Below are 54,162 nucleotides of genomic sequence, written 5' to 3'. Positions count from 1 at the left end.
CGCTTCCCGTCCGGCGGTTGGCCCGCTCCCGCTGCCGCTCCTCCTCCTCGGCGACCTCCAGCCGCGCGACCGTGGCCGCCCAGCGGGCCGCGGACTCCTCGCGGTGGCGCTCCACGCGGGCCTCCCACGCGGCGTGGCGGCGCGTCGCCTCCTCGCCCTGGTACAGCGGGCGCAGCGGCTCCTTCGGGTCCTCGACGGCCGGGACCGGCTTGACGGTCTCCCACGCGGCCAGGCCCTCACGCCCGTCCGCCGTGGCGGCGACGGCCGCGCCGTCCAGCTCCAGGAAACCCGCCGAGATGAGCGCCCGGACGCGGTCGCGGGACACCGCGCGCCCGCGCCCGCCGTTCCGGCCGGTGCGGTAGAAGCCCTTCGCGTCGTGGTGCAAGCCGCCGGCGACCGCCCACGCCACGGCGTCGGCGTGCGCGGCAGTCCAGCCGAGCCGGGCGGCCTGGTCCTCGCGCCGGAGCTGGGCGCGGATCTCCTCCAGGGTGGGGACCTGAGTGGTCATGGTGCTGTTCTCCAAGGGTGCCGAGAGGGGGCGGGCCCGGACGGGCCCGCCGGGGAAGGGTCAGGCTTCGCTGGGGTGCGAGATGGTGATGAACTGCTGGCCGTTCTCGATGGTCACAGCGACGTGCAGCGTGGCCGGGTGCGCCTTGCGGATGCGGCGCTCCCGGGGCGTGCGGTGCAGGAAGACGGGCGTGCGGCGGTGGCCGGACGGCATGCCCTTGAGTGCGGAACGGGTCATCCAGAGCACGTCCCACAGGCGGCCGGTCTCGTCCTGCACGGTGCCCTTGCGCCGGTTGTCGGCGTCCGTCCAGGCCACGCAGTCCTCCCACGCGGCCCGGGTGATCGCGACCGGGAACCGGAGGTTCGCCTCCCGGGACAGGTCGGCGGGCACCTCGACCAGGTCACCGGAGGCGATGCGGTCGGCGCGGGTCGGCGCGTCCACGGGCAGCTCCGAGGCGAGCGCGAACACGATCCGGCTACGCGGGTCGTCGGCGTCGGCGAGCTGGACCGTCAGGCCGGTCTCGAACCGCTCGCCGTCGTGGCGGTGGCGGGCCACGCTCAGCGCGACGCGCTTGACGTCGTCGCCGGTCACGTTGGCCGCCTCGTACGCGTCCCGCATGAGCAGGTTGAGCCGGTCGTCGAAGTCGTCGCCCTCACGGACGTTGCGGCTCTCGACCAGGCCGGACCACACGGCGTGGGTGATCTCGATGGTGCGGTCGAATGTGCCCGCGTAGCGGGCGACGTAGTCGGGGACGACCCAGACGGCACCGAGGTCGGTCATGGCGGTGGAGATCACGGGATTGCCTCCAGAGGCGAGAAGGGGAAGTCAGGGGAGGGGCGGCGCGGTGCGCGCCGCCCGGGGCGGGGGCTACGGCTGGCAGGCGGCGCACACGAGGACGAATCCCCTGCTCGGGTCGTGCCGCCGAGTCACGCGCATGTCGCTCTGGCAGGTGGCGCAGCCGTACTCGGGGCAGTGCGGGCAGAAGTCCGGTTCGTCGCCCTCGGGGGAGAGGTAGACGTACACGCCGGCCTCAGCGCAGGTGAACGCGACCGGGTCGCCGGGGCAGCAGTCGGTGTAGGCGTCGCCGCGCAGGTCCTCCAGGACGGTCACGTCCGTGTTGCCGCACGTGGTGCACGCGGGATCAAGGAACGGCCTGAACGGGGCCGTAGCGGGCGCGGTGGGCGCGGGCAGGGTGATCGACACGGGGATGGTCCTTCCGGGGCTTCCTGGGGCGTTTGAGGGCTTTCGATGGGGTTCCGGGCGGGATGACCGCTCATCCCGCCCGGAACCGGGGGCGGCTAGCAGCCGCAGTCGCGGCAGACCGCGACGCCGCCGCGCGCCATCTCGTCGGTGATCCGGTCGAAGCACGCCTCGCAGAGGTACACGTCGCGCATGCCGAGCGCGGCGTCGATCAGGTCGAGCAGTTCAGCGCCGGTCGCGTCGCCCTCGTGGAACCAACCCCGGTCGTCGAGCAGGTCCTTCGCGTCGGCGATGGCCTCGGGGGACAGGGTGGCGGCGATGCTGGCGGGGCGGGTGGCGACGATGGTCATGCTTACCTCCTGGGGCTTTGTCGGTGACCGCTCACCGACTCACAAGTAAAAGCATATGGGCTATTTACGTTTCTGTCTACTCGGCTGATCATGTTGACGAGAACATAAACGACCCCTATGCTTTTACATGTCAGCCGGTGAGCGGTCACCGGAGACGCCCCAGGAAAGGACCTCAATGGTCAAGCTCAGGGCCTACGCCCTCGCAGGCATCGCCGCCCTCGCGGCAGCGCTCGCCCCCGCCACCGCCGCCCTGGCGGACGACGCGGGAAGCATCACCAGTCCGGCCAACGGCAACACCGTCAAGGCCGGAACCCTCCTCACGGTGGACGCCAAGGTCACCAACGTGTGCGACGCGAAGGTCACCGTCACCACCCCCGGCGGCGACACCCACCCCGTCGCCACCGCGCCGTACGACCCCCTGTGCGCCCCCGTCACCTTCAGCGGCAAGTACCTCCCGGCCACCGCCGGGGACTACACGCTGACGCTCGCGGCGGGCAAGGGCGCGGTGATCGACACCATCACCGTCACCGCCATCCCGCAGACCACCCCCACCGCCACGGCGACGGCCACGGAGACCCCGCAGGCCACCGCCACGCCGCAGCCCACCGTCACCGTCACGGTCACCCCGACCCCCACCCCCACGGTCACCGTGACGGCCACCCCCAAGGCCAGCAAGAAGGCCACCGCCACCCCCACGGCCAAGAGCACGGCCAAGCCGAAGACGGCCAGCACGCCGGTCACCCCGGCCACCGTCTACATCGACCGGCCCGCCGCCGCCCCGCAGGCGCAGGCACCCGCCCCGCAGGTCGAGGCACCGGCCACCCGGCCCACCATGCCGGAGGTGGCCACCCCGCAGGTAGCCGCCCCCGCCGTCGCGAGCACGCCCCCGGCGGCCAACGCGGTCGGCATGACCACCGTGGGCGACACGTCCACCATCGCCGCCGTGGGCGGCTTCTTCACCGGCACGCTGCTCCCCATCGTGGCGACCGGCGTCCTTGTCTGGGCCCTGATGGTCATCCGCCAGCGGAAGACCGCCCCCGCCGCCACCCCGGCACCGGCACCCGAGCGTGAGGGCATCCCCGCCGACGCGGACGCCCCCACCACCGTGCACGCCCCCTACAAGGGCTGAGCACCCCCGCCCCCCGGCCACAAGCCGGGGGGCACCCCTCCCCACAGCCACAGCCCAGAAGGGGGCACCCATGATCACCGCCGTCTACGTCCGCTCCACGCTCCAGGCCCACCCCGTCGAACCCGAGTCCGGGTTCGCCGCCCTGTGGGGCGTCCACGTCCCTGGAGACGAAACCGCGTGGCACCCGGGCACCGACCGGCGCGGGGAGCCGCTGCCCCCATTCGCCGGCCCCCGGTACGTCATTTACGCCCAGTACCGGAACGGCGTCATCGCGGCCCGCGCCCTGCCAGCCGGCGACTTCCGGCACCGGGACGACGCCCACATGATCGCCGCCCGCCTGAGGGACGCGGGCCTGACCGTCCGCGTCAAGAAGCGGCGCGGTACCGTGCTGCGCGACCAGCACGGCCACTTCTTCCCGTACCGCGTGTCGGTCGCGGCCGATCACGCCCTGCTCGACGTACTCGACGCCGCCGAGGAGGCGGAAGCCGATCAGCAGGGGCGCGGCTGGATCGACGCCTGCCCGACGTGCGGGGAGAAGGACCCGCGCGTGACCACGCTCGGGAAGACGGGCGCGACCGTCACGGACTGCTGCGAAGTGGACGTCACGCACCTCATCTGAGCAGGCAAGCGGGCGGGCGGCCGGATGACGGCATGTCCCGAGAATCGCCCCGGCCAAGCCAGGCCCACGGGGGCGCGGTGAGCGCCCATCTTCGCAGGCCCGCCCTCTTGCCCAGATTGTAAATGACCCCTATACTTTTATTTGTGAGCGAGAGAGCGGCTCTCGCGAAGCCCACCGGCCTCATCAACCGGAGGGCCAACCACGCAGGAAGGGGTTACATGTCGCCCAACAAGAAGTTCCCGGACAGTCAGTGCCGGGTGTGCACGGAGTTCTTCGCCGGTGTGGCTGTCGGCTCGAAGGCTCCGTACCACGAGGTGAAGGGCCGCCGCTGCGTTGGCACCGGCAACCCGACCGTAGTCGCCAAGTAGTCACCGTGCCCCCCGTCCACGGGCGGGGGGCACCCCTGCTTCCCGACCTTCGCAAGGTTTCTAGCCAACTAGAAGAAAATCCGCTAGCTGACTAGACAGATCCGAAATGAGCCCCTAAGTTGAGAGCCATGCCAACCAACGAAGCGATCTTCGCCCAGCCCGACATCACCCCCGCCAGCGACGACGCCACCGCCACGCGCGCCACCACCTACACCGGCACCGCCATCCGCACCGGACGGATGTGGACCGCTACCGTCAAGATCGGCGACAGCGCCGTCAGCGCCCAGGGCGCGACGTGGATCGACGTCAAGCGCAACCTCGGCTGGCTCGTCCTGGAAACGCTCAACGCCGAGCCCGGCACCATCGGCGTCCGCCTGGAGCCCGCCGACCCGGACGCCGCGGCTGCCCTGGAAGCCGTCACCGAGGCGCGGCAGGCGCGCGTCCTCGCCGAGCAGGCCGAGCGTGACGCGGTCCGCCGCGCCGCCACCCTCCTCACCTCCCAGGGGTGGACCCAGAGCGACGTGGGCAGCGCGGTAGACCTGTCCCACCAACGCGTCTCGCAGATCCTCAAAGAACTCAACGAGTAGCCTTGTAGACGTCCCTGATCGTGCGTGGTTGGGACCTCGCCGCCCCCTCGGAGTGATGACCCGATAGTGCGGGGCGGCGGCACAAAGCCCTCGCCGGCCTTTGCCTGCGAGGGCTTTCGCGCGTCTGCCGGCTGTTTGCCCCCGGGGCGCGGCTGATGACCTCGGCTGCCATGGCTGGATCCTGCCGCCCACCCCACTTGCCAACAATGTAAACGACCCATATGCTTTTACTTGTGAGTCGGTGAGCGGTCACCGGCCCCAAGCCCCAGGAGAACCACATGCTTACGCCCGACCTGCTTCGCCTGCTCGCCGAAGACCTCCGCGTCGCCATCGCCACCGGCGAGTTCGACCCGAACGCCGCGATCCCCGCGCTCCAGGAGATCGGCGGCGGCGTGGACTACAGGACCGCCCAGCGCGTCTGGCGCAACACCGACCCGATGGGCCAGGGCAACGTGTGGGACATCCTCGGCGGCGGCCAGTACCGCCCCCGCTACGGGCTCGCCCGCCGCGTCTGGGACCACACCGACGGCCCCCTCAAGAGCAAGCGCGTCATGCCCGCCCTGATCCTCCAGTGGGGCCCCGACATCGCCCGCTTCGCCCCCGTCACCACCAAGTAGTCCACCCCGGCCCGCCCCACACCGGGGCGGGCCCCCGCCCAGACCACAGGGAGAACCGCACCCGTGACCGCCCACGCTCTCGCCACGCCCTGCCCCGGCTGCCGCATCGCCGTCGAGCCCGACCACGTCAAGGACGGCCGCCGCTACTTCACCCACGACTGCGAGACCACGCCCGCGTGGGACCACCCCTACGCCCCGCCCGCGCCGCGCCTGAACGCGGCGGGCCGCCTGGCCGCCCTCAAGGTCATCGACGACGGCCCGATCGCGGCCAAGGACTGGGAGACCGCCTACGTCCACCTCGCCGCCCTGGAGAGCGCAGGCAGCTCCGACCGGTGGCGCGACGCGATCGCCTGGCTGAACGACCAGTGGGCGAACCCCAGCTACGACCGCTCATGGGTCGTGCTCCAGGCCCGGATCTTCCTCGGCATCGCCAACGCCCCCGCCCCCCGCAAGTACCGCTGACCACCCCGGCCCGCCCCCGCCCGGGGCGGGCCGCCCTCCCAGAGAGGACCACCGATGCACAACAACCCGCAGCGCGCCCGCTACGTCGTAGAGATCCAGCTTGACCCCGCCACCCCCGACCTCACCAACCACGGGGGCGAGACGTTCAAGCCCACCGTGGCCGACATCAGGTGGGAATGGTCGCCCGCCGATGGCTGGCAGCGGTGGATCAACGTCGTCGGCTACCGCCGCCGCAAGGACGGCAGCATCGGCGTCCGCACCGCCTACCACATGGAAACCCCGTTCAGCCCGGACTACTGGCGGCTGCCCGCCGAGTACCAGGCGCTCGCCGACGCCACCACCCCCACCCACTTCCCGCTCCCCGCCTGACCACCCCGCCCGGCGCGGGCCCGTGCGGTACGGGCCCGCCCTCTACCGAAGCCCCAGGAAGGCCACCACATGACCACCGAAGCCCCGACCGCCGCGACCCTGCTCGTCGTCGTCCTCGGCCCCGACACGACCGGCCCCGAGGCGCACAGCATCGAATGCCCCGCCTCCGACCGGTTCATCCCCGCCCAGCCCGGCGAGCCCGGCGACTGGTCCGGCAACGTCGCCGACCTCAGCACCCTGACCATGCGCTGGCCGAACCTGGTCCTCCACCCGTGCCTGTCCAAGGCCGCCCGCGCCTACGGCATCCCCGCCGGGTTCGAGCATCACGACATCCGCGCCCGCTGGCTCCGCGCCGACGTGCTCATGGGGTACGTGCTCGACACCGACGAGCCGCCCACCGCCGCCGTGGCGGACGTCCGCCGCCTGGTCCACATCCACGCCGCCGCCCCATTCGTGCGCGGCTCCTACACCCGCCTGGAGCGCGCCGTGCACACGCTCGCCGCCCAGCTCGGGCACGGCGAAGTGGACGCCTCCCACGTGATCCACACGCTCCGCGACCGGCCCGAAGCCGCCACCTGGTAGCCCCTGCGGGCCCGCGCGGCGCGGGCCCGCCCCCCATCGACGTCCCATCCCCGCCCGGCAAGGAGCACCCGAATGCCCGCCATCGCCCCCGTCCACGCCCCCAGCGGCGACTTCATCACTCGGCCCGTCTGGACGCCCAGACCCAACGGGCCCGTCCCGCACACGCAATGGGGCCACGTGATCCGCATCCCCGCCGAGGCGCTGCCCGCCGCCATCAACCCTGAGCCGGTGGACGCCGTCTTCATCGAGCCGTGGATTGACGGTTACGCCAGCACGTTCATCGCGGTCGCGCCCATCCACAACGCGCCGTTCCTGTCCCTCCGCTGGGACGTCGAGACCGCCCAGGCCGTCGATGTCGCCTGCTGGGCCACTCGCAGCGAAGCCAACACGGCAACCCGCGCGCTGGCCGACACCTACAACAGCCACCACGCGGGCGAGAACCGCACGAGCGCCACCATCGCGTTCATCACCCACATCGGGATACGGCGCGTGATCGGGCCTACCTGGGGTGGCAGCCTCATCCGCGACGGCGACCGCGTCCGCGTTTACGCCGACCACGAAGCCGAGCCCATCGGCACCGCCAGCCGGTGGGCGTCCGGGGCGCGCATGCTCGCCAAGCACCACGGCGTGCCCGCCCGCCGCCTGCTCTTGGAAGACGAGAACTGATCTCGGAGCCCCCGGCCGCATCCGAGCCGGGGGCGCTGCGCGCATCCGCCGGCCCCCGAACCCTCGCCGGCGAGGCGTGGGGTTCGGGGGCCGGCGGATGCCGTCGCGCCCGTGTGGAGAACGGGCGGATCTTGTGGCCGGAGCAGCTTGCCAAAGTTATAAACGACCCCTATTCTTTTACTTGTGAGCAGGTGAGCGGTCACCGGCTCGCAGGAACCAAACAGCCCCAGGAGGCCCAACATCATGACCCCGCTCGCCGAGATCGCCGCCCGCTACATGCACGCCCGCGAGTACAGCGCCCTCGCCGAGGCGATCCCGGCCGTCCCCGCCCGCTACGGCCAGATGGCCGAGCTGATCGGCCGCGCCGCCGACGCCTACCGCGACGCCGCCCGCCGCGCCGGACTCGCCACCGAAGGCATGGAGGAGCACAAGATCCTGCGCCGCTTCGTGCAGAGCTGGCTTGACCAGATCGAAGACCCGTACATCATGGCCATCGCCATCGGCGAAGGCTTCCCCGCCCACCTCGCGACCGTCGTCTCGGTCAAGGCGCTGCGCGGCTGGCTCACCAAGTGCGCGTACGGCAGCGGCCCCCGCCTCGACTTCGGCGGCATCAAGGCCAGGGCCGAGGACCGGTACGGCAAGGCGTTCCCCGACCTGATGCCGTGCGAGGAGTGCCAGGAGACCGACGACCACACCGCGTGGTGCACCTCCGAGACCAGCGTCGACGACGACGTCAACGCCGCCATGGCCGAAGTCGTCCACGAGGAGGACCTGCCCGGCTCGTGGCAGTTCGCCCCCGTGGCCGTGATCCGCACCCTCGCCGCCAACCGGGCCCGCATGATCGGCCTGACCCGGATCGCCGTCGAGTCCAAGGTGCCCGCCGCCGTCCCGCCGTCCGTGGACGACTTCTTCGCGGCGCTCTCCAACTAGCCCCAACCCGGCCCGCCCCGCCCGGGGCGGGCCCCACCTCAAGGACAGCGACGTTAAGGCCACGAACGAGGCGGGCCGACCAGCAGCGCCTCTCCCGGTCAGGGAAACAACAAGGTTTTTTTGAAGAGCGTAGGCAGCCCGTTCAGCGGGTTGAGCCTCCTGACCTGCTGTGAGCGCATGCGCTCACAGCCCAGGTTTTTTTTTAATGGTTCTTGGACTGCCCCGAGAGCAGCCGCCCCGGCGACCGCGAGCGCGCCGAACACCACCTGGGAGATCGTCGGCGGTCCGCCGAAGTTGGCCACCACCCCCGCGAACATCGTGCTCGCAGACAGCACGATCAGCCTGCCCCGGCCTGGTCGCTCCTTGGGGTTTCGCCGCCTTGCCCGCCCTCCCATGCGGCCAACCTAACCGCCGCTACCGGCCGGCACGACGTTAACACCGAAATTCGGCATCCTCCCCCGCGACCAACCACCGACCCGCCACGGGGGAGCAATGAAGAAGATCCAGGCCCGCTACTACCACAACGGCCGCGTGCGCCCGGTCAGGCTGATCGTCATGCACTCCATGGAGGCCCCCGAGAAGCCGGAGACCGCCGAGAACGTCGCCCGCTGGTTCGCCACCAGCAGCCCGAAGACCTCCGCGCACGTGTGCGTCGACTCCAACTCGGCCGTGCGGTGCGTGGACGACAACGACACCGCGTGGGCCGCGCCGAACGCCAACGCGGACGGCCTGCACATCGAGATGGCTGGCTACGCCAAGCAGACCCGCACCCAGTGGCAGGACGCCGCCAGCCTGGCCACGCTTAAGCAGGCCGCCAAGGTCGCCGCCGCCTGGGTGAAGAAGTACAGCATCCCGATCAAGCACCTCACCCCCGCCCAGGTCCGCGCCGGGCAGAAGGGGTTCTGCGCGCACGTCGACGTGACCAAGGCGTACCCGGGCACCGGCTCCCACACCGACCCCGGCGCCGGCTTCCCGTGGGACCGCTTCCTGGCCATGGTCAAGGCCGAGGTGAACGGCGAGCCGGCCAAGCCGGTCTCCTGGTCGCGGACCCTCGTCTACACCAAGGGCAAGGCGTACATGAAGGGCACCGACGTCGAGGAGTGGCAGGACACCCTCAACGAGCTGGGCTTCAAGGTGGACGTGGACGGCCTGTACGGCGCCGACTCCACCGCCGCCACCAGGAAGGCTCAGGCCAAGCTCAAGGTCCTCGTCACCGGCACCGTGGACAAGACCACGTGGCAGGCCGGCCAGAAGGCGGCGAGCAAGTGAACTTCGCTGACGCCCTCAACGTCTTGAAGGCCGGCGGCAGGGTCACCCGCGCCGGCTGGAACGGCCGAGGTATGTGGGTCTTCCGCGTGCCCGGCTCCACCATCACCGTCGCCGTCGACCGGCCGCTCGGCCAGGCCGCGCCCGAACTCGTCGGCCAGACCATCGAGTACCGGCCGCACTACGACATGTTCACCGCGGACGGGCAGATCGTCCCGTGGGTCGCGTCCCAGTCCGACGTGGACGCCGGCGACTGGGAGATCGTGTGACTGACTGGCTGATCCCCCTCGGCTACCTCGCGGCCATGATCTACACCGCGAGGCGGACGGCCACCGCCCTGCTCAACACCGACATGGTTGACGAAGACGGCTGGTTCGACGGCCTGGCGGCCCGCTTCGTGGGCTTCATGGTCGGCGCGCTGTGGCCGATCGCATGGGTCGCCGTACTGGTCGCCGGCCGCCTGCCCGCGACCGATCACGAAATCCGGCGCCAGCTCGCCGAGCGCGAGATGCGGCTCGCACAGCGCGATGCGCGAATCGCCGAGTTGGAGCGCGAACTCGGCATACGCGTGTAGAACGCCGCTGGCGGCCGTCCTGGGGGACGGCCGCCAGCGCTAGCGGATACGGGGATGCCGAGCTACTTCAGCAGGGGGCCCACAACCAGTTCGACCAGCGGGGCAGGGTCGTACTTGAGCGCAACGAGCACGGCGCAGCCAGCCATGAGAGTGATGGCCACGCCAATAGTTCTGCGCCGCTTCGTACGCGCCGCGTTGACCTCCTGAGCAGCCTTGGCCAACACCTCGATAGCCCTCTCGGACATCACGAGGCCCGGCTGGGAGTGCTGACCGCCGTCGACCTCTGCGGCCTTGTCCGGGACCTGCCCGGACGGGGGAATGTCGAGCAATCTAACCTACTTGTTAGTCTCGCCAGCCCCAGGAGGTAGTGCACCACAGGTTGTGTTGCAAATGCCCGTCGGCAGAAAGTACAGTACGGCGAGGGAAAACTTCGCATGTACTTGGCTGGCCCTGGGCTTCCTGGGGTCTGGCGTCTTGCAGAACGCTGGCTCGGCCGTTGGCGCGGTCGGGCCTTTGTTCTGTCTAAGATTAGCGGCCTTGCTCTCGAACGTATGAGCGGCGACTTGGCGGCACTCTGTACGCATCAGTACATGATGATTACTTACGGTGATAGCTGCAGGTCAAAGCCTAGATCGCTTTGTTGGCTTCGCCCGTTTTGCCTGCTTTATCCCGTGATGTTATTTCGCTGTAAGCGAACAATTGATACCAGCGGGGGACGGTTAAAGCGCTCCACCAAAGCGATGGGCGGACTACTGGGTGGAGGGAGCCGCCATACGGCTGGTACGCCCGGTGTAAAAGGTGGGGCTGCATCAGCCGATGGACCACGAATCGGGCGCTACACCATCAGGCCAGGGTGACCGCCGTGGCGGCGGCCCCCTCGACGGCGCCCGCGAACGCCTGGGCGGGGTGCGGTCGCGCGGATCTCCGCGCGAGTCTCGATCCACCGCCACGGGCCAACAGGCGGTGACCGCCGTAATATGCCGCTGGAGGCCGCCCTGGGAGGACGGCCTCCAGCGCTAGACGACGGGGGCGGCTCTGATCAAGGGCGACCCTTGATCAGCGCCGCGAGGAACGAGGGATCGAACCCGTTCACGATGAGGATGGCCCCGATGACCGCCAGAGCGATCGTGACAAGGGCGGCCGTCGGGCACGAGATCGTGAGCATGAAATTGTCGCGGTTCGTGCCATCGGGTGGTTCACCTGGTGGATTCTTGGCCACCTGACCTCCTGTAGGACCTGCGGAATGGCCGCATGCCGGTTCCAGGAAGGAGCAGGTCATCGCGCGTTTTCTTGCGCGTGATCTTCGCGGTTAAGTACGCTGCGGGAGTACAGGATGGTTAGCGTACTAACCCGCGTTGTTCCTCCCCGGAGGTCCGGCGTGCTGCGAACTCGGGTCTCGGTCGCTGGCACGATCGGGACCCGTGTTCGTAGGGCCACAGTACAAGTCGGCACCGATCCTTCATGCGCGTCTTGTTAAATCAGCCCGGGGAAGTGGATGACTGGCCGATCAGTTCTGGTACAGGTCCTGATCCTGGTGGTTTGAACAGCGCAGTTACAACATGATCGCGAGCGTCGCCCACGTTGCCAGCGCCCCCGCGCAGGCACCCGCAAGGGCCTGGGCGGGCGTGTGGTCGCGGATCACGGCACGGGCCCACCCGATCAGCGCCACCACCACGGCGCCGACCGCGAGCACCACGGCGGGCCAGGGGAGCACCCACGCGAGCATCACCACCGACCCGGCCGCCACGGCGGTGTGGAAGGAGATCTTCCACCGCAAGGTGACCGGCCCGACCACGGCGAGCGTGGCGAGCATGATGACCACGCACGCCACCATCACCGTGGGAGCGCCAAGCCGCACGAGCAGGGCCAGGGCGAGCGCCACCAGGGCGACGATGACGGCGACCAGCTTCGGCCGCTGCGACCGCTCCCCGATGTGCCAGTCCCCGAACCACCCCTTCCGGACGCCGCCGAAGATGATGCCTGCGGGCACCCCGCCGCACAGGCCGGCAGCGAGCGCGCCCCAGCCGAGCCCGGCCCACCCCGACGTGACCGCGCCCACCACCAGGGGCAGGCTGATCACGATCCACATCGGGGCGGCGACATCGGTTACGAGACGGGCGAGGCGGTTCTCGGGCCGCTGCTGATCTGCTTGTACTGTGTCGCGACCTGCCGCAACCACTCTGTCTCCTTCTGAAGGTCACCAGCGAAATCAGGGCCCGGGAGCGCCCCAGACGGCATCCCGGCAGCGTGGCCGCGGCTGGCCGCATCCAGCGCGTCGGCCACCCACTGGGCCACCTCGCGCGGGTCGCTGCTCGCCGGCGGTTCGCTGATCGACCTCAGGCTGAGCATCCCGTCGCGGATCTCAGCCACGCGCCGCATCACCCGCGCCCGAAGGCCCGCCTCCATCGGCAGCGACAGGTCCGGGTACTGGGCCGTAAGCGCATCCCACAGAGGCGCGAGCTCGCGCAGCGCGGCCCGGTCGCGCAGCTTGGCCACGCCCGTGCGCCAGGCCGGGATCGACGTGCCGGCCGTGATGCCGACGATGCACAGCAGGAGCGTCACCTGGCCGAGGATCGAGATCTCCCGCAGGCTGGTGTCCGGGTCGAGCAGGGTCACGAGGTTGATGGTCATGACGTGCGCCCGGTTGACCACGCCGGCGACCATGCCGAACGTGGACAGCACCAGGCCGAGGCGCAGGAGCGGCGGCGCGACCCGCGCGTACCGGCCGAACATGGCGCCCGCTGCGGCGAGGCACGTCATCAACCAGAAGTCGAACACCAGCAGGTAGACGCGGCCGGTCGGCGCGGTAGGGAACGGGGCGGTCGCGCCGTCCACCCAGTAGATACGGCCGCCTCTGGCGGCGAACATGGCGATGAGGACCGCCATCACCACGCCGGCGGTGGGCCAGATCCAGCGGGACCAAGCCGCCCGCTCGTGCCGCGTGATCGCCTCCACGTACGCCAGCAGGCAGGTGGCGCTCAACAGGCCGGTCAGGTGCCGCATCAGCGTGGCCACCTCGGTGTCCGTGGTGGCGTCCAGCCAGGCCACGATGGGCGGCGCGGTGAACACGCGGCTCATGGCCAGGCCGGTGAACGCCCCCCACAACATCACCTGTTCGAGGGACGTGCCCCGCTTCAGCGCTCCCAGCGCCGGCCGGACGCGGGAGATCGAGGCCCCCCACAACAGGATCATGGCTAACCACGCGGACAGGGTCACACAGCCCCCTAGGTCTCGTATCCGAAAGTTCTGGAAAGGCGACGTAAGCCCTCATCGCCCTCGTCAAGGGGCTCATCGAGGGCCTGCGCCAGGATGAGGGTCGCGAGCTTCTCGGCGTCGCGCTCCTCCTTGGTCTCGAACCGGCTGCGCCCTGCTAGCCCTTGGATCTCGGGCAGCCCGGTCATGTCGCCGACCATCCGTCGCAGGACTTCCTCTTGGCCGCCGAGGACCACGCCGTGCTTGAGCAGCATGTGACTGATCTCGTGCAGGACGATCAGGACGCGCAGCATCCCGGACGCGCCGGGCGCCACGAAGATGTGGTCAGCCTCGCGGGTGCCGATCCATAGGCCGGATACCGCGCCGGCCGCCTCATCGGGCAGGTCGTGCAGGTGGAGGGGTCGCTGTCGCTGGGCGCTGATGCGGTCGAGGAACGCTTCGAGCGAGAACGGTCGGGGGGTGGGTGCCGCCGCTAAGGCAGCCAGCAGCTCAGGGGACGGCAATTCGTAACCTTTCGGCCGACGCCCGGACAGACTACCTCGGGCCCCTGACTGTCTTGACTACAGTCCGTCTAGATGTGGGGTGGCAGTCCCGTCCGTCTTGTCGGCGCGGCTTTGACGCTCGACCTCCAGCATGGCCTTGAACATCTTGGACACGGCCACGCGCGTCATCTTGGTCGCGCCCTCCCAGCGTTCGGCGATGTACTCGATGTCGAGTTCGCCCGCGTTCTCGCGGATCTCGTCTTCGAGCTGCTGGTCTTCCGGGCTGAGCTGCGCGGGCGGCTTCCTGTCCAGGAGCCAGTCAACGGACACGTCGAGCAGCTGCGCGAGCGCTTCGGCGACCTCGGTGGAGGGGTTGGTGCTCGTGCCGTTCGCCAGTTGGCTGATGTACCGGTTTGAGATGGCGACGTCGGGCCGGGTGCGCTTCAGTTCGCGGGCGGCGGCGCGGGCGGACATGTTCTTGCGGCGCAACGCTTCGGTCAGCCGCTTGGCCGAGAATGCCACTGGTCTATCCGCTCCTCACGCCCGGCGTGCCCCTTCTTGGGGTGTTGTAAGCCGTTCACTATTGTGTGAGCCCAGGGTACACACTCTGCCCCCGTGTGGCGCCTTGGTTGACATTGTCCTTCTATGACGAAAGGATCTCCACCCCGGGCCGCGAACTGCCCGTGCACAGGGCCGCGAACCTTGTGTACGTCCAGTGGACGGCCCCGGCGTCGCCCATCTCCACGCCGACACCCCTGGAGAACCTCCTCGTGACCGAGCTCGACCCTGACGGCCGACGTCTCTTTCTGCAGTTCTCCGCGGACTTGTACGAGCAGGCGATACAGGAGATGCACGGAGGGGAGCCGCGCAACGAAGGGCTCGCGTTCTGGCAGGCCATCAGGCAGCAGATGGACGCCGAGGAAGCCCAGCACAGGCGCCGGATGACCGTGTACCGGATGCTGGAAGACTTGGCCGTCTTCCGCATGGCCAAGGTGCAGGGCATGCCGTTGGACCGCATCGGCGCCCGCGCCGGCCGGTCCCGCACGTGGGCGCACGGCCACACGATGCCGCAGGACATGGTGGATGACCTCGTCGCGATGTACGCCGAGGCCGAGGAAGCCGAGCGAGCCGCGTTCATCACGGCCCAGGCCGAACCCGCCCACCTGCCGCCGACGGGCGACCGAGGCAGCGTCATCCCGATCACACATCACCCCCGGCGGCCCGCGCAGGAATCGGCCCGCAAGAGCCTGCTCTACCGGCAGCTTCGCCGTTTCATTGGCGGCGCGGCCGCCGTCGCGAGCCCCATCTACGTGGCGATGAAGACGGCGGCCGAGGGCTACACCACCACGGTGCAGACGGCGCTCATGTCCAACGGAGCACTCACCCCCGGCATGGCCGGCCTGGACCCGCTGAGCGCGAGCAGCCTGTACGGCGCGTTTTCGGCGTCCGGCACATCGGGCGCGGCCGCACAAGCCACGGGCCCCGTCTCCACGGTCGTCGGGAAGGTCGTTGCCAGCGCTGTCATCGGGGTTCAGGCGACGGCCGGAGTGTCGGCCCCGGCCGCCGTCGCCATCACTGCGGCGGCGGGTACGCCCGTTGTGTTCGCGGCCGAGGAGGCGGCGAAGCCGATCGCAGCGGCGTTCGGGTTCAAGCAGCCCGTTCAGGCCCCCGCGCCTGCACCCGACCTGTTGATGGCGCTGCCCGTCCTGCCGACCACTCTGGCGGGGGAGCAGTCGCCTTCTCCGAGCACGCCCGCGCCGTCCGTGTTCACCGCCGAGACGGTCCCGCCCCCCACCAGTTCGCCGAAGCCCGAGCGCACCACCGCCACGGCGGCGGCGCATCCGCCGGCCACTGTGCGGGCTGCCTCGCCGACGACGGCCCCGGCCGCGTCGATCACCACGGCGCCCCCCACGTTGGCCGCCAGGACGCCCGCGCCCACGGCGACAGCCGTGCGGGCCGCCGCCCCTTCGCCGGTGGTGGAGCAGCCGACCCTGATCGCTGACGTGCCCGCCGTCGAGCGGACCAGGACGCCAGTAGTCCAGCCGTCGCCAACCACCACCGCGCCCACGTCCGCCCCGACGACGATGCCCACGGTCCCGGTGCCGGACCCGACGCCGTCGCTCACACCGACTGAGCAGCCGACGACGTCGGAGCCGACGCCGACGAGCGTCCCGACCGAGCAGCCGACCCCGCCGGCCCCGACGAAGGCGCCGGAGCCCTCGAAGGAGCCGACCCTCGCGCCGGAGCCCACGAAGACGGTGGGCCCGGAGCCTACGGCCGCGCCGTCCAGCCCGGCCCAGGCCGAGCCCGGCGATAGCCAGCCCCAGCCTGGGAGCGCTCCCGTCGAGCAGCCCCCGGCAGTCCTCCTTGCGGGGGCGGGAGGATCTGTGTTGGCGATGCCGCTAAGGCCGGCGTCAGGCTGGTGGTACTAGCTGGCATCCCCTGAAGACGGCTTGCTCCTGCCCTGTTCACGGGTGCGCAGACCCCGAACTGTCCAGGTTCGGGGCGGGAGTAGGCGATCCATGCGGCACGCGCCGCCGCATGCAGCTTGCCCCCGCCCTGAACAGGGGCTCGTGCGGTAGTCCCGTTCTCCCTCGCCGGAGGGCGGGGGCAAGCCTTCTACCGGTCGTCGCGGCCGTCGAGCGTCGGCACTTCGCTGTAGTCGACGCCGGCGAGCTTGGTCAGCATCTTGAAGTGGACCCACCTGTAGCCCACGCTGGGGTCGCCGCCGGTCACGTCGGATCCGAGGGGGATGGCGATCTTCGCCCACCACTCGTGTTGGTTGTTGGCGACGACGGGGGCGCGAGCGAGGAGGAACGCCTTACGGGTGCGGGCGCGGAGCACCATGGACGGCATGCTGAGCGCGCGGGGCGCCTCGGCGGCGGGTTCCTCCATGGTGGCCGAGCGTACGCGGGCGGCGGCGGCTCGTCCATCTGTTCGAGTCCGGCATGTGCCCAGTGGGGCGTTAGTGACCTATGTCCGGGTTGCGTGTCGCGATCTTCGCTAAACGATCTCTCTGTAGTGCACGCTGGCGGACGAACGCGGCTCGCCTGGCACTGAGAGATCCAGGAGCGAAGAGGGGGGCTCCTGGACGCTCTCAGCCGTTTTCGCTCCTCAGGTGTTGACGTGGAGGACCCAGACGCTCACGCGATCCAGGTCCTCCGGGCCGTGCGTGTAGAGCGCGCGGAACGTCGGGGTAATCAGCTCGTACGCGCCGGGGATCTCGGCGTACGGTACGGCGTCGGGGGGTGTGGGGTCATCGCCCAAGTCCATGAGCGAGTCGTAGATCGACATCCGCAGGGTCGTGGGCGCCAGGAGAAGGGCGTCGATGACGTCGGAGTCGAGGTGGACGGGAACTTTCACTTGGTAGCGTCACCTAGTCCAAGGTCGGCATATCCCTGTTCACGCGATGTGTAGACCCTCATTTCGCGCTCCCCTCGGGCGACCGCGTCCATCTTGGCGCGGACCTCGGCGACCTCGCGCTCTCGCTTGAGTCGTACATACTCCTCGAACTCCTCCTCGGAAATGAGCACTGCGCGCTCGGTGGTGGATCGGCTGATGGTGGTGTGCCGGCGGCCGTGCACGGCGCGCGCTACGAGCGTGCCGAGTTGGCTGCGGGCTTCGGAGATGCCCAGTGAGTCGTGCGTGGTGGTCATGCGGTTGTCGCTCCCGTGGGTGACCGGGTCGCTCTGTGCCGGTCAAGGGTTGTGGCTTGGTGGATGCCTCCACCTTACGGGAATCTGGACAGCCCGCACAGGAAGTCCAGGATGTACATGTTGCTCAACAGCCCCGTTTTTTATTACCGGGAATGTCGATTCCCGCCCATAAAACCGCTATGATCTTGTCCAGCGGCAAGACCGGGAGCGGTCCCGGGCTCGCCGCGCGACACAAGCCCCAGGAAGTAGTAAAGGACCCAAGCATGCAGCCAACGGACACCTTCGTGTCGTTCGACGCCGACCGCCCCGCCCTCGTCGCCTACTTGGACGCCCATTCTCGGTGGACGCTCCTCGCGCGAGGTGCCGCCGGATGGTTCTACGGCTGGGACGGCAAGGACACCCTCGCCTACCGCGTCCAGATCCCGCCTGCCGACACCGATCCCCGCTACGCCGAGGAAGACCGCGAGATGTGCGCCCAGGCCGCAATCGAGATCAACGCCCTCACTCTTGGCCTGCCGACCGGCACGCCCGGTGAGGCCGTGCGCCGCCTGGTCGAGATCGCCAACCTGGCCAGCGACCACAAGCCGGGCACCGTCCGGCCCGCCTTCACCCCCACCCGCGTCCACGCCGTGGCGACCGGGCAGGAGGTCGCCCGATGACGATCACCGAGCAGGAGCGCGACGACGCCCGCGCCCACGCCGACCACTTCGGCAACCACTTCGTCAGGGCCGTGGACCTCCTGGCCCTCCTGGAGGACGCGACCAGCAGCCTGCACTCCGCCGCCCGCCTGCTCCACCAGATCAACGGCGACAACTGGGGCAGCGACGGCGAAATCAGCGTCGAGGACCACGGCGACGCAGCAGAGGCGTTCCGGGTGGCCCACCGCGAACTGCGGCACATCGAGCGCATCGTGACCAGCTTCCGCGACGAGGCCGACCACTACCGTGCCTTGAACGCGGCCATCCTGAACCCGCCACCCGAGCAGCCGGAACGCCCCTTCTACGCGGCCACCGCCGCCGATCTCCTGCTGATCCACCGGCTCCTCAAGACCGACTACACGGTGACCACGCACGTGCCCGGCGTGCGTGCGCGCATCGACGCCGAACTGGAAGCCCGCCCGCCCGGCGAGATCGTCGCCGCCCAACAGGAGATCCTCGCCGCCCAGGAGGCCGCCATCACCGAGAAGCTGCGCACCCCGGTCGCTCCCGTCGCTGTCGTGATCACCAAGCCGGGGTACGACACTGTCCGCCTCGGCCCGATCCCCGCCGACTACGCCCCCACGTGGATCGCCACCCTGGACAAGGCCGCCGAGCACATCACCCTGCCCGAGGGCTCCAAGTGGGAGATCGTCGCCTACGACCCCAAGGTGCCCCACGAGCCGCCGACCGCCGCCACCACGCTGCCGACGCTGATCCCGATCGTGCGCCAGCGCCTCAACGAAGGCGAGAGCGTTGGCGAGCTCATGGAAGCGCAGCGCTTCCCCGACGAGTACGTCCGCATGTGGGCCCTGATCGGCGAAGAAGAGGCGTACCAGCGGTGGCGCGACGCCGTCATGGAGGTTGATGCCGAGATCTTCGCCGCCAACGCCGCCAAGAACGGTGACGTCCGATGAGCGAGGTCGTCACCTTCGTCCGGACCGACGCCAACCGGGATGAACTGATCACCCGCCTGGACGCGCACCCCGCTTGGGAACGCACCCCGTCCTGGACCAAGAACGGCGACTTCCTCCGCTGGAAGCTCGCCGAGCACATCGCCTGCGACATCTACGGCCCCGGCTCCCCGTACGTGGTCGTGGACCTTCCCGCCCCGCACATGGACCCGCACCTCACCCGGAACGTCCTCGCCCGGATGACCGGTGAGGTGGGGAACGCCATCAACGCCGCCGCCCTGTGCCTGCCGATCGACACCCCACACGAGGTCATCGACCGCCTCGTGGCCATCTACCAGGCCGCCGAGCCCGGCAGCCCCATCGCCCTCATCGCATCCGGACAGGTGGAACCCGAATGAACACCGATTTCCGCCCCACCCCTGATGAGGTGGTCCGTGCCACCGTCTGGCACAGCACTCCCGAAATCGTCGGTGCGGCCCTCGCGTCGGGCCTGCCCGAGGACTACCCGATCAAGGACCTGCCCGACCTGACCTTCCACGTCTGGAAGCCCCTGGAGAAGGCCGACCCGTCGATCACAACGCTCGGCGACCTGATGGGCTGGACCGAACTCGCGCTCATCCAGATCGCGCAGTTCGGCCCGACCCGCCTCGACAAGCTCAAGACGGCCATGCTCACCGCGATCAACGGAGCAACGCCCTGATGGACACCAACGGCCGCCCCGTCCGAGACGGGGCGGCCCCCGTCACGTGGACGATCCAGCCCAGCCCCGAGCGTGGCCCCGCCGAATGGAAGTTCGGGCCCAACGATCTGCTGGAGCACCCCGGCCACGACCTCGTCATGCAGCTCGACACGGAGGCGTCCGCCCAGGCCGAGGTTCCGCTGCACATCGGCACCTGCTCGTGCGGCGGCATGCAGCCCACGCCACCATGGCACAAGCAGTCGGTCAGGTGGGAGTTCAACTACCACATCGAAGGTCTTCAGGCCGAAATCGCCAAGCAGGCCCGCATCGCCTGCCTGGCGCGCAACGGCGGCAGTCACCTGTGGGTGCTGGAGCTGCACCCCGAGGAGAGGCCGGCCCTGTCGTGCTCCGATCCGGAATGCCGGGACGCCTCAGATGATCTGCCGCCCGACTACACCGATCTCCTGGTCGGCGACGTGATCGTGGATGGACGGACCGTGCATGTCGAGAACGACGCTCACGACGCGCCCGCCCTGGTCGAGGTGCCGGTGTCGGTGAACGTCGTCGTGGAGGAACACGGCGGCAACTGGGTGAGTCCCGTCGAGTACAGCGTGTGGGTGGAGATCAGCCCCCACGAGACGCCGAAGGAGGAGACACTGTGACCGACCTGCCGCACTACACCGACGACCCGCTCGTGGACCTCAAGGCCCACCGGCTGCTGCTCGACCTCGACCCGGTCGCGTCCGCCCAGGCCGGGCGAGACCTCAAGTCCGGCACCTGCTCCTGCAGCACCATGAGGGCCACCCCGCCGTGGGACGACCCTGCGGTGTTGGAGCAGTTCGACGCGCACATGGCCGACGTTCAGGTGGATGCGCACGAGGCCGTGGCCGAGGCGCTGGAGCAGGCGCGGCAGCAGGAGCGGCAGGGCGCGGTCGAGAAGTGGAACGCCACGGTGCCGGTCGGTACTCCCGTCCGCTACTGGACCTTCGACCGCCACGGCGCAGGGAAGCTGAGCCGGACCCGCACCGCGGCCGTCGTGCTCAGCGGGCACACCCCCGTTGTGTGGGTGGACGGCGAAGGAAGCTGTATCGCCCTCACCCACGTCCAGCCCGTCGACGCCGAAGGCCCGCAGTGAGTGACAACCTGCCCGAGGTGATGACCACGGCGGGCGCGGAGACGCTGCCCGCCGTGGTGGCGGCCGACGATCGGCAGCGCAACCCGTACTGGGCCTACCTCGACAGCCTGGACGGTGCCGAGTCACGCCGCACCATGCAGGGCTGCCTCGACCGGATCGCCCGCCTCATGGCCGACCAGGAGCCCGCCGGCATCGACCCCGCCACAGGGAAGAAGCACAAGGCCGTACTCGCCATCACCGGAGAGTCGGTCAGGTGGCATCTGCTGCGGGCCGAGCACACCCAGCGCATCCGCGCCCTCATCGGTCAGGCAACCAGCCGGAAGAAGGACGGTGCCCGCGAGCCCTGGTCGATCGCCTACCGGAACAAGCACGTGGTGGCGCTGCGCCAGGTCCTCGACCGGGCGTGGCTTCTCGGGCTCATGACCGCCGACGAGCGCGACCGCGCCCAGCGCGTCGACCAGTTCGAGGGCAGCACCCTGCCCGCCGGCGGGCATCTGCCGATCGAGCGGGTCGGCGCGCTGATGGCCGCCTGCGACGCCGACCTTGACCCTCCGGACGTGGAGGATCCGGTGAAGCGGGAGGAACTGCGGCGGGTGGCGCTGCGGGACGCGGCGATGATCGCCGCCCTGTACTCGACCGGCGTGCGCCGGTTCGAGCTCGCCGGGGTCGCCCTGGCCGACTACGACCCTGCGGCCCGCTCCCTGAGGATCAGGGGCAAGCGGAGCAAGGAGCGCATGGTGTACCTGACGGCCAGCGCGGTCGGCCGGATCGAGGCGTGGCTGACCGTCCGCCGCCGCGACCCGGGCGGCCTGTTCGCGCCGTTCACCCCGCGCGGCAGGCACATCCGCCGCGACCAGCACGGCCGGATCGCGTTCATGGACGCCCGCACGGTCAGCAACGTGCTCGGCGAGCGCTCCGCCCAGGCCGGGTTGGACGAGGCGCCCCGCGCGCACGACTTTCGGCGCACCTTCATCGGTGAACTGCTGGATGCCGGGGTAGACCTGGCCACCGCGCAGGCCCTCGTCGGGCACTCTTCCCCGGCCACCACGGCGAAGTACGACCGGCGGCCGGAGCGGACGCGCCGCGCGGCCGTGGACAAGCTGGACACCCCCGCCCCGGTGCCCCTGCCGGGCGCCGTGCGACGCAGCCGCTCGACTGTCCCGGGCGGATGATCTCTGGCCACCAGGGGGAGACACTAACTCCTCCTGATGGCCAGACTCGCCCCATGACCGAGAACACCAGCGCGGACTACGCGCACCAGTGGCAGGCAGCCACCATCGTCCCAGTGACCGACGAGCAGATCCGCGACATGATCGCGGCCGCCGCCCTCGGCGAGACGCCGTCGATCGAGCAGCCCGCCGGCACGGAGCTCGATGTGCTCGCCTTGAACTGCCGCAGGTGCATGCGCCTCTTCGCGGACGCAGAGAACGAGCCGTGCACGCCCGTCCCCATGCCCTGACCTGCTGATACGACGTTAACGATCTGATGGTCTAGCTTCCTCTCGCCCCTGCAGCGAGAGGAAGCGCAATCCCCATGACCGAATCCCCCGGCGTTGCCGCGGCGGCGGCGCTGCCGCCGTTCAGCGGCCTGGAGCCCACCTGCCCGAAGTGCGGATGGGTCGGCGCGACCCTCCAATTTCGGCCGGCGCGCGGCCCACTCGTCCTGCCGTGGAACCCTGACGTGCTCGTGGACGTGGCCAGGTCGGAGCGGCTCGCCCGGCACTGCACGTCGTGCGGTTTCCACTGGGACGAAGCCCCGTTGGACGCGCCTCCCACCTGCCTGGACGCCGACGCCCGCGAGGGCCTGGCCGACGGCCGGAAGTGTCTGTGATGCGGCACGCGCCCGACGAGCAGATCGGCGGGAACCGCTGATGCCGTACGTGAAGCACGTGGACGAGTTCGGGGACCGGTTCTGCGTGTGGTTCACCAACGACCCGGGCGACCAGGTGCCGGTCACGCCAGACTGGTGGGGGCCGCCGGAAGAGACCGGGTTTCCGCACGTCGGCGAGTGCCGGAACTGCGGGGAGCACGGCTACGCCTGGGAGCCGCCGCCGGTCGCGCCGGAAGTGCGCGACAACGCCTCAGCCTTCGCGCGGTGGATGCGCGAGGCGATCAGCCACCAGGCCGGCCGCGACGGGCCGGTGTTCGTCGCCCACCGGACGGAGGCGGACGTGGCGCTCATGAAGTGGCACGGCCCCAAGGAGATCATCGTCCACAAGTCCGGGCCAGGGCCGCGCCAGAACCCGCCTGAGCGGATGCTGGTCTGCGGCGAATGCTCCTCCGGCACCGCGTACCCATGCCGGACGCTGCGGATGGCCGCCGCGCCGTACCGGTTCAGCTACCCCGGCCACCGAACGGAGTGGCTATGAGCATTGTCCTCGGCCGGGGGCGCCTGTTGGTGGCGCCGGTCGGCACCGACCCGCGCGACGCGAGCGCGTTCACAGAGATCGGCCTGGCGGACGTTCACGGCGTGGTGCTCGACGAGAACGGCCTTGAGCACTTGCACGACTCGCCCGGCTGCCCCGGGTGCGGCGAGGAGGAGATCCGCGGCCGCGTACGCGTGCCCGGCAAGACGCCGGTCACGGTGTTCGAGTGCGGCCACGCGGCCGAGATGGTGCCCTACTGGATGCTGTCGCTCCGGCAGGTCCAGGTGGCGCAAGCCCGCCACCGCGCCGAGACCGCGGGCATCATCCTCGCTCGCATGACCGACCTGCAGATCGCCGTACGACTCGGCATGACGGCGTTGCCAGCGGCCGCGCTGGAGCCGACGTTCGGCCCCGGCTACACGAACCTGCACGGCCCCCTCGCGGACGTGCGGCCGAACACGATGAGGAGCCTCTCGGCATGAGCCAGGCCGCCTACCAGGCCGCCACCAAGGCCCTGTACCTGGGCACGCCCGCGTTCCTGGACCCGGGCCTGGTCCACCGGATCGTCGACGCGGCGCTCGCCGCTCACGACACCGTGATCCACCACACGGAGCCGAACCTGCACAGGCAGATGTGGGAGGACGCCCCCTTCCGGCAGATGGTCGAGCGGCGCATGCGGGAGCAGCTGCTCGGCAAGGCGGTCGAGGAGGGGTGCGTGCCGGTGGCGCTGCCCACCGCGGCCTACCGGTACTTCACCGAGCCGGAGTTCTACCTGACGTCGCGTGGCCCGTGGCGGCGGCCGGTGCCGCCGGAGCTGGTGGAGCTGGGGGCGGCGTGGGAGTGGATCGAGGTCGAGCTGTCCGTGCCCGTCCGCTGCATCACCCCGAAGCGGCACACCTTGGCCGGGGCCAGGACGCAGGCTCCTGCCGATCCGCGTCAGACTGGGCCGCTTTAAGGCGTGGTCGCGCGGAGCAGGGCGCGCAGGTTGGCCTCGTCTTTGACAGACTGCGGTGGCCCCAAGTTGTGGGACTGAGACAGCCGACCGTGTTCAGGGAGGGGATGATTCGGTCCTCATCCCCGAAACGCCTCAATCTCGATCTCGACCAGCATCTCCAGGTCAACCAGCCCCGCCACCCGCACGCCGGTGCACGCGGGCCGCACGTGCCCAAAGCTCTCCGCGATGGCCCGCCCGACCAGGTCGAAATGGCGATGCTCCACCACGTAGTAGCGGACCATTACCACGTCCTCGCGGGTCAGCCCGGCCACCTGGACCGCCTCCAGCGCGATGCCCAGTGCGGTCATGCTCTGCTGGTAGGGGTCGCCCAGATTCTGCACCACGCCGTCGACGGTGGCGGTGCAGCCGGAGACGATGACCCGGTCGCCCGCGATCACCGCCCTGGCGTAGCCGTACTTGTCCTCCCAGACGCCGCCCGAGAAGACTCTCTTCTCCTCGCGCACGCACCTTGCCTGAATCATCACGCGTTCCCTTCTTACTCCCCCGTCTGGGTAGACCTCTGGGAATCGAACACGACCTTCTGCGCGGCCAGCGCAAGGTTCGCCTGTACGAGGGCAGGCAGGCCGACCCGGTTCCAGTGGAAGATCACATGGTGGGCGAGCACGGCGCGAAGTCCCCGGGCCAGCAGCCCCTCCTCGGCCAGGGCCCGCAGCGTACGCCCCGCAGCCTCGAAGCCGGATACCCAGCCGGAGGCGAAGGCGATCGGACCAGAACGAAGGCCGCCGCCGGGGCTGATGTCGCTGACCAGGAGGCGTTCGACGGCAGCCTGGAAGGGCGCCCATTGGTCGGCGGGGGCGTTCTGCCTGGCCGGGCGCAGTGCGACGACCTTCGCCCAGGCGTCTCCCCGCTCGAACCAGTCCAGCCCGGCCGCTCGCATGAGCGCCGTGCACAACAACACCGACAGCTCCCGTCGCCGGACCGGGCCTTCGCCGAGGTGGGCGAGGTGGGCGATGATGTGGCGGCTGTCGCTGTGGAACAGGCTGTGGGCGGCCGTCATGCCGTGATCGCCGCCGAACGCAGCGGTCTCGGGCTCGTAGATCGTCTCCGCACAGCGCGACACCAGCCCGGCCTCCTGCAAGGCGTTCGCGGCCTCCTGGAGGAGCTTGCGCGCCTGGTCGGCGCGGTCGTCGTCGGCCGGCAGGTACCGGATGCGCCAGGCATGTTTCCGGATGAAGGACCAGGAGGTGACCAGCTCGGCCGCGTCGAGGCGTTGCAGGACAGGGGCCAGGTGGGTGAGGGCGTGCTGCTCGGCGGAATGCCGGTCGGCGAAGGTGATGGAGATCTGCCGCCACGGCGCTGCCTGTCCCATCATGGCCTCGTCTCGGGCGGGGTGAGCAGGAGGCAGGCGTCCCAGCCGGTGGCGGTGCGCCCGCCGGCCAGGCTGATCAGCGTGAGCGCCAGCCCGACCATGCCGTTCAGGAACCCGGGCTCCAGCACGGGCGGCAGCGGGGTGGTCTGGTCGGTGAGGGCATTCACGCGGCGGGTCAGGGCAGGGGTGGTGTGCGCTGTGGCGGCGATACGGCGGCAGGTGTGGATCAGACCTGCCCATCCGTGACACAGGCCGGGATCGGTGATCTTGGCGAGTTGGCCGGGGTCGGTCAGGCAGCCGTGTAGCGCGTGCTCGGCGAGGCGCTGCCGGTCGATGTCGCCGAGGGCGATCCCGGCGAGCTGCTGCGCGCGCGCGTGCCCCGGCGTCCCATAGCACCAAGATGGCCGGGCCGGTTCGGTCTGCCGCGTCTGCCCGGTGCGGGTCTCGGCGAGGGTGATGATCTCGGGCCACCACGGGCCGGAGGGGTGGACCTGCCGCCAGGTGTCGGTCCAGTCGCAGATGCGGCGGATCGCGTCGAGCTGGCCGTCCACGACGATCCCCTGGATGGCGGCCAGGGACAACAGCGCCAGGCAGCCGGAGATGCCGTGCGCCATGCTGAGGTTGCCCTGCCCGCCCCGGGCGCCGGTCGCCCGATTCCCGGTAGGGGTCTCGTCGGTCCACCAGCCGGGCAGCCCGTCCGGACCGAGAGGCTCGCTGAGCCGGACGAGGTAGTCGAGCACATGGGTGAGCAGCGCGCCGTCGGGGCGGCGGCGCAGCAGGTGGGCGCCGAACCCGGTCAGGCCCTTGAACAGATCGAACTCGCCGAGGGCGGGGCGGTCGCCGCGGTCGATGCGGGCGTGGGCTTGTTCCAGGCGCCGCCGGGTCAGGCGGCCGACCTGGGTGTCCAGCGCATCCAGGGCATGCTCGTACCGGCCGGGGCCGGCGGCACCGTGCAGGGCGTAGGCGAGGGCGGGCGCGCCGAACAGCAGGCTGGCCTGCGGGCCCACGGCGAGGGGGCCGCTGGTGGCGGTCGTGAGCCAGGAGTGGGCGGCGTCCCAGCCGCTGAGGCCGGCGGCGGCGCGTTCGATGTGCAGCAGCGCAACACCGGCGGCCCCGCGCGACAGCGACTGGGGATGCCCGTCCGGATCGGATGTCCGGCCGGGGTCTGCGAGGCGCGTGGCCAGATCGGCGACGCTGGCGGGGGTGTTGATGGCGGTCTATCCCTTCGTCCGGTGCTGGTGGGCGAGGACAGCGGCGCGGGCCAGCCGCAGGCATAGCCGTTCGCTCGCAGGGTCGAGCCCGGCCATGCGGGCGTGGTGCAGGTGCAGCAGGGCGGCCAGGACCGCGTCCGGGCTCGGCTGCTGGACGGCCAGGCGGGCGCGGTAGGAGGCCAGCGCCTGCTGGCGGGCCTGCCAGGCTTGGATGATGTGGTCGCCGCCGGGCAGCGTCCGCAGGGCGTCCCAGTCGCCGGCCGGGTTGGCCAGGCGCATCGTCTCGTCGTGGAGGGCGCGGTCGATGGGCGGGGCCGGGTGGCGGTGGACGCGCGTGGTGAGCCAGGCCGTACCGGCCTCCAGGCTGCCGGTGAAGGCGGCGGCTGCATCGAGGATGCTCGCCGCGGTGACCGCGACGACCAGGTCCGGCTGGCCGGGCGTGGTCGCGGTGAGTTGGGCGAGCGCGGCGGCGGAGTCGGCGGCGAACACCACCTCTACGGCCGGCAGGGCGTCGCCCGTCCCGTACCGGCCAGGCTCGGGGTAGTAGGTGTCGAACACCAGGCGGCTCAGCAGCCCGCGCTCACGTAGCCGATCGGCCCAGGTCCCGACGCGGTGGGCGGCATCGCCGTACCGGCCCGGGTCGTGGAGAGGGAGCCGGAGCCGCAGGTGGTGGTCGGGGGTGTGGTGCCGTAGGAACCACCACCCGTCGCCGGGGCCTTCCTGCCAGGAGGCGAGCAGGTCGGGGAGATGGCCGGTCAGGATCTCGCTCTGGCGGTCGGGATGGGCGTGCAGGCGGGCGTACAGCCACGCGGATGCGCCGGGCGAGTGCCCGGGGTGGTGGATCGGCCGCAGGGGACCGGCCACGGGCGTGAGCACGACGGGACGGTGCGCAGGCGGGATCTCTGCGGCGAGCGGGAGGACGATCTCGTGGGCGCGGCCTCCGGCCCAGCCGTACGCCTCACGATCGGGCGCCTCAGCCAGGGTGGCGGCCTGGTTGCGGTCCAGGTGGGCGCGGAGCACGGCCAGGTGGGCGGGCTCGTCCAGGTCTAGGCGCAGGCGGACGTCGCGGTCGCCGAGGAACACCTGGCGGGGGATGCGGTGTCGGCCGCGCAGGTCCGTCCACGTCCGCTTCCACGCCGGCCACCCCGTGGCGGGGGCGGGCAGGTCGGCGGCCGTCAGCTTCCAGGTAGCCGGGTGCAGGACGGTACGGCGGTAGCGGACGCGCGGCAGGAACGGCAGGCCGCTCGCGGCACCCCAGGAGAACGGAACGCAGGAGGCGGCGCGGGCGGTAGCGATCTCGCACAGGAACCGGACGTGAGGGTGGGTGGCGCGGCCGAAGTCCAGCGCGTTGACGGCCAGCGGCTCCACGATCTCCCCTCGGGACAGGGACAGCAGGAACAGATGGTGGGCGTCGCCGCTGACCGCCAAGTCCTCCACCGGCAGATGTTCCAGCCCGGGGTCTGGATGTTCCCCGAGCGAGATCGCAAGCGCGATGGCAGGGCTGCGGGCGAGGTTGGCCGCGCGCGGCGACAGCGGCGGACAGGAGACCTGGGCGAGCACGGCACCGGGGCTAAGGGTGGGCAGCGCGGCCAGCGCGCGCATCATGCGGTCGCGGTCGGCGGGCGCAAGCAGGGACAGGAACCGGCCTGCGGTGGTCCCGGCCTGGCGGGCGGCGGATACGACGACGAGCGTGAAGTCGCCGCGGGTGATCGCGCCGGTGGTGGCGGCGTGCACGGCGAAACGCAGCTCGGTGTGCGGCACCGGAAGCGGCGGGCGCATGTCGTCGCCGGCTGCGGCCAGCTCGTCCAGGAGCTCCTCATCCAACACCACGTCGCTGCCGTCGAGCGCGGCCCGCTGAGCGAGCCGCAGCAGTGCCCGGTCGCGGTCGGTGAGCGGCTGCGCGGGGGCGGTGGCGGGCGAGCTGCGGTAGCCGGCCGGATAGCCGAGCCCGGTGTCGGCGTTGACGACGTCGGCGAGCGGGACGACAGCGCCGATTCCCCACCGCTGCAGGAACGCGGTGTGCCAGGCCCGCCAGGACGGGTTGCCGTACGGGTGCGGGGCTAGCCGGATCAGAGCGGTGGCGGCAGCCTCCGCCTCACGGGTCACCGTGGCGGGCAGCACCGTACGGCAGTCGAGCCGCAGATCGACGGCCAACGTTGCCGGCTCGTGGAGGGCGGCCATCCGTTTGGTCGCCGAGGTGCGCAGGGCGCGCCGCTCCTCGAGCGAGCCCGCGTGGACGTGCAGGGCCAGCTCGTCCCGGATGGTCTGCAGCTGGCCCAGCACGTCCAAGGCGGCGGGACCGAGGGCGGCCAGGTGGGTGATGAGATGGGTCAGCGGGTCGGTGACGTTCATCGGCGGGCGCAGGCTGCTGATAAGGACGCCATGCTCGACCAGGGCGGCCAGCATCGTCTCGATGTCGGCCGCCGAGTGGCCGGGCAGCTCGTGGGCGAGTGACCGTGTCAACTCGGCGATCGTGATGGGCGCGCGGGCGGCCCGCATCACCATCTGGGCTGCCGGGCTGTTGCGGATCGTCACGTCGGCAGGGGTGGCGTGGCCGGGCTGGAGGCGGCACGGGATGACGAGCCGGTCGCCGCGCTGATGGGCGAGCGTGTTGGCCACCACGCGCAGGTGGGGCCGCAGGTCGGGGCGGGCTTCCAGGTGGGCGATGAGCATGGCGAGCCAGGCGGCGTCGGGGCGGGCAGTGGCGCGGTGACGGCTCCCCCATTCCAGAGCGGCAGCGGTGCCGAGCCGTATCGGGGCGATCCCGGCGAACAGGCCGAACGGGGTGGCGCGGCCGGTGGCGCGCAGGAGGTAGCGGAGCGTGGATTCGGCCGCCTTCCGGATACGGCGCGGGTGCTGGGCCATGCCCGCCAGCAGGTCGGTCACGCTGTCGGCCAGGTCGGGGCTGGCGACGGTGACGGCCTCGGCGAACGCCTCATCCGCCCAGATGCGGCGCAGCCACGCCACCTGCTCGGCCACGTGGGCGGGGCTGTTGCCGGTCAAATCCGGCAAAGGGGGAAGGCCGGGCGCCGGGGTGAACAGCGAGGCGCGGATGATGGCGGCGTCCACATGGCGCAGGCGGAAGTGCGTGTTCATGCAGTCTGGGGTCCTCTCTGGCGGCTCCCCCGATCGGCACAGACAGTTCGGGACCGGCCACGAGTGGTGTGCCGGTCCCGAGCGTGAGCGGAGGTGCTAGCAGGTGGTGCCGGCGCTGTCGTCGGTGCCGCCGCAGCCGTCGCCGGTGCAGTCCTCCGAGTCGACCCGGGCGGCTGAGGCGGTGACCTCGGTGAAGCGGACGTCGAGGTCCAGGGCGCTGGTGGTCATGGTGGAGCTCCTTCCATCAACGGTGGTTGCGGGGTGGTGCGGTGCTCTACCCGGCCAGGGGCGGCCAGGAGAGCACGATCGTGGTGTGCAGCTTGCGCAGCACAAACCCAGCCGGGAGATCCTTACGGGGGGTGTCGGCGGGGTGGACGGTGACGTGCGGGGCGGGGCGGCCGTGCTGGTCCCACTGGCGGATCTGCCCGGCGAAGGAGTCGGCGAGGGCGACGGCGTCGGGGCCGTGGGCGTACACGCCGAATTCGAACGCGGCCTGGTCCTTGATGGTGGGGCGCAGCTTGGCCCGGTAGGCGAGGGTGGCGCCGTCGACGGCGGCCGGGGTGCCCATCCGCCAGGACGGCGTCACCATGCCGGCGTCGATGGCGTCCTGCTTGGCGGTGAGCACGGTGAAGCCGTCCAGGTGGGTGGCCAGCCACAGGTCCAGGTCGTGGAACGCCTCGCCCTTGGCGAGAGTGACGCCCGTCCACGCCTCGACGCGCTGTGTGCTCAGCACGTCGGCCAGGCGCGTGGTGTCGGCGTACTCGATTTCGTCGAACCACAGGCCGACCTGGTCATCGTGCAGTTCTACGCCGTGCCCCTGGTGGCCGCCTGCGCCCTGCATGGGGACGAACCCGCACATGAGGTGGCTGAGGCTTTCCAGGTGGTCGCCGTGGCGTTCGAAAGCCCACGAGCGGGTCAAGCCGAACGTGCGCAGCGGCAGGACGAGTCGGCCGCCCTCGGCGAGCTGGTCGGTCCACGCCGGCGGGATGTCCCACGCACCGGCGGTGACGATGATCAGATCAAACGGGTGGCCGGCATCGGGGACGCCGAATTCGCCGTCGCGGCGCAGGACCCGCACGTCGTGGTAACCAGCGGTGGCCAGGCATTCCTCAGCGCGCTTGACCACGTCATCGTCGATGTCGATGGTGGTGACGGATCCGCGGGGGCCGACCAGTTCGCGCAGTAGCGATGCGTTGTAGCCGCCCGAGCCGACTTCGAGCACGTGGGCGCCGTCGAGGGGTCCGGCCTGAGCGAGCATGGTGGCGATCGTGGGCGGCGCGGAGACGGTGCTGAGCATGAGGCCGCGGTCGTCGCGCTTGGCTACGACGGATTCGGTGCTGTATGCCTCTTCGAGCGGGACTCCGAGGGTGAACAGGTGGCGGGGCACCTTGCGGAGGGCGGCTTCGACGTCGGGCGGCAGCGGCATGCCGATGCTGGTGCTTCTGGCGAGGATCTGGTCGACCAGCCGGTCGCGTAGGACGGCGATGTCCTGATCCGTGTGGGAGCCCTCACGGGCAGTGTCGGTTTTCACCGGGGGAAGCGTAGTCACGCCAACCTCCTGTTTAGTGGAGCCGCGCGAACCCGGGGGCTGGCGGGGCTGATGTATGGGTTCCCTGCCTCGCCCGTCACGGAGGATGCGCCCTCCACAGGGCAGCGGGGAGTTCTTGCAGCACTTCGGCCGTCTGCGACCGTCGCGCCGGTGTGAGCTGGGGCAGATCATCGGTCTGCCAGTCCGGCGGCGCCACCCGATCCATGCCAGTAGGGCGAGTACATCAACAGGAACCACCCTCGGGCACGCTGCTGGAGGTCCGCGACGTGCCGCTTCCACTCCGTTGTGTCAACCTCGCGGGCCTGCATGTGAGCCTCCTCGGGGGCATACGGGATCGGTAGTCAGATCTGGTCGACCAGGTAGCCCAGCCACTGCTGTCCAGCGTCGGCCAGGCGGATGGACATCTCGTCGCGCTTCGTCTACGTGCCGACCGTCGTCTCCACGTTGGCCCGTGTCTCCGCGTAGCGGAGGGCGATCCGACGTGCGGCGGTCGCCGCGTTCGCCGTGGAGGCATGGTTGTAGATCCACCGGCCTCGCCCGGTCGTGTGGCCGGTCCACCACCACCAGATGTCCCCGTCCGTCCAGACGACCAGACCGGTCGAGATCAGCACCAGCGCGATGCCGTCGCCGTGATGGACCTCGGAAGCGATCCGGTGCGCTGCGTGGAGCTGAGCCTGCAACTGCTCGGCTGCCGGGCCGGCCGGTCTCAGGCCGGGCACAAGCCACATGGCCGCGGTCATCGCTCGTCGCCTCCGTCAACAACGGTGAGCAGGACGAGTTCATGAAGCGGCTGTGGCAGAGGCTGCTTCACGAGATCGAGGTAATGGGCCATTAGTCTTGTGGCCGCCGTGGCGGGAGCCCAGGCAAGCGTCCACAGGACGGCTCCGCGTGCGCTCGGATAGGGAGCCCGCCAAAAGATCAGCTGCCCGTCTGTCAATGCGACCAGATGGGGCCACAAGGACACTGCGGCCTTGTCGTCGCCGCCCAGTACATGGGCGGGGATGTTCAGGCGCTCCAGCTCGGTCTGCAGCTTGTTGGCCAGCGCGAGAGCTGGTCCAGGTTTGCGGGCGGCCGGTTGAGTTGTGGTGCTGTGGGGGTGCACGGATTGGGGCTGGTCGTGGTGCCCGCCATGGCCGTTCCCGTGCGTGGGCACCACGACCGACACCCGCGCAATCGCCGCTCGATAGACGTCCTCGGACATGGCTGCGACGCTACGGCCGGATCTCCTGCCCACCCCCAAGCCGCACTTGGGGGTGGGCAGGAAGCTCAATCCGTGTTAACGGCCTGCCGCTGCCCGTTCAAGGCGGGCCGTGAGAAGCTCTCCGAGCTCAGTTCTTCGTGTTGGCGATCCGGTTCATGCAGACCTCGTAGATCCGCTTCAGCTCGGACCTCAGCTCCGTCCACGGGAAGGAGGCGGCGCCGGGCTCGCCGGACGAGGGCTGGGGCAGTCGATCTGTGTCCAGCAGCACAGAGATCCCGCTCGACGTCAGCCGCTCCACGCTCAGCGGGAAAGCCGGGTGCTTCGCCAACGCCACGTTCGGCCACGGGACCGCAACGACGGGCAGGCCCAGGCCGATCGCCTCATTCAACAGCCCCAGCGCCAGGGTGTCGGAGATGCCGCCTGCCCACTTGTTGATCGTGTTGAACGTCGCGGGCACCACCGCCATGGCATCGGCCGGTGGTAGCACGTCCGGCTCCTCCGGCCGCTTGTAATCATCACGCACCGGATACCCCGTCAGTTCCGCCAACCGCTCCCGGTTGACGAACTTCCGGCCCGAGGGTGTTGTGACCACGCACACGGTCCATCCGCCGGCCTGCAGCGACGCCACGAGATCTGGAAGGCCGCCCGCCGGGCGACCACCACACGCGATCACGTACAGAACGGGCTGTCTGACGTCGGCCATCGTGTCAATCTCCTGACTCGCCGAGGTAATGCCGTTAGCGTCGATAGCGACGCATCCAGCGCGGTCGGGGGCACACTACGGCCAACAGACGGGGGCGCGCCATGACACCAGCCCACGAGCACGTCGATCCGCTCGACCGTCAGGTCGGTGCAAACATCCGGGCGCTTCGGTTGCGCCGCGGCCTCAGCCTGCCTGCCTGCGCACAGCTGTGCGGCCGCACCGAGGAGTGGCTGCGCACTGTGGAGCGCGGCAAACAGCGGCTGGACAAGCTGTCGGTCGCTATCACGCTGGCCGAGGTTCTGGGCGTCTCCGACCTCGCCGTGATCCTAGGCGAACGCCTGCAACGCCTGCGCTGCAGCATCGGCGAAGGCGCCCGCGTCCAACACAAGGCCGTTCCCGTGTTACGGCGGCTGCTGTCGACGCCCACCTACCCACAGGCATCCACCCGCGACCCCTACATCGAGTCCGAACGCATCCGCCGTCGGCTGTCCCTGGCCTGGTCAGCTTGGCATCGCTCTGACCGTCCCTACACCGCGCTCGGCGTCGTGGTGCCCGACCTGTTGAGCGACGCCCTGGCCCTGCACCGAGCCAGCCCGCCCGGTGGCCGCCGCCTCACCTGGCAGTTGCAGAGCGAGGTTTTTCAGATGGCCCAGCGTTTCCTGTACTGCGTCGGCGAGCCGGACCTGGCCGCTCGCGCCGCCGATCGCGCGATGGTCGCCGCCGAAGAGACTGACGATCCCGTCCTGATCGCGGTCTCTGCCTGGACCTCCACCATGGCCGCGCTCGGCCGCTCCGATGCCGAAGAGGCCCACGCCATCGCTCACGACGCCACCGACCAACTCCGCCACATTGTGTCGACCAACCCCGCCGCACTGTCCGCCTGGGGCGCACTCAGCCTGTTCGATGCCATCGCCCTGGCCCGCCTGCACCGCCCCGCCGACGCCTGGCACAGCTGGACTCTCGCCCACCAGGGGGCCGCCGCGCTCGGAGCCGAGCACCACCACCCGCTCACCATGTTCGGTCTGGCCAATGTCGCCATCTACGCCGTTGCTATCCATATCGAAACCGGGCAGGCGGCCGCCGCCCTCAAGCACGCCGGCCGCCTCGATCTGGACACCATCCCCTCCACCAACCGGCGTGCCCAGCACCTCATCGATGTCGCCCAAGGCCACCTACGCCGCAACGAGCCCGATGCCGCGATCGCCGCGCTGTTGGCCTCCGAACAGCAATCGGCCGAGACCATCGCCTTCAACGCCACTGCCCGCACGACGATCATGGAGATTGTCTCCGGTACTCGACGGCCGCCGCGGGCCGCGCTGGAGCTGGCCGCCCGCGTCCTGCGCGCCGGTTAACTGGCGGCGTGCTGGTTGGCCCAGACGGACAGAACGGCCGCCTCCCGCTTCGTGGTGATCCCGAGCTCGGCCGCGCGCTCGTGATCGAGCGCAGGGCCGCTCTGGAGCCACTCCCACGTGTCCGCCACCGTCTCCTTCAGGGGCTGGGTGGGCCACCCTGGTAGACGTTGACGGTCTCGCGCGAGAGCCTCCTCGGCTACCGCGCGGCCGATTGAACCACGTGCCTCCAAGGACCAGCAGTCGCATGGCCGCGATCCTGGCGCAGTAGGCCAAGGCCAGGGAAGAGGAGCGCGGCGGTGAGAATCGAGGGCTCCGGGATGATCAACGCTTGGCAACGATCCGCGACACGCCGGGGAAGAGAGTGAATTACTGATTCAGATTCAGCTAGTCTCCCGAGCTATGAGTGCCAGCAGAAGCAATCGAGGCGGCGGCCGCAAGCCCAAGGGGGGCGCGCGGCACAGCGTCCGCTTCACCGACCCTGACCTCTATCAGGAGTGGGCCGAGCACGAGCGGTTCAAGGCGCTGGGCTTCGACAGCTTCAGCGAGTACGCGGATTTCACGTTCAACCTGGCGCATGGCCGGTGGAAGGAGTACGGGTTCGCGAACCCGGAGCAAGCTCTGGACTACCTGCTCGCCGTGCACCGCGGCGCTATCGTGCCGCCGCCACACCTGCGCAACAAGGTGGAAGCCGCGCAGGCCGCTCTGCCACTCATGGAGACGACCGCCGCATAGCAGCGGCTACGAGGCTCACCGGAGGAACCGCTTAGACGAGGAGAGGTAGACGCCGAGGACGGCGTCCTACAACGCCACGAGGGCCCCTGCGCGCTTATCAACTGTCCAGGAAGATTCGCGCAAGGACCCTCGGAATAGCCCGCCGGCCGAGGGCCCGCCTTTGGCGTGCCTAAAGCCGGTTGAGAAGCCAGGAGCCAGAGTATCAACAGCCCCTCGGCTCTGCCAGTCATACCCGATTCCGGCGTGTCGGAACCGGGCGATACCGGCATGGCCGTCCCGTACAACTTGATACCCGCCCCGAGTGGCTCATCCACGTGGGAAGCGCTGCGCGCCGAGGCCGCCCAGACGTGGGCCGCCCTCGCGCGGCACATCGCGCAGGCTCTCCGTGTCCGCTACTCGGCGGACGGTGGCCTCAACTTCCCCGCCCGGTACGAGCGGCCGTTCACCGACCGCCACCCGAACCGGCCCGCCACCGTGCCCGTATTCGACCGGCACACCAAGACTGGCCGCCTCCTGGCGATCGACCTCGACATCAAGAAGGCCCGCGCCCTCGGCGTCGCCAACCTGGCCGCCCGGGTCGCCGCCGAGGCTGCCGCCGTCGTCGCCGTGGTCGAGCGGTGCGGCGGCCGAGCCATCACCGACGTCTCCCCCAACGGCGGCCGCCACGTCTACGTCATCTTCGCCCGGCCACTCCCGTGGGAGGAGCTGTACCGGGTGGCGTGCGCGCTCGCCCGCCGCTACCCCACCATCGACACGACCCCCATGTCCAACGCGGCCGCGCAGATCCGCGTCCCCGGCTCCCCCCACAAGATCGAGCACGGCCGGCTCACCGGCTGGATGCGGCTCGCCATCCCGCTCGCCGAGGCCGTCGCCATCGCCGAACAGCCGTGCTCAATGCGCGTGTGGGAGCTGCTGCACGACGAGCTGGCCGTCGAACTCGGCGCCTACTCCCCCGCCGTGGGCGACCGGAGTACGGCCGAAACGGGCCGCCCTGTGGCGGTCGGCGGCTGGATGGCCGAGGACCAGGACGGGATGCCGTGGCTGCCCCGCCCTCGCGGCCGCCGCGCCCCCCGGCCCGATCTCGGGCAGCGCGCCCGGACCGGCGACTGGACCGGCTACGACTCCCGCTCGGAATGCCGCCTGGCCGTGCTCAACAGCCTCGCCGCGGCGGGCTGGAGGTACGCCGAGGTGGTCGAGGAGATGGAACGCGGCATCTTCGGCGGCCTGGCCGTGCTGCTCGAACGGAAGTCCGCTCGGGAACGTGATCGTCTGCTGGGCGCTGACTGGCGGGAGGCCGTCACCAGCATCGACCAGTACGCGACGGGAAACCCTGATCGCAACTTCAACACTAGCCTGTCTACTTCCTCGCCCCCCCTCCCCTCTTCCCGCTCCTCCCCCGCTGACGCGGTCCACGCCCCGGATGCTGGGCAGGCTGTGCAGGGACGTGATCTTTACGACGTAGATTCGCACCCTTCCGGTCATGGGCAATCCCTGCTCAACACGTGGCAGCAGGTCCTTCTCTGGCTGAATGCCGTGTGGGTGGCCGAACGGGATCCTGATCGGCGGAAAGCGTGGGGGCGGGCCGCTCCGGCGATCCGGATGCTGTTGCGCGCCATGGCCGTGGCCGCACGCATGGACCAGGGCGTCACGCCGGCGTTCGGGACGCGGCAGCTCGCGCGGATGTCCGGATACGACCACACGACTGTGGCCAAGCACCTGAAGCGGCTGCGGGAGGAGGCGCACCCGCTGATCGAGCGGATCGTGCCCGGCCGGGGCAAGCAGGGCGACCGCTACCAGCTCATCGTGCCCGAGCAGTACCGGGCCGACGCGGTCGCCCGGATGTGGCGGGGCGGCCGGATCGAGACGACCCACCAGGCGCTCAACCTGGAGGGGGCGTGCGTCGCGCTCACCCACGAGGCGCTGTCGAGCGCCCCGACCCGGGCGGCCGACGTCGCCCGCCTGGCGCTGCTGTCGCGTACGTCGACCGTGCAGGCGCTGTGCACGCTCGCCGCCCTCGGCCTGGCCGACCGGACGGCCGAGGGGTGGGTGCGGCGCGACCGGCCGTTGAAGGAGGTGGCCATCGAGACCGGCCGGGAGGACGAGTACCAGGCGACGCTGGCCAAGCACCAGGCCGAACGGGAGGCGTGGTGGGGTGTGATCGCCTCGTGGGGCCTTCCTGCGGCGACGGACGATGATCGTCCCGCCCGTACCGCTAAAACCCGTCCTGATCCTCCTCAGCCCCGCACGGAGGCCGACGCGGTGCCGTGGCCGACCGGCCCCTCCGACGACATCGAGGGCCGAGCCGTCCCGCCCGACGATGCGGGCCCGTCGGCGTGCGAGCCGCCGCCGAGCGAGATCGAGGCCATCGTGCTCCTGGAGCAGATGCTCGGCGCTGTGGTGATTGCGCCGGCCTGGCCGGAGCGACCGCCGCGCAGGCGCACTCGGCCCTCCACCAGCGATCAGCTATAGGCATTCCGACCAGGCGCTGTCATCCTGATGACGGTCACTAGCTCCTGGCAGGCGGGGAGATATGCGCAACCCTCACGCGATCAAGTACGAGTGCAAGCAGTGTGGTGCTCAAACTAAGGCGAATCGACGCACTGGGCTGTTGTACTCCCACACGTATCCGGGAACAGTGAAGACCTGTGCAGCATCGGGCAAGAAGGTAATCGGTGCGCGAGGCGGCCCCCTACCTGAGCTGCCTCCCCTCGCAGATGAGCCGAAGCCGCCACCCCCGGTAGGCCGCGTGACCCCTCAAGAGGGTCCGTCTGTCAGCGTCCGCACCGTGTCTGGAGGACTCCCAGGGTTAGGAAGGCGTCGTTGACGGACTAATCCAGGTCAGTCCTTCCTTTCACCTCGACGGCCCCGCTCGGCGCTTATCCGCGGGGATGTTGGCAGCGATCCTGCGGAGCCGGACGAGTTCGCGTAGCTATGTGCTAACAGACATTGGCACATAGAATTAACGATCTTGTTCGCGCCGCCCGGAAACGCCATCCCGCGCGATCTTGGCGCACTTCCGCGAGAATGAATGACATGGCGCATGAAGCCGACGACACAGCAGGAGACTCGATCAGCAATTTCGCTGACCGCATCGGGCCCGTCCGTGTTCTCTCGAGCCATCAGTCGATCTACTACGACAAGATCCGTGAGGTGGCCTCTCCGGCACAGATCAGTGACGAGCAGGTCCTAGCCATCGCCCAGGCCGTCGCCGCCCAAACGGAAGCCGAGCGCCCCCACCAGCGGCGCCGCGAGTGGATGCTCCTCATCATCGGCCTCGTCGCCGGCGCGCTCGCCTCCATCCCCATCGGCATCCTGGTGAACCTCATCAGCTAAGCCACGCGAACGGCCTGCCGCCCAGCCGCAGAACTGAAACACTCCATGCATGAGCGACCAGAGCTGGTGGGCCGAGGTGAAAGGCGCAGCCGCGCACTGGCACGAGCTGTGCGACCACGCCGCCCAGGTTGCCGGTTGGGCCCGCTCCGCCAACCCGGACAAGATGCCCGTCACCGGCGATTACGCCGGCGCTCTCGCAGAACTCCACCAGGCCGTCGAGGGCCGCGCCCTCCACCAAATTTACGACGCCACCATCCGCTTCTCCAAAGCCTTCGACCTCAGCGGAGACCTGGCGGACACCCTCAAGAGCTGCGGCGCCGGAGGGACCGAAATCGCGCTCATGGGTGCCGTGAGCCTGCTCGACGGTGCGAGACATAACCTGGACAACGCTCTGACCCGGCCCCCCACGTTCGACGACGGCCCCGCTGACGACTAAGCCGCGCGGCCGCCCCGGTTGCACTGCCGCCCCCGCCGCTCCCGCTCCACCCGCAGCAGCTCCACCACCCGCTCGAACCGGCCATCCGCGATCCACCGATTCACCGTGGACATCGACCGGCCCGTCCGAGCCGCCGCGAAGTTTGGGGTCCTTGCAGTAGATCGGGTTCGGGCCGGGCTGGTTGGGCGGCTTCTTCTCCGGCGGGGCGGGGCGGGGCAATCCGGGAAGTTGCACGCGTCGGGCGCTTGTGTTTTGGGATCTTTTGCGTCTCCCCATGCGACGTAAGCGACCGGATGTGCTTCTCTCTCCGGTCAGCGGGGCGCGAACCGCCGAACTTGGGTCCGCCAAGGGGTAGAGAGGTTGATAAATAACCCCTATACTTCTATGTGTGAGCCGGGGAGTTAGCGGTAACTCGTCGGCGCACGTTCAGGCAAGTAGCCCCAGGAAAGAAAGGTCCTCCCCTGTGACCATCACTGCCATCACTGCCATCGCCCCCGACGACCACAACCCGGACACGGTTCGTCTCCTCCCGCTCCCCCAGGGCGTGAAGCTGCCCCGGCTCGCCGACTACGCGGTGCCCGCCACCCACGTCGGGACTGTCGAGAGCAGCCACCTGGAGGCGCTCGCGCTCGCTGGGCTCGCCATCGAGAAGGACCTCGAAGAGGGGTTCGACGGCACCCCCGAGGACGCCGCGCGGCGCGAATCCCACCTGCTCCGCTTCCACGCCGCGCTGGCGGCCGTCCACGCTGACCTCGGTCAGCTCAACCTCGCCGTTGACGCCCGTCAGGCCCGCCAGATCGCTGACGCTGCCTACGACCTCGGCGGCGATCCGGCCGCCCTGGTGGTCGAGCTCGACCCCGGCATCATCTGGGACCTGCTCGACGCCGCCGGGCACGGCGAGCACGGCGGGTGGACGCACGACTCGCGTTGGCCCGAGGTGACGTGCGCCTGCGGCGACGCCGTACTCCGGATCACCGTACCGGCCGCCCCGCACGCCAGGTAGCCCCTGATGGTGCGCGGCGCTTCCGCCGTGGTGGGAGCGCCGCCCACCAGCGGCCCACCGTCCGAACGGTACCGGCGATTCCTCGACTCGACCGGCCCGGCGTCAAGGCCGCCGCCCTCGCTCGCGAACTTGGCACGTCCGTACGAACGATCGAGCGCTACCGGTCCGCCTCCCGCTCCCCCGCCCCCGACCTCTCCCCCGCACTGACCGAGGAGCCACCACCCGTGTCCGCCGCCACGCCGCCCAGGAAGATCAGCCTGCGCCGCCGCCAACGGCTCGCGGAGCACACCCTGGAGGCCGCGCTCACCCTTGCCGTGATGATCAGGGACGAGGACGCCGCCGCGTGCCAGACGTTCGTGCGGTCACTCCCCCGCGACCAGCAGACCGCGCTGCCGTACATCCTCGCCGCGCTCGTGCCCGTGGACCGCCCCCGTGACGAACTCCTGGAGTGGATCACGTGGGACGAGCACGGCCGCCCCATCCCTGGCGCTCCCGTACCCACCGGCGTCCCGCTATGCGTTGCCCGCCGCGTGCCCGCCACGCCCGCGACCGCGAAACGGCACCGCGACCACCATCAACCCCTGTGCGGCCCGTGCCAGGACGCCGAAAGCACCTACCGCCGCAACCTCTACCAGGCCAAGAAGCGGCGCGCCCGCGCCGCCTGACCTTCAAGGAGACCTCATGTCCCTCGCCACCCACACCGGCCGGGCCGCCGTGGTCCTCACCATGGCGGCCGCCGTCGTAGTCGCCTGCTCCAGCGACCCAGCCCCGGCGTGCGCCGCCGTGGCGTACGGGCCGCCCGGATCATCCAGCAGCAACAGCAGCAGCTCCCGATCCAGCACCAGCAGCAGCACGAGCACGAACACCGGGCGAACGAGCACCAGCACGGGCACCGGCCAGACCCAGCCGCAGACGCGGACGCCGGTCCAGCCGCCGCGGACCCAGACCAAGCCCGTCCAGCCGCCGGCCACGGTCAAGCCCGTCACCCCGTCGACCAGCCAGCCCTACCGGCCGGTGCCGACGACCACGAGCGTGCCGAAGTATGTGCCCGCCAAGCCGAAGACGGCCACCCCGTACGCGCGCAACCCCTTCTACAGCTACCCCGCCCAGCAGCCGCCGACCTGGCACGGCAGCTACCGGCAGTACCCCGGCTACGTCGGCTGGTACCCGATCTACGTCTACCCCGAGGGGTACGCGGAGGAGTACGGCTGCACCATGACCGGCGCCGAGGGCGCCCCGGCCGCCGACGTCAACGGCGACGGCATCCCCGACGAGGCGACCGACTGGTGAAGTACCAGCCCATCCCCGACGACGAGCGCCCCAGCGCTGGCCTGGTGTGCAACCTGTGCCGCGTCTCGGTCGAGGCGCGGCGTGCCTGGACCATGTCGAGTTCGGCACGGACGCCGACTGGTACGCCGCTTTCGGCGAGTGCGGCCGGTGCAGTCGCGACGGCTCGCGGTGTGACGGCTCGCGGTGCGACGGCTCGTGCGGCTGCCGGTGCGCCCACCTCCACCCGTCCAATGCGACTCCGATCCCCGTGATCGACGGGCAGACCGCACTGGACCTCCGGTGGGCACCGGCCACGGCCGTCCTTCGCCACTCGGCGCGACCCCGGGCCATTGAACTTCCCACGCGGGAAGTCCAATTCGTCTCGATCACCTGAGCTGGCTCGCGGGCGGCGCCGGGCTCGGCCCCGCCGTCCGCGAGCCCTCCAACGACAGGAAGGGCCCCACATGACCACCACCCCGACCGCGACGGGCATATCTCGCCCGTGGGTGCTCGAAATGCCCCCCGGAATGGAACTACTCAACTCCAACCACCGCTACCACTGGCGCAAGGAAGCCAGGATCAAGAAGCCCCTGCGCGAGACGGCATGCTGGCTCGCGAGAGCAGCGAAGATCCCCCGTATGCAGCGAGCCAAGATGGTGGCCGTCTACGAGCCCCCTGACCGGCGACGCCGCGACCCTGCGAACCTCTACCCGTCATGGAAGGCCGTGATCGACGGCGTGGTCGATGCCGGGGTTCTGCCTGACGACGACTCCAAGCATCTCGATGGGCCAGACATGGAACTTGGCGAGTCCATCCATCCGAAGGGCAGACTCGTCTTGTACGTCTACGAGCTGCCGGACATCCCGCCTTCTCCCCCGGCAAAGGCTCGCTCGTTCAAGCTGATCAGGAGGCCGATCCGGCTCCCGCCCGCCGGCTGACCCTGTTCCGGAGTTCCCAACGGTATAAACAACCCTTACAATCGGCGGTGTGCGCAGCGGAGTGCACACCGCCTGATCTATTGGTCGGGAGGAAGCAAAGCCCCAGGAACCAGTGAGGACCAGCATGAACGCCACACTTCCGAAGGACGTCCAGGACCTCGTAGACGCCACGAAGCGCGCCCACGCCGACGTCTCCGACGCCGGCGACCGGAACGCAAAGGCCGTGCAGGAGCGCAACCTCGCCTCGCTCGTGTTCACCAGGACGCACGAGCAGCCGGCCGCGACCGCCAACCGGCTCGCCGGCATCCAGGCGATGACCTTCAACGAGATGGTCCGCGACGCGCCCGTCCCCCGCAAGCTGCCGAAGATGACTCTCGGGGCGGCCGAGGAGATGATCGCCACCTCGGCCAAGCAGGTCACCGCCACGGCGCTGGAGCAGGACGCGGCGCGCGAGCGGCGCATCCGAGGCATCCTCAAGCTGGCCCACACCGAAGTGGACGGCAAGCGCCTCACCAACGCGAAGATCGCCCGCCTGACCGGCCTGTCGCCCCAGCTCGTCGGCAAGGACCTGAAGACCGCGCAGAAGCTCGGCTACAGCCCAGACGACGAGATCGCGGTGGCCGAGCCGAAGGCCGTGCCCGCCGCGGACATGGCGGAACGCCTCGGCACCACGGTCAAGCACCTCATGAGCAGGCTCGACGCCGCCCGGCGACAGCGCATCCAGATCGAGGGCACGACCGTCAACCCGGGCGGCCGCGTGATGCTTTTCGACGTGGAGGCGTTCCCGGCCTGGTACCGGGGCCACCGCCTCCACTGGGTGACGCTGGCCGAGTTCGCCGACAGCCGGGGTGTGGACTTCCAGGAGTTCTACGCCCGGCTTCGCACCGCGCGGGCCAAGGGCCTGGAGTGGGAGACCAGCGACGTACTCGGCGGGCTAACACTCAACGACCCGGACGCGGTCGCCGCCTGGTGGGATCCCGTGGCGAAGTACGAGGACGCGGTGCTGCACGGCCGAGACGATCAGGGCCGGCGCAACATCGCGGGCATGATGGCACTGCTCGGCGCGTCGGAGAATCAGGTGGAGTGGACGGTTCGCGGCTGGCGGGAGGATGGCGACCTGCCGCCGCACGTCACCGACGAGCGCGGCTCGCGCTGGTTCGAGCCGCTGCCGTTCGTCGCCAAGCTCCGCGGGCTCGACGCCGACCATCTCGGCCAGAGCCCTGCCGTGCTTGGGCTGACCGCGCGAGTGGTCGAGGCGTTGCGCGAGAACGGGATCGACACGGTTGAGGAACTCCTTGGACGCCGGCCGGAGGACTTGGCGAAGCTGCCCGGCCTGGGTAAGGCGTCGGCCGAGACGATCAAGCGCAAGGTGGCGGAGGCTGGGTGGCTGTTTGTGTAGCCGCTGCTCGGCAGAGGCAGTAGAAGCCCCGGTTGGACGTTAGTTCGCCGGGGCTGTCTCGTTGGAGGGTTGTGTATCGATGGGCACCGCTCACCATTTCCACTACCCTTGCCGCCCACCTGCCCGTAGGCATTTGAGCACATAGGAACTGCCGGAGCCGGAATGGCCGCATACGTAGGCCAGGTCCCCGCCGCATTGGGACCCTCACAGTGGGTTAGCGATCAGGATCGGTTGATACCGATCGCATGGCGGATTTGCAGCCTGCTGAACGATCGGGGGCCAGCGAGGCGAGCGCGGGGGACATAGTCACGAGTTCTCCGCCGACAACACGATTGAGGAAACAGCGGTGCCGGCCGGGTGCTTATGAACACCAACACCTCGCTCTTGGAGTGAAACGTGCATTCGGGCAAAGCTTGACTCTATGCGGTCAATTCGTCTGAAGACACCCCTTGATGTCCTGAGGGATCGATGTTATTTACACGGAGGGTGCACTCTCTGTGGTCGGGCATGTACATGCTTTCATGCCTTGATCTGGCGTTATTGCCATGTTCTACTTTAAAACGTCATCCATCGCCAAACCCGCCATTCGCTGCGAATGTCAGCGTTACAAGCAAGGGAGATGATTCGTGAAGAACACCATGAAGGCATTAACCGTCAGCTTCGCCGCTGCCGCCGCCATCGGGCTGTTCACCCCCGCCGCTTCGGCCCACGTATCCGGCACCACGAACGCGAGTGGGGCTGGAGCAGCCCTGATGGTGCCCTCCTGCGTCGAAGCATACGTGTACGACGTCTCTGGCCCGGAGACGGGCGTGTCGATGATCAACCACTGCTCCTACACGGTCAACGTGTACGCGATCTGGGACTGGGCGCCCGACTCCACCTGTCGTACCATCGCCCCCGGCCGCGCCACCACCGACGAGAGTCTCGGCTGGTTTGCCGGGCTTGGTGATTGCTGAAAAGCAAGATGGCCATCTGAGCGGATAAATAGGATTTAGCCGCTTAAGGGATGGAATAGCGTGGAGCGTTTCGCGCCGTGGAGGATTCGGTGCGAGGCGCTCCACAGCTCTACTGGTCTTCGTTCACAATTTGGTGGAACGCGGGAAGCAGACGGCGAACGAGGTGCCGGCGTCGGGCGTGGACACGACGTTGAGGCTGCCACCCAGCAAGGCTGCCTGCGCCTGGGCGATGGGCAGGCCGAGACCGAAACCACCACCGTCCACGCGTGAGGGGGCAACCTTGAAGAACGGCTCGAAGATGTGGCCTAGGTTCTCAGGCTTGATCCCTCGGCCGGAATCGGTGACTTCAATCAGCACCCACGTCGAGGTGCTGGCCGCATGCATCGTTACTGGTTCGGAGCCGTGAACGGCCGCGTTGTGCAGCAGCTCGCCGAGGATGCCAGCTAGTAGCGCCGGATCGGTGTGGACGTCGCCGCTGCCAGATATGGTGACTTCGAATCCGCCACGCAGTCCTGGACCCTCCCAGACCTCCTCTAGCATGCGCGCCAGCTCGACCGTCCTGGCTTGGACGGTGACGTCCGGCCGGGACAGTCGGGACAGCTCCTCGATACGGTCAGTGAGGTGCGTCAGGCGTTGCACAGCCATGTCGGCAACTTTCAGCGCCCGCTTGGACACGTTCGGCTCGTCGGACAACACCTCGAAAGCGGCCAGGAGCGCGGCGGCTGGGGTGCGAATCTCGTGACTGAGAGCGGCGGTGAATGAACGGCCGGAAGCATGGTCGATGGGTGGAGTCATGAGGAACGACGGTAGAGCAGTCCGGTTCTGCCGCGGAAGGTGAGGGCAGGGCTTTGTGACATGGTCAGCACATTACGACTACAGACGGCGGGCTGAGTGGACCATCTTCACGTCACATCGGCCTTTCCCGCCTGCGTATCAGGGACTGACGAGCGAATGAAGCTTGGATACGCCCTGCGGGCACCAAACAGGCGAGAGAGGTTGAGGCGCGAGATATTGTGCCGACGTCGCGCCTCTTCTCCACGGCACTCATTCTCAATCGCGAGTGTAGCTGCATCCTTGCGTGGCCCTGGTCGAGGCTGAAGAGTAGAGCGCCACCGCAGCCGCCGCGGCGGCTGCGACGATAGCCCCGAAGTCGGGCATCACGCTTTCCCCATGGGTCGGCTTGGCTTGGTTGGACACTAGTCCGCTGGAGCTTCACCATGCCGGGCCGTGATCACCAGCCCCGGGGCGCGTGCCTGCTCTCGCCACCTGGTGCCCGGAATGGGCACGGGTGTCGCCGAGTTGTCCGCGCCCGGGGCTGTCACGCTCGGGCGGCCGTCGTGGCGTTGACGATCCCGTCCGCGATCAACCCGCCCGGCGATCCGCGCTCGATCCTCGCGAACAACATGTTCATCGAACTGATGACGCTGCCGCCGGAGGATCGGCGGCTGGTCCTGGAGGACCTGGACGACGCCGAGGCCCGCCAGGTGTACGCGGCCGCGTACCGAGTGGCAGGGACGTCGTTCGCCATCTGGGAGGACGATCCGGTCGGCTTCGTGGAGCAGGTGCTCGGCGCGGCGGTCTGGTCGGTCCCTCGCCGGTTCATGAGCGCGCTCACCGAGCACAAGCAAGTGGCCGTCCCGTCCTGTTTCGGCAGCTCCAAGACCTTTTCATGTGGACAGCTCGTACTTTGGGCGTCGCTGGTGTACCCGGTCGGCACCAACACCGTGGTCACGCTCGCCCCCCTGTGGCGTCAGGTGGCGCGGCAGCTCTGGCCGGAGGTCCGCGCGGCGCACACCCGCGCCGGCCTGCCCGGGACGATCGACATGGCCCAGTACAAGCTCCCGAACGCGTCCGGGCTCGACACCGTGGTGGCGTACGGGATCGCCGCGTCCCCGACCAACGAGGCCGCAGTTCAGGGCATTCACGCCGCCAATCTGCTGCTCGTGGTGGAGGAGGCCGGGGGCATTGCGCCGGCGATCGGCAACAACCTGGCCGGTCTGCTCGTCGGCGAGGGCGCCAGGATGATCGCGATTGGCAACCCGCCGACTGACCAGGTGGGCACCTGGTTTGAGAAGCTGTGCAGCGACCCCGAGGTGGTGACGATCCCCATCCCGGCGTGGGAGACGCCTAACCTGACCGGCGAAGATTTCGGGGAGTGCCAGTCGTGCCCGGGTGGCGGGCACAGCCCGGCCAAGCACATGGTGGACCGGGAGTGGATCGAGCGGACCATCCGCGTGCACGGGCCCAAGTCGAACTACGTCAGGGCGAAGATCGACGCCAAGTTCCCGAAGGGCTTGACGAACGTCGTCATCCCCGCGGAGTGGATCGAGGCGGCCGTCGAGATGGACGAGCCCGAGCTTGCTCCCGGATGGGCGCGGCTGCGGGACCTCGGCCTGGCCGACGAGGACGGCGAGTGGCTGGTCCAGTCGCGGGCGTGGGTGCGGCTCGGCGTCGACGTGGCGAGCGACGGCGGCGACGAGCTCGTGGTGGCCAGGCTCGTCGGCGACCTGGCCACGGTCGAGCACACGTCGAGCGGGCCGGAGAACGCGGACCCGGTCAAGGTGGCAGGGACCATCCTGAAGGAGATCCTGAAGGCGGAGGCGCTCGCGCAGGCCCTCGGTAGTCCTCACCCGGTGCGGGTGAAAATCGACGGCAACGGGCTCGGCTGGGGTGTGGCCGGGCTGCTGGCGGCGTGGGGGCGTGAGGGGGAGCACAGCGCGGAGATCGTGTCGGTGCTGGTGTCGGAGTCGCCGGGCCGGGAGCCGGACGAGGCGACGCTGCGGCCGTTCCTGCAGAGGGACGAGATGTGGCTGGCCACCCGCGCGCTGGTGCGGCCGGACGAGCATGGGATGACGCGCCTCCGGTTGCGGGTGGACGAGATGACGGCGGGGCAGCTTTCGGCGCCGAGGCTGTTCACTCGCTCGTCGGGGCACAGCCGGGTGGAGTCGAAGAAGGAGATGCGGAAGCGTGGCGTTTCCAGCCCGGACCGTGGGGAAGCGGTGTTGCTCTCGGTGTACGAGCCGGCCGAAGAGGAGGAGTGGCGCGTCCTGGCCTGACCGGAGAACCGGTACGGACGCTTACCACCGGATTTCGGTTTGCGCCTATGCCGGATTGTTACCGTCCAATGCTTCACGGCGGGTGTCACTCTCAGTGGCCTAAAACCCTTTACCAGCGCAGACGGTGATCGTTACCTTGTGAGCTCCTCGGCCGAAAAGTTGAGGATTGAAAGGCTTCCCGACCGTCTGCGTATGTAGCTGTCGAACTGGCCGGTTTCGCCGGAGAGCAACTGCCCGCCTCGGGGCTCTCAACGGGGGCGTGTCTGCCAGGAACCCAGCTACGTGCCACGTCCTCGCTGGGAGAGATAACCATATGAAGTACCCGCCGGGCCACGTCTGGGGGCTCGCGTTGATGCTGGAACCGGCCGACACGGAACTCATGTGGCGGCTGGCCGATAGGCCCTACGTAACTCTGCCCGATGACCTTCAGTACTTCCCCGAGTTCGCGGAGAACGGGCTGGTCTTCGAGGCGCTAGACCGGCTGTGCGTGAAGTGCTGGCGGCGCTTCGACTTGTGCGTCTGGCAGGCGTGCGAAGCCGACACCACCAACGGGGAGCACCTGCGCGGCGGCGACGACGCCGAGCGCTCCGGCCGGAGCAAGCCGAAGCCGGGGACCACCGCCAGAGAGGTCGCGGCCAGGCAGGCGGCCGCGCGGGCGCGGCGTGAGCGGCGCGAGGCCGCACGCTCGCGGCGGCAGTCGCGTGAACTGGTCGCCCTCATGCAGGGCAGTCGCATCACCGGGCTCAGTTAGCCCGCATGACGTAAACCTTCCGGGCCCCTACCGTGCCCCGGAGCCCGCCACCACACCGGGGCGGCGACCGGCACGGAGGGGCGCCAGGTGTATTACGACCCGAACGAGCACAAGAGCGAGCGCGGCACCGACGAGGGGGCGCAGCTGCGCCGGGTGCGGCGCGACTTCGCCGGTCTGATCATGCTTGTCCTCGGCGCCCTGGCGACTGTGGTCGCCGTGGCCGGATGGCACCCCCTGATCGGCGTGGGCCTGGCCGGCGTCTACCTGATGGTCGGTGGCTGGTTCGTCGCCTCCGACTCGTCCCAGTAGGCCGGGGGCGCCCTGATGGCACGCCGATTCCTGCCCAGCCTGCGGGCCGTCGAGACGTCCGCGCTGCCGGTCCCCCGGCTCTCCGATGTCGAGCGCCGCGAGCTGGTGGAGATGGAGCTCAAGGCGCTCGTCCCCGACCACGGTACCGTGTCGGTGTCGGACTGGTCGGCGAACCTGTCGGCAGCCGCGCGCCGTGCCTGGCCGGTGGACCGCGCGGTCTCGGAAGCGTTCGAGCGCACGGTGTGGGTGTTCAAGTCGGTCGACTCGATCGCAGAGCATCAGTCCGACCTCGATTTCCTGCTGCGCCACCGCAAGTCGAGTGAGCTGGTCGAGGATGACCCGCTGATCGACCTGCTCAACGACGAGCAGGCGAACGAGCTGGAGACGGGCCGCCAGTTCCGTTACCGGCTGTCGGCGCAGATTCTGCTCAGCGCGCGCGGCGCGTTCGTGGAGATCACGCACGACCGGCGGGGCCGCCCGATCCGGCTCGACTTGTTGCCGCCGGGCCGGACGCGTCCGGTCCCCGGGCTGAACGGCAAGCTGCTCAGCCACTTCGAGACGATGACACCGGACGGGATTCGCGTGCCGATTCCGCCTGAGCGCGTCCGGTGGTTCCGCAAGCCGCACCCGACCGACGCCTACATGGGCATCACGCCGCTGCAGGCGGCCGGTCTGGCGGTGGACCAGGACTTCCTGGCCAAGATCTACAACAGCTCGTTCATGCTCAACGACGGCCGCCCCGCCGGCATCGTCTCGGTGGAGGGGCGGACGAACCCGGCCGAGGCGGCGAAGCTGGAGGAGCGGTTCGGGCGCGGGCCCGTAGAGGCGGGCAAGCTGACCGTGATCGGCGGCGGCAAGCTCTCGTATGTTGACCTGGGCGCGACGCCGCGTGACATGGCGTACGGGGAGATGGCGGCCCGCGCCAAGGAGGAAGTTCTCGCCGCGTACGGGGTCGGCGAGACCGTGCTCGGCAATTCCAGCGGCCGGACGTGGGACAACGCCGAGCAGGAGCTGTTCACGTTCTGGACGATCACGATGAAGGGGCACCTGCGGATCGTCTCGACGGGGTTCGGGCCGGATGCGCGCAGGGCGGGCAAGGGAGTCCGCGGCGAGTTCGACACCTCGACGGTGGAGGTGCTGCGCCGTGCGGACGAGGCCCGCCGCCGGGAGGCGCGCGAGGAGGTCCGCGACGGGCTGATCTCGCCGGACGAGTATCGGGAGATCGCCGAGTACGAGCCGTACGACCTGCCGCACACCAGGGCGATCTACATCGCGCAGGGCAAGACGCCGATCCCGACCAGGCTGGAGGACGCCGAAGCGCTCGGCCTGGCCTCCCCCGACGCTGCGAACGAGCCGCCGGCGCCCGGCGAGGAGCCCGCCCTCGGCGAGGAACTGCCGCCGGGCGAGGAGCTGCCGGAGGGCGAGGCCGCGCCGGACGGGGAGGAGGTGGACGGCTCCGAACCGGCCACCGGTGAGGCGATGGCGATGCTTCAGGGCATGCTTGACGAGGACGCCCCCGCCGGCGAGGACCAGGACGAGGACGAGGACCAGGAGGACGAGGAGCCGCGAGGCCGGCGGCGGGCGCGCACGCGGGAGACGAAGGCCCTCGCCCCGGGCGGGCCGCAGGCCGCCGACGTGCGCGACCGGATCGAGCGCGACATCCATGAGGCGCTGGAAGGGCTCGTGCGCAGGCTCGTGAAGCGCACCGCCGCCCGCGTCGCCTCCCCCAAGACACGCAAGCACACCAGGCATTTCGCCCCCGAGTACAAGGCCGACACCCGCGTCGGCACCGAACCGCTGGACGCCGACCGGGTGGCCGACGTCGCCCACTGGCAGGAGGAAGCCGTCGCCGTGCTCACGCCCGTCCTGACGGCAGCGGCCGGTGCGGCGGCCGGGCCTGTCGCGTCGCCGTGGGTCGGCGTGTCCGCGCCGCTGCTGCAGGCGCGCGACTGGCTCGTCTCCCAAATCGTCGGCGCCGCCGGGCGGCTACGCGACCTGATCCGCGAACGCGACATCGCCGGAGATGACATTGACCGACTCGTGGCCGAAGTGCGTGCCCAGCTTCCCGGGCTGGAGTCGTGGGCGGCCCGCGCGAGCACCCGGGCAGCCACCGCGCTCACGCACGCCGTGGAGTACGTCGTCGTGATGGACGCGGCCGGACCCAACGGCATGGTGTCGGCGACCTGGCGGGCTCGCGATGACGCCGACGTCCGGCCGACGCATCGCGAGGCGGACGGGCAGGTCCGGCGCGGTGGAGACCTGTTCGAGGTGGGCGAAGCGCTCCTGCGGTGGCCGGGTGACCTCGACGGCCCGATCGAGGAAACCGCGCACTGTCGATGCCGCCTGAGCTGGATCATCTCTCCGGGGAAGTAACGTACGCTGCCGCGCCGGGCGATATGCACAACAGCCAACATGGCTGGGCGGGGGAGAGAACGCTATGGGCGAAGCCAAGCGGCGCGGCATCGTTGGTGACATCAAGAGGGCGTTCGCGTTCCTGTCCCAAGCTTGGAGATCCACCGACCGCCCATTTCGCAGAGCCATCCTCGGCATGTGGGCGATTGGTCTGGTGTCGACCGTCCTAGGCATTCTGGGAGATGAAACTGGCTTCTGGTCAACTCGTCCCTTCGCGACCAACCTTATGACCAGTGTGACGGCCTTCTTCTTTGCTGTCCCCGTCGCTTTGCTCGTCCTGCAGAACGTGCAGCATCGCATCGCAGAACGAGCGCCACGGCTGGCCGCCATCGTCCTACTGGAGGATGCGACACGCGCGCTGGCCTCTCTCCTCGACGGGGTGAATCCCTCCACCTGGCCTGCGGACGGCATAGTCGAGTGGGTCAACCCGGAAGCCCTCCGAGAAGCTCGGAGGCGAGTCTACGGCGATATGCGGTCGCGCGGCTTTTCCGAAGAGGAGCTTCCCCTTGCTTGGGGTATCGAGAAGACCCAGCCGATACTGACTCGTCTGCGTGAGGTTATCCGGCCCCAGTTCATGAAGGCTGGCCTCGAATGGCACTTGGACGATGAACTGGAGCGACTCGATGAGGCTGTCGTGCTCGCCGCCAGGTTACCTTTGGACAATCCCGACGCCCTTGTGGAGCTGCACACCTCCATCAAGCTGTTCGTCAGCATGGCGCGCGCTGTTCTCTCGGACCTCCGCTCGCGGACCTGACGCGACACTAACGCCGACAACCGGCACCCTGCACCCTCGCACGCACACCACGGGGGCATGGGGGCTGGTTTGTCCGACTACGACGCTTGGGATGTCAAGGCACGCCGTGGGTTCGGCGTCAAGTTCGATGACGACCTGCACCCGCGTGACCGCAAGGGTCGATGGATCGAGACCAACGCCCTGGTGTCGGTGTGGGGCGGCGGCCGCGGCACCGTGGTCAAGAACGTGGGTGGCGGCCGGCTTGAGGTCCGTATGGAGGACGGGAGCCTCCAGCGCATCCACCGCAACTACCTGACGGTGCAGAAGCGGCCCGGCGGTGGCAAACCGACCGGGCGGGCCGACGCCGCACCCAAGGCGATGACGGTCGAGCAGGCCAGCCCGGACGCCGACGATGTCACCCCGACCGACCGCAGCCGCATGAGGCTCGCCGACCTGACGGATGGCGGCGTGACGATCCTCATGTACGGGCAGGACGAAGCCGGCAATGAGGTGGCGCGCATTGGCCTGATTCACAAGGTCAATCGCGTGCCGGTGGACGGCGTGTACGGCTACAAGGTCGAGCTGAACGTAGGGAACGGCCAGTACGAGACCGTCTACTCGCCTGACACGGATCCGAAGGTCCGGCTGGTCCCCACTGACGCGCTGGTGCGGGTGTCGAAGGCCATCCGCGACGGCGACCCGAACGCCGAGCAGATGGCGCGTGACCTGCTCGCCGGAATCCTCGCCGACGACGACCGTGACTCTGGCGCCTCCTCCAGCAGGGCCGACACCCCCGCGCAGCCCGGCGCCCAGCCGTCTGTGCGGCGTGCTTCGGGACCTGTGGATGTGGAGCAGCAGATCCGCGACGCCTACGAAAGGATCGCCCAGCCGGACGGCGTCGAACCCATCTGGGTGACCATGGAGCAGCTCCGCGCTGAGTTGCCAGGCGTCGACCGGGCCGAGGTAGACGCCGCCCTGATGCGCCTCGCGGGCGAGCAGCGCATTGTGCTGGTGCCGGAGGCCGACCAGAAGACGCTTACGGCCACTCAGCGTGAGGCCGCCGTCATGCAGGGCGGCACGCCCAAGCACCTGATCGCGTTCCACGCGGAGGAGTTCGCGAACGACGCGCCTCCGGCTCCCGCCCCGACGCGGCTGGCGTCGGCCCCGACTGCGCCGCAGACCGTGGTGCCGGGTGACCTCGAGACCGGGGATCGGGTCACGTTCGACATCCCGGTCACGGCGGCGAACGTCGAGCGGTTCTCCGGGTCGGGGTCGAAGAACCCGCCCAAGGTGGGCGCGACTGTGACCGTGCGCGGGGTGGTCGAGGGCGTCGAGACCGACATGTTCGGCAATTCCCTGGTGCATCTGCGCCGGGACGGCGCCCAATGGCAGGGTGCGGGCGGCGGCGGCCGGCTGGACGGTGATGGGCTCGGCTGGGAGCTGGACGAGGACCACGCCGTCCACAAGACCGGCAAGGCCGACAGGCAGGAGCAGCGCCGTGGCGGCGCCGCGCCGGTTCGGACCGCGCCGCAGGGTGGCCTGTTCGCCGACGTCGGCCGCGAGGCGCAGGGCACCGAGGACATGTTCACCGCGCACGAGCGCGACCGGGACCGGGAGGACCAGTCCAGCCCAGAGGCCAGGCCCGCCCAGGAGCCGGAGCGGCGCGAGCGCGGCCAGGCCGAGCCCGAGCGGGGCGAGCGCGCCCGCGCCGCCCAGGAGGACGCTGGTCCGGAACGGGAGAGCGCCGACGAGTCCGAGGAGCAGGCCGACACGCCCCCGGACACCGCCACGGCGGGCACCGGCGGCGAGGAGCGATCCAAGGAGCTGTCCCGGCAGGCCAAGCAGGCGTTCGAGGCCGGCGACTACGGCCGCGCGCTCCGGCTGAACGGCGAGGCGTTCGAGGCGTGGCCGGACATGCCCGACGCGACCCGGGCGCGCATGGAGAAGAACCGGTCCGTCATCCAGTCGCACTGGCGGCGCAAGGGCAGTGACGAGGACCTGGCGGCGTGGGCGCGCACGGAGCTGCGCGGCCA

69 protein-coding genes (1 of these 69 only partly in view) are annotated in these 54,162 nt (G+C 69.8%); 43 read left to right on the top strand and 26 right to left on the bottom strand.

Features of this window, described 5'->3' with window-relative positions:
* The 4 genes from AC27IY_RS41180 to AC27IY_RS41165 all read right to left on the bottom strand — a co-directional run.
* Window positions 1–508 carry the 5' portion of a hypothetical protein gene (locus tag AC27IY_RS41180; protein WP_487181300.1) on the bottom strand. It extends 332 nt beyond the left edge of the window, so the window shows 508 of its 840 coding nt (coding positions 1–508); it begins with the start codon at window positions 506–508; its stop codon lies off the left edge, out of view.
* A 60-nt stretch (window positions 509–568) separates the two neighbouring features.
* On the bottom strand, window positions 569–1,303 hold the full coding sequence (locus AC27IY_RS41175; RefSeq protein WP_487181299.1) for a hypothetical protein: 735 nt from the start codon (window positions 1,301–1,303) through the stop codon (window positions 569–571).
* A 72-nt stretch (window positions 1,304–1,375) separates the two neighbouring features.
* Entirely contained in the window at window positions 1,376–1,711 is a 336-nt protein-coding gene (locus tag AC27IY_RS41170; protein ID WP_487181298.1) for a hypothetical protein, read from the bottom strand.
* Window positions 1,712–1,806: 95 nt separating this feature from the next.
* Window positions 1,807–2,058: a hypothetical protein gene (locus tag AC27IY_RS41165; RefSeq protein ID WP_487181297.1), complete on the bottom strand. Its 252-nt coding sequence runs from the start codon at window positions 2,056–2,058 to the stop codon at window positions 1,807–1,809.
* 175 nt (window positions 2,059–2,233) lie between these two features.
* Here AC27IY_RS41165 and AC27IY_RS41160 point away from each other — a divergent pair, with 175 nt between their 5' ends.
* The 10 genes from AC27IY_RS41160 (at window position 2,234) to AC27IY_RS41115 (ending at window position 8,387) form a co-directional block, all read left to right on the top strand.
* The gene (locus tag AC27IY_RS41160; RefSeq protein ID WP_487181295.1) at window positions 2,234–3,187 is read left to right on the top strand and encodes a hypothetical protein; all 954 of its coding nucleotides are present in this window, start codon (window positions 2,234–2,236) and stop codon (window positions 3,185–3,187) included.
* 70 nt (window positions 3,188–3,257) lie between these two features.
* Window positions 3,258–3,806, top strand: coding sequence for a hypothetical protein (locus AC27IY_RS41155; RefSeq protein WP_487181294.1), 549 nt, complete (start codon window positions 3,258–3,260; stop codon window positions 3,804–3,806).
* Between the two features lie 143 nt (window positions 3,807–3,949).
* Complete coding sequence (locus tag AC27IY_RS41150; protein ID WP_487181293.1) at window positions 3,950–4,174, top strand: hypothetical protein; 225 nt, start codon at window positions 3,950–3,952, stop codon at window positions 4,172–4,174.
* Window positions 4,175–4,302: 128 nt separating this feature from the next.
* Entirely contained in the window at window positions 4,303–4,761 is a 459-nt protein-coding gene (locus AC27IY_RS41145; RefSeq protein WP_487181292.1) for a hypothetical protein, read from the top strand.
* 278 nt (window positions 4,762–5,039) lie between these two features.
* The gene (locus AC27IY_RS41140) at window positions 5,040–5,378 is read left to right on the top strand and encodes a hypothetical protein (RefSeq protein ID WP_487181291.1); all 339 of its coding nucleotides are present in this window, start codon (window positions 5,040–5,042) and stop codon (window positions 5,376–5,378) included.
* A gap of 63 nt (window positions 5,379–5,441) precedes the next feature.
* On the top strand, window positions 5,442–5,840 hold the full coding sequence (locus tag AC27IY_RS41135) for a hypothetical protein (RefSeq protein ID WP_487181290.1): 399 nt from the start codon (window positions 5,442–5,444) through the stop codon (window positions 5,838–5,840).
* A 54-nt stretch (window positions 5,841–5,894) separates the two neighbouring features.
* Window positions 5,895–6,209, top strand: coding sequence for a hypothetical protein (locus tag AC27IY_RS41130; protein ID WP_487181289.1), 315 nt, complete (start codon window positions 5,895–5,897; stop codon window positions 6,207–6,209).
* A gap of 69 nt (window positions 6,210–6,278) precedes the next feature.
* Window positions 6,279–6,791, top strand: coding sequence for a hypothetical protein (locus tag AC27IY_RS41125; protein WP_487181288.1), 513 nt, complete (start codon window positions 6,279–6,281; stop codon window positions 6,789–6,791).
* Window positions 6,792–6,863: 72 nt separating this feature from the next.
* The gene (locus tag AC27IY_RS41120) at window positions 6,864–7,457 is read left to right on the top strand and encodes a hypothetical protein (RefSeq protein ID WP_487181287.1); all 594 of its coding nucleotides are present in this window, start codon (window positions 6,864–6,866) and stop codon (window positions 7,455–7,457) included.
* 243 nt (window positions 7,458–7,700) lie between these two features.
* On the top strand, window positions 7,701–8,387 hold the full coding sequence (locus AC27IY_RS41115) for a hypothetical protein (protein WP_487181286.1): 687 nt from the start codon (window positions 7,701–7,703) through the stop codon (window positions 8,385–8,387).
* 98 nt (window positions 8,388–8,485) lie between these two features.
* Here AC27IY_RS41115 and AC27IY_RS41110 read toward each other — a convergent pair whose 3' ends face one another.
* Window positions 8,486–8,692 (bottom strand): hypothetical protein, encoded by a 207-nt coding sequence (locus AC27IY_RS41110; RefSeq protein WP_487181285.1) that lies wholly within the window; start codon window positions 8,690–8,692, stop codon window positions 8,486–8,488.
* 187 nt (window positions 8,693–8,879) lie between these two features.
* Between AC27IY_RS41110 and AC27IY_RS41105 the strand changes: the two genes are divergently transcribed.
* The 3 genes from AC27IY_RS41105 to AC27IY_RS41095 are packed head-to-tail and all read left to right on the top strand — an operon-like array spanning window position 8,880 to window position 10,227.
* A complete protein-coding gene (locus AC27IY_RS41105) occupies window positions 8,880–9,656 on the top strand; it encodes a peptidoglycan recognition protein family protein (RefSeq protein ID WP_487181284.1) in 777 nt (258 codons plus the stop codon).
* Complete coding sequence (locus AC27IY_RS41100) at window positions 9,653–9,922, top strand: DUF2829 domain-containing protein (protein ID WP_487181283.1); 270 nt, start codon at window positions 9,653–9,655, stop codon at window positions 9,920–9,922. The genes AC27IY_RS41105 and AC27IY_RS41100 overlap by 4 nt, the downstream gene beginning before the upstream one ends.
* A complete protein-coding gene (locus AC27IY_RS41095) occupies window positions 9,919–10,227 on the top strand; it encodes a hypothetical protein (RefSeq protein WP_487181282.1) in 309 nt (102 codons plus the stop codon). The genes AC27IY_RS41100 and AC27IY_RS41095 overlap by 4 nt, the downstream gene beginning before the upstream one ends.
* A gap of 62 nt (window positions 10,228–10,289) precedes the next feature.
* Here AC27IY_RS41095 and AC27IY_RS41090 read toward each other — a convergent pair whose 3' ends face one another.
* The 6 genes from AC27IY_RS41090 to AC27IY_RS41065 form a co-directional block, all read right to left on the bottom strand.
* Window positions 10,290–10,556, bottom strand: coding sequence for a hypothetical protein (locus tag AC27IY_RS41090; protein WP_487181281.1), 267 nt, complete (start codon window positions 10,554–10,556; stop codon window positions 10,290–10,292).
* 710 nt (window positions 10,557–11,266) lie between these two features.
* Complete coding sequence (locus tag AC27IY_RS41085) at window positions 11,267–11,446, bottom strand: hypothetical protein (protein ID WP_487181280.1); 180 nt, start codon at window positions 11,444–11,446, stop codon at window positions 11,267–11,269.
* 333 nt (window positions 11,447–11,779) lie between these two features.
* Window positions 11,780–12,316, bottom strand: coding sequence for a hypothetical protein (locus AC27IY_RS41080; protein ID WP_487181279.1), 537 nt, complete (start codon window positions 12,314–12,316; stop codon window positions 11,780–11,782).
* Window positions 12,317–12,333: 17 nt separating this feature from the next.
* Window positions 12,334–13,419 (bottom strand): MAB_1171c family putative transporter, encoded by a 1,086-nt coding sequence (locus AC27IY_RS41075; protein ID WP_487181278.1) that lies wholly within the window; start codon window positions 13,417–13,419, stop codon window positions 12,334–12,336.
* 32 nt (window positions 13,420–13,451) lie between these two features.
* Window positions 13,452–13,943 (bottom strand): hypothetical protein, encoded by a 492-nt coding sequence (locus AC27IY_RS41070; protein WP_487181277.1) that lies wholly within the window; start codon window positions 13,941–13,943, stop codon window positions 13,452–13,454.
* Window positions 13,944–14,000: 57 nt separating this feature from the next.
* Complete coding sequence (locus tag AC27IY_RS41065) at window positions 14,001–14,444, bottom strand: helix-turn-helix domain-containing protein (RefSeq protein ID WP_487181276.1); 444 nt, start codon at window positions 14,442–14,444, stop codon at window positions 14,001–14,003.
* A 248-nt stretch (window positions 14,445–14,692) separates the two neighbouring features.
* On the opposite strand from AC27IY_RS41065, the gene AC27IY_RS41060 reads away from it, so the two are divergent.
* Entirely contained in the window at window positions 14,693–16,354 is a 1,662-nt protein-coding gene (locus AC27IY_RS41060) for a hypothetical protein (protein WP_487181275.1), read from the top strand.
* Window positions 16,355–16,541: 187 nt separating this feature from the next.
* On the opposite strand, the gene AC27IY_RS41055 is transcribed toward AC27IY_RS41060, so the two are convergent.
* From AC27IY_RS41055 to AC27IY_RS41045, 3 genes are all read right to left on the bottom strand, one after another.
* Window positions 16,542–16,817 carry a hypothetical protein gene (locus tag AC27IY_RS41055; protein WP_487181274.1) on the bottom strand — a complete coding sequence of 92 codons (276 nt, stop codon included), beginning with the start codon at window positions 16,815–16,817 and terminating at the stop codon, window positions 16,542–16,544.
* A 219-nt stretch (window positions 16,818–17,036) separates the two neighbouring features.
* Window positions 17,037–17,285: a hypothetical protein gene (locus AC27IY_RS41050; protein ID WP_487181273.1), complete on the bottom strand. Its 249-nt coding sequence runs from the start codon at window positions 17,283–17,285 to the stop codon at window positions 17,037–17,039.
* Window positions 17,282–17,578 carry a type II toxin-antitoxin system prevent-host-death family antitoxin gene (locus AC27IY_RS41045; protein ID WP_487181272.1) on the bottom strand — a complete coding sequence of 99 codons (297 nt, stop codon included), beginning with the start codon at window positions 17,576–17,578 and terminating at the stop codon, window positions 17,282–17,284. The genes AC27IY_RS41050 and AC27IY_RS41045 overlap by 4 nt, the downstream gene beginning before the upstream one ends.
* A gap of 263 nt (window positions 17,579–17,841) precedes the next feature.
* On the opposite strand from AC27IY_RS41045, the gene AC27IY_RS41040 reads away from it, so the two are divergent.
* The 12 genes from AC27IY_RS41040 (at window position 17,842) to AC27IY_RS40985 (ending at window position 24,321) form a co-directional block, all read left to right on the top strand.
* The gene (locus AC27IY_RS41040; protein ID WP_487181271.1) at window positions 17,842–18,237 is read left to right on the top strand and encodes a hypothetical protein; all 396 of its coding nucleotides are present in this window, start codon (window positions 17,842–17,844) and stop codon (window positions 18,235–18,237) included.
* Complete coding sequence (locus AC27IY_RS41035; protein WP_487181270.1) at window positions 18,234–19,190, top strand: hypothetical protein; 957 nt, start codon at window positions 18,234–18,236, stop codon at window positions 19,188–19,190. The genes AC27IY_RS41040 and AC27IY_RS41035 overlap by 4 nt, the downstream gene beginning before the upstream one ends.
* On the top strand, window positions 19,187–19,585 hold the full coding sequence (locus AC27IY_RS41030) for a hypothetical protein (protein ID WP_487181269.1): 399 nt from the start codon (window positions 19,187–19,189) through the stop codon (window positions 19,583–19,585). Before AC27IY_RS41035 ends, AC27IY_RS41030 begins: the two co-directional genes overlap by 4 nt.
* Window positions 19,582–19,887 (top strand): hypothetical protein, encoded by a 306-nt coding sequence (locus tag AC27IY_RS41025; RefSeq protein WP_487181268.1) that lies wholly within the window; start codon window positions 19,582–19,584, stop codon window positions 19,885–19,887. Before AC27IY_RS41030 ends, AC27IY_RS41025 begins: the two co-directional genes overlap by 4 nt.
* Window positions 19,887–20,528 carry a hypothetical protein gene (locus tag AC27IY_RS41020; protein ID WP_487181267.1) on the top strand — a complete coding sequence of 214 codons (642 nt, stop codon included), beginning with the start codon at window positions 19,887–19,889 and terminating at the stop codon, window positions 20,526–20,528. Before AC27IY_RS41025 ends, AC27IY_RS41020 begins: the two co-directional genes overlap by 1 nt.
* Entirely contained in the window at window positions 20,525–21,001 is a 477-nt protein-coding gene (locus AC27IY_RS41015) for a hypothetical protein (protein ID WP_487181266.1), read from the top strand. The genes AC27IY_RS41020 and AC27IY_RS41015 overlap by 4 nt, the downstream gene beginning before the upstream one ends.
* Window positions 20,998–22,173, top strand: coding sequence for a tyrosine-type recombinase/integrase (locus AC27IY_RS41010; RefSeq protein WP_487181265.1), 1,176 nt, complete (start codon window positions 20,998–21,000; stop codon window positions 22,171–22,173). The genes AC27IY_RS41015 and AC27IY_RS41010 overlap by 4 nt, the downstream gene beginning before the upstream one ends.
* A 53-nt stretch (window positions 22,174–22,226) precedes the next feature.
* Complete coding sequence (locus AC27IY_RS41005; RefSeq protein ID WP_487181264.1) at window positions 22,227–22,460, top strand: hypothetical protein; 234 nt, start codon at window positions 22,227–22,229, stop codon at window positions 22,458–22,460.
* A gap of 74 nt (window positions 22,461–22,534) precedes the next feature.
* Window positions 22,535–22,831, top strand: coding sequence for a hypothetical protein (locus tag AC27IY_RS41000; protein WP_487181263.1), 297 nt, complete (start codon window positions 22,535–22,537; stop codon window positions 22,829–22,831).
* 40 nt (window positions 22,832–22,871) lie between these two features.
* The gene (locus AC27IY_RS40995; RefSeq protein ID WP_487181262.1) at window positions 22,872–23,369 is read left to right on the top strand and encodes a hypothetical protein; all 498 of its coding nucleotides are present in this window, start codon (window positions 22,872–22,874) and stop codon (window positions 23,367–23,369) included.
* Window positions 23,366–23,848, top strand: coding sequence for a hypothetical protein (locus AC27IY_RS40990; protein ID WP_487181261.1), 483 nt, complete (start codon window positions 23,366–23,368; stop codon window positions 23,846–23,848). The genes AC27IY_RS40995 and AC27IY_RS40990 overlap by 4 nt, the downstream gene beginning before the upstream one ends.
* Window positions 23,845–24,321, top strand: a complete 477-nt coding sequence (locus AC27IY_RS40985) for a hypothetical protein (protein WP_487181260.1) — start codon at window positions 23,845–23,847, stop codon at window positions 24,319–24,321. Before AC27IY_RS40990 ends, AC27IY_RS40985 begins: the two co-directional genes overlap by 4 nt.
* Before the next feature lie 116 nt (window positions 24,322–24,437).
* On the opposite strand, the gene AC27IY_RS40980 is transcribed toward AC27IY_RS40985, so the two are convergent.
* The 9 genes from AC27IY_RS40980 to AC27IY_RS40940 form a co-directional block, all read right to left on the bottom strand.
* On the bottom strand, window positions 24,438–24,842 hold the full coding sequence (locus tag AC27IY_RS40980) for a Rid family hydrolase (protein ID WP_487181390.1): 405 nt from the start codon (window positions 24,840–24,842) through the stop codon (window positions 24,438–24,440).
* A 14-nt stretch (window positions 24,843–24,856) separates the two neighbouring features.
* Window positions 24,857–25,693: a thiopeptide-type bacteriocin biosynthesis protein gene (locus tag AC27IY_RS40975; protein WP_487181259.1), complete on the bottom strand. Its 837-nt coding sequence runs from the start codon at window positions 25,691–25,693 to the stop codon at window positions 24,857–24,859.
* Window positions 25,690–26,814, bottom strand: coding sequence for a lanthionine synthetase C family protein (locus AC27IY_RS40970; RefSeq protein WP_487181388.1), 1,125 nt, complete (start codon window positions 26,812–26,814; stop codon window positions 25,690–25,692). Before AC27IY_RS40970 ends, AC27IY_RS40975 begins: the two co-directional genes overlap by 4 nt.
* Before the next feature lie 93 nt (window positions 26,815–26,907).
* On the bottom strand, window positions 26,908–29,997 hold the full coding sequence (locus tag AC27IY_RS40965) for a lantibiotic dehydratase (protein WP_487181258.1): 3,090 nt from the start codon (window positions 29,995–29,997) through the stop codon (window positions 26,908–26,910).
* 96 nt (window positions 29,998–30,093) lie between these two features.
* Window positions 30,094–30,225 (bottom strand): hypothetical protein, encoded by a 132-nt coding sequence (locus AC27IY_RS40960; protein WP_487181257.1) that lies wholly within the window; start codon window positions 30,223–30,225, stop codon window positions 30,094–30,096.
* A gap of 46 nt (window positions 30,226–30,271) precedes the next feature.
* Window positions 30,272–31,528, bottom strand: coding sequence for a methyltransferase, FxLD system (gene fxlM, locus AC27IY_RS40955; RefSeq protein ID WP_487181256.1), 1,257 nt, complete (start codon window positions 31,526–31,528; stop codon window positions 30,272–30,274).
* Window positions 31,529–31,965: 437 nt separating this feature from the next.
* Window positions 31,966–32,286 carry a hypothetical protein gene (locus AC27IY_RS40950; protein ID WP_487181255.1) on the bottom strand — a complete coding sequence of 107 codons (321 nt, stop codon included), beginning with the start codon at window positions 32,284–32,286 and terminating at the stop codon, window positions 31,966–31,968.
* Window positions 32,283–32,747 carry a hypothetical protein gene (locus AC27IY_RS40945; RefSeq protein WP_487181254.1) on the bottom strand — a complete coding sequence of 155 codons (465 nt, stop codon included), beginning with the start codon at window positions 32,745–32,747 and terminating at the stop codon, window positions 32,283–32,285. The genes AC27IY_RS40950 and AC27IY_RS40945 overlap by 4 nt, the downstream gene beginning before the upstream one ends.
* Before the next feature lie 127 nt (window positions 32,748–32,874).
* A complete protein-coding gene (locus AC27IY_RS40940) occupies window positions 32,875–33,450 on the bottom strand; it encodes a flavoprotein (RefSeq protein ID WP_487181253.1) in 576 nt (191 codons plus the stop codon).
* A 101-nt stretch (window positions 33,451–33,551) separates the two neighbouring features.
* Between AC27IY_RS40940 and AC27IY_RS40935 the strand changes: the two genes are divergently transcribed.
* A complete protein-coding gene (locus AC27IY_RS40935; protein ID WP_487181252.1) occupies window positions 33,552–34,802 on the top strand; it encodes a helix-turn-helix domain-containing protein in 1,251 nt (416 codons plus the stop codon).
* Here AC27IY_RS40935 and AC27IY_RS40930 read toward each other — a convergent pair.
* Window positions 34,799–34,930, bottom strand: coding sequence for a hypothetical protein (locus AC27IY_RS40930; RefSeq protein ID WP_487181251.1), 132 nt, complete (start codon window positions 34,928–34,930; stop codon window positions 34,799–34,801). The genes AC27IY_RS40935 and AC27IY_RS40930 overlap by 4 nt on opposite strands.
* Window positions 34,931–35,201: 271 nt before the next feature.
* Between AC27IY_RS40930 and AC27IY_RS40925 the strand changes: the two genes are divergently transcribed.
* From AC27IY_RS40925 to AC27IY_RS40900, 6 genes are all read left to right on the top strand, one after another.
* Window positions 35,202–35,534, top strand: coding sequence for a hypothetical protein (locus AC27IY_RS40925; protein ID WP_487181250.1), 333 nt, complete (start codon window positions 35,202–35,204; stop codon window positions 35,532–35,534).
* A 267-nt stretch (window positions 35,535–35,801) separates the two neighbouring features.
* Window positions 35,802–38,003 (top strand): hypothetical protein, encoded by a 2,202-nt coding sequence (locus tag AC27IY_RS40920; protein WP_487181249.1) that lies wholly within the window; start codon window positions 35,802–35,804, stop codon window positions 38,001–38,003.
* Window positions 38,004–38,567: 564 nt separating this feature from the next.
* Window positions 38,568–38,867 carry a hypothetical protein gene (locus AC27IY_RS40915; RefSeq protein WP_487181248.1) on the top strand — a complete coding sequence of 100 codons (300 nt, stop codon included), beginning with the start codon at window positions 38,568–38,570 and terminating at the stop codon, window positions 38,865–38,867.
* 49 nt (window positions 38,868–38,916) lie between these two features.
* A complete protein-coding gene (locus AC27IY_RS40910; RefSeq protein WP_487181247.1) occupies window positions 38,917–39,303 on the top strand; it encodes a hypothetical protein in 387 nt (128 codons plus the stop codon).
* A gap of 463 nt (window positions 39,304–39,766) precedes the next feature.
* A complete protein-coding gene (locus AC27IY_RS40905; protein WP_487181246.1) occupies window positions 39,767–40,306 on the top strand; it encodes a hypothetical protein in 540 nt (179 codons plus the stop codon).
* Between the two features lie 224 nt (window positions 40,307–40,530).
* Window positions 40,531–40,971, top strand: a complete 441-nt coding sequence (locus AC27IY_RS40900; RefSeq protein ID WP_487181245.1) for a hypothetical protein — start codon at window positions 40,531–40,533, stop codon at window positions 40,969–40,971.
* A 3-nt stretch (window positions 40,972–40,974) separates the two neighbouring features.
* Here the strand turns inward: AC27IY_RS40900 and AC27IY_RS40895 are convergent, their stop codons facing one another.
* Window positions 40,975–41,283, bottom strand: coding sequence for a hypothetical protein (locus tag AC27IY_RS40895; protein WP_487181244.1), 309 nt, complete (start codon window positions 41,281–41,283; stop codon window positions 40,975–40,977).
* A 55-nt stretch (window positions 41,284–41,338) separates the two neighbouring features.
* On the opposite strand from AC27IY_RS40895, the gene AC27IY_RS40890 reads away from it, so the two are divergent.
* The 4 genes from AC27IY_RS40890 (at window position 41,339) to AC27IY_RS40875 (ending at window position 44,868) form a co-directional block, all read left to right on the top strand.
* Entirely contained in the window at window positions 41,339–41,596 is a 258-nt protein-coding gene (locus tag AC27IY_RS40890) for a hypothetical protein (RefSeq protein WP_487181243.1), read from the top strand.
* Between the two features lie 443 nt (window positions 41,597–42,039).
* The gene (locus AC27IY_RS40885; RefSeq protein ID WP_487181242.1) at window positions 42,040–42,513 is read left to right on the top strand and encodes a RusA family crossover junction endodeoxyribonuclease; all 474 of its coding nucleotides are present in this window, start codon (window positions 42,040–42,042) and stop codon (window positions 42,511–42,513) included.
* Between the two features lie 124 nt (window positions 42,514–42,637).
* Window positions 42,638–43,912 carry a DNA-directed RNA polymerase subunit alpha C-terminal domain-containing protein gene (locus tag AC27IY_RS40880; protein ID WP_487181241.1) on the top strand — a complete coding sequence of 425 codons (1,275 nt, stop codon included), beginning with the start codon at window positions 42,638–42,640 and terminating at the stop codon, window positions 43,910–43,912.
* Window positions 43,913–44,538: 626 nt separating this feature from the next.
* Window positions 44,539–44,868 carry a hypothetical protein gene (locus tag AC27IY_RS40875; protein ID WP_487181240.1) on the top strand — a complete coding sequence of 110 codons (330 nt, stop codon included), beginning with the start codon at window positions 44,539–44,541 and terminating at the stop codon, window positions 44,866–44,868.
* 123 nt (window positions 44,869–44,991) lie between these two features.
* Here AC27IY_RS40875 and AC27IY_RS40870 read toward each other — a convergent pair whose 3' ends face one another.
* On the bottom strand, window positions 44,992–45,663 hold the full coding sequence (locus AC27IY_RS40870) for a sensor histidine kinase (RefSeq protein WP_487181239.1): 672 nt from the start codon (window positions 45,661–45,663) through the stop codon (window positions 44,992–44,994).
* Window positions 45,664–46,205: 542 nt separating this feature from the next.
* Here AC27IY_RS40870 and AC27IY_RS40865 point away from each other — a divergent pair.
* The 6 genes from AC27IY_RS40865 to AC27IY_RS40840 form a co-directional block, all read left to right on the top strand.
* The gene (locus AC27IY_RS40865; RefSeq protein WP_487181238.1) at window positions 46,206–47,924 is read left to right on the top strand and encodes a hypothetical protein; all 1,719 of its coding nucleotides are present in this window, start codon (window positions 46,206–46,208) and stop codon (window positions 47,922–47,924) included.
* Window positions 47,925–48,237: 313 nt separating this feature from the next.
* Window positions 48,238–48,675, top strand: coding sequence for a hypothetical protein (locus tag AC27IY_RS40860; RefSeq protein WP_487181237.1), 438 nt, complete (start codon window positions 48,238–48,240; stop codon window positions 48,673–48,675).
* A gap of 87 nt (window positions 48,676–48,762) precedes the next feature.
* Complete coding sequence (locus AC27IY_RS40855) at window positions 48,763–48,984, top strand: hypothetical protein (protein WP_487181236.1); 222 nt, start codon at window positions 48,763–48,765, stop codon at window positions 48,982–48,984.
* Between the two features lie 15 nt (window positions 48,985–48,999).
* Window positions 49,000–51,357, top strand: coding sequence for a phage portal protein (locus tag AC27IY_RS40850; protein WP_487181235.1), 2,358 nt, complete (start codon window positions 49,000–49,002; stop codon window positions 51,355–51,357).
* Between the two features lie 64 nt (window positions 51,358–51,421).
* On the top strand, window positions 51,422–52,150 hold the full coding sequence (locus AC27IY_RS40845) for a hypothetical protein (protein WP_487181234.1): 729 nt from the start codon (window positions 51,422–51,424) through the stop codon (window positions 52,148–52,150).
* A gap of 57 nt (window positions 52,151–52,207) precedes the next feature.
* Window positions 52,208–54,162: hypothetical protein (locus tag AC27IY_RS40840; protein WP_487181233.1), on the top strand; the 1,955-nt coding region annotated here is incomplete at its 3' end.

It is taken from the genome of Nonomuraea sp. B208 (assembly GCF_057536035.1).
The sequence above is the reverse complement of the archived record's forward strand: the minus strand, read 5'-3'. Positions and strand labels throughout refer to the sequence as shown.

Coding starts and splice junctions, on each gene's coding strand:
- AC27IY_RS41130 (WP_487181289.1), top strand. CDS start 5,895: ATGCACAACAACCCGCAGCGCGCCCGCTACGTCGTAGAGATCCAGCTT.
- AC27IY_RS40980 (WP_487181390.1), bottom strand. CDS start 24,842: ATGATTCAGGCAAGGTGCGTGCGCGAGGAGAAGAGAGTCTTCTCGGGC.
- AC27IY_RS41055 (WP_487181274.1), bottom strand. CDS start 16,817: ATGGAGGAACCCGCCGCCGAGGCGCCCCGCGCGCTCAGCATGCCGTCC.
- AC27IY_RS41165 (WP_487181297.1), bottom strand. CDS start 2,058: ATGACCATCGTCGCCACCCGCCCCGCCAGCATCGCCGCCACCCTGTCC.
- AC27IY_RS41075 (WP_487181278.1), bottom strand. CDS start 13,419: ATGATCCTGTTGTGGGGGGCCTCGATCTCCCGCGTCCGGCCGGCGCTG.
- AC27IY_RS40960 (WP_487181257.1), bottom strand. CDS start 30,225: ATGACCACCAGCGCCCTGGACCTCGACGTCCGCTTCACCGAGGTCACC.
- AC27IY_RS41140 (WP_487181291.1), top strand. CDS start 5,040: ATGCTTACGCCCGACCTGCTTCGCCTGCTCGCCGAAGACCTCCGCGTC.
- AC27IY_RS41040 (WP_487181271.1), top strand. CDS start 17,842: ATGCAGCCAACGGACACCTTCGTGTCGTTCGACGCCGACCGCCCCGCC.
- AC27IY_RS40945 (WP_487181254.1), bottom strand. CDS start 32,747: ATGTCCGAGGACGTCTATCGAGCGGCGATTGCGCGGGTGTCGGTCGTG.
- AC27IY_RS41000 (WP_487181263.1), top strand. CDS start 22,535: ATGACCGAATCCCCCGGCGTTGCCGCGGCGGCGGCGCTGCCGCCGTTC.
- AC27IY_RS40965 (WP_487181258.1), bottom strand. CDS start 29,997: ATGAACACGCACTTCCGCCTGCGCCATGTGGACGCCGCCATCATCCGC.
- AC27IY_RS40880 (WP_487181241.1), top strand. CDS start 42,638: ATGAACGCCACACTTCCGAAGGACGTCCAGGACCTCGTAGACGCCACG.
- AC27IY_RS40860 (WP_487181237.1), top strand. CDS start 48,238: ATGAAGTACCCGCCGGGCCACGTCTGGGGGCTCGCGTTGATGCTGGAA.
- AC27IY_RS41030 (WP_487181269.1), top strand. CDS start 19,187: ATGAGCGAGGTCGTCACCTTCGTCCGGACCGACGCCAACCGGGATGAA.
- AC27IY_RS40910 (WP_487181247.1), top strand. CDS start 38,917: ATGAGCGACCAGAGCTGGTGGGCCGAGGTGAAAGGCGCAGCCGCGCAC.
- AC27IY_RS41020 (WP_487181267.1), top strand. CDS start 19,887: ATGGACACCAACGGCCGCCCCGTCCGAGACGGGGCGGCCCCCGTCACG.
- AC27IY_RS40870 (WP_487181239.1), bottom strand. CDS start 45,663: ATGACTCCACCCATCGACCATGCTTCCGGCCGTTCATTCACCGCCGCT.
- AC27IY_RS41035 (WP_487181270.1), top strand. CDS start 18,234: ATGACGATCACCGAGCAGGAGCGCGACGACGCCCGCGCCCACGCCGAC.
- AC27IY_RS41005 (WP_487181264.1), top strand. CDS start 22,227: ATGACCGAGAACACCAGCGCGGACTACGCGCACCAGTGGCAGGCAGCC.
- AC27IY_RS40885 (WP_487181242.1), top strand. CDS start 42,040: ATGACCACCACCCCGACCGCGACGGGCATATCTCGCCCGTGGGTGCTC.
- AC27IY_RS41045 (WP_487181272.1), bottom strand. CDS start 17,578: ATGACCACCACGCACGACTCACTGGGCATCTCCGAAGCCCGCAGCCAA.
- AC27IY_RS41115 (WP_487181286.1), top strand. CDS start 7,701: ATGACCCCGCTCGCCGAGATCGCCGCCCGCTACATGCACGCCCGCGAG.
- AC27IY_RS40990 (WP_487181261.1), top strand. CDS start 23,366: ATGAGCATTGTCCTCGGCCGGGGGCGCCTGTTGGTGGCGCCGGTCGGC.
- AC27IY_RS40935 (WP_487181252.1), top strand. CDS start 33,552: ATGACACCAGCCCACGAGCACGTCGATCCGCTCGACCGTCAGGTCGGT.
- AC27IY_RS41120 (WP_487181287.1), top strand. CDS start 6,864: ATGCCCGCCATCGCCCCCGTCCACGCCCCCAGCGGCGACTTCATCACT.
- AC27IY_RS40985 (WP_487181260.1), top strand. CDS start 23,845: ATGAGCCAGGCCGCCTACCAGGCCGCCACCAAGGCCCTGTACCTGGGC.
- AC27IY_RS40920 (WP_487181249.1), top strand. CDS start 35,802: ATGGCCGTCCCGTACAACTTGATACCCGCCCCGAGTGGCTCATCCACG.
- AC27IY_RS40850 (WP_487181235.1), top strand. CDS start 49,000: ATGGCACGCCGATTCCTGCCCAGCCTGCGGGCCGTCGAGACGTCCGCG.
- AC27IY_RS40995 (WP_487181262.1), top strand. CDS start 22,872: ATGCCGTACGTGAAGCACGTGGACGAGTTCGGGGACCGGTTCTGCGTG.
- AC27IY_RS41155 (WP_487181294.1), top strand. CDS start 3,258: ATGATCACCGCCGTCTACGTCCGCTCCACGCTCCAGGCCCACCCCGTC.
- AC27IY_RS41105 (WP_487181284.1), top strand. CDS start 8,880: ATGAAGAAGATCCAGGCCCGCTACTACCACAACGGCCGCGTGCGCCCG.
- AC27IY_RS40925 (WP_487181250.1), top strand. CDS start 35,202: ATGAGTGCCAGCAGAAGCAATCGAGGCGGCGGCCGCAAGCCCAAGGGG.
- AC27IY_RS41025 (WP_487181268.1), top strand. CDS start 19,582: ATGAACACCGATTTCCGCCCCACCCCTGATGAGGTGGTCCGTGCCACC.
- AC27IY_RS40950 (WP_487181255.1), bottom strand. CDS start 32,286: ATGACCGCGGCCATGTGGCTTGTGCCCGGCCTGAGACCGGCCGGCCCG.
- AC27IY_RS41160 (WP_487181295.1), top strand. CDS start 2,234: ATGGTCAAGCTCAGGGCCTACGCCCTCGCAGGCATCGCCGCCCTCGCG.
- AC27IY_RS40915 (WP_487181248.1), top strand. CDS start 38,568: ATGGCGCATGAAGCCGACGACACAGCAGGAGACTCGATCAGCAATTTC.
- AC27IY_RS40845 (WP_487181234.1), top strand. CDS start 51,422: ATGGGCGAAGCCAAGCGGCGCGGCATCGTTGGTGACATCAAGAGGGCG.
- AC27IY_RS40975 (WP_487181259.1), bottom strand. CDS start 25,693: ATGATGGGACAGGCAGCGCCGTGGCGGCAGATCTCCATCACCTTCGCC.
- AC27IY_RS41125 (WP_487181288.1), top strand. CDS start 6,279: ATGACCACCGAAGCCCCGACCGCCGCGACCCTGCTCGTCGTCGTCCTC.
- AC27IY_RS40940 (WP_487181253.1), bottom strand. CDS start 33,450: ATGGCCGACGTCAGACAGCCCGTTCTGTACGTGATCGCGTGTGGTGGT.
- AC27IY_RS41080 (WP_487181279.1), bottom strand. CDS start 12,316: ATGTGGATCGTGATCAGCCTGCCCCTGGTGGTGGGCGCGGTCACGTCG.
- AC27IY_RS41145 (WP_487181292.1), top strand. CDS start 4,303: ATGCCAACCAACGAAGCGATCTTCGCCCAGCCCGACATCACCCCCGCC.